The organism is Polaribacter sp. Asnod1-A03 (assembly GCF_045063585.1).
GTDB lineage: Bacteria > Bacteroidota > Bacteroidia > Flavobacteriales > Flavobacteriaceae > Polaribacter.
In genome coordinates this window covers 1,775,687-1,833,357 of sequence record NZ_JBEFOE010000009.1, presented here as the reverse complement: position 1 = coordinate 1,833,357, position 57,671 = coordinate 1,775,687, and the positions used below count along the sequence as shown (strand labels likewise).

The 57,671-nt window shown below is 28.9% G+C and carries 42 protein-coding genes and 1 other RNA gene (2 of these 43 running past the window's edge); 23 read left to right on the top strand and 20 right to left on the bottom strand.

The features are described from left to right. The 3 genes in view from fusA to rpsL are tightly spaced (at most 26 nt apart) and all read right to left on the bottom strand, a layout consistent with a single transcriptional unit that may run on beyond the window. A protein-coding gene (fusA, locus tag ACJJVY_RS08460; RefSeq protein WP_405606841.1) for an elongation factor G crosses the window boundary here: on the bottom strand, positions 1-1,796 show its 5' portion. It extends 322 nt beyond the left edge of the window; 1,796 of the gene's 2,118 nt are visible here — the first part of the coding sequence; its start codon is at positions 1,794-1,796; its stop codon lies beyond the left edge, outside the window. A 5-nt stretch (positions 1,797-1,801) separates the two neighbouring features. Continuing rightward, positions 1,802-2,281, bottom strand: coding sequence for a 30S ribosomal protein S7 (gene rpsG, locus ACJJVY_RS08455; RefSeq protein WP_405606839.1), 480 nt, complete (start codon positions 2,279-2,281; stop codon positions 1,802-1,804). 26 nt (positions 2,282-2,307) lie between these two features. Beyond that, positions 2,308-2,682, bottom strand: coding sequence for a 30S ribosomal protein S12 (gene rpsL / locus ACJJVY_RS08450; protein ID WP_018943587.1), 375 nt, complete (start codon positions 2,680-2,682; stop codon positions 2,308-2,310). A 176-nt stretch (positions 2,683-2,858) separates the two neighbouring features. On the opposite strand from rpsL, the gene ACJJVY_RS08445 reads away from it, so the two are divergent. From ACJJVY_RS08445 to ACJJVY_RS08405, 9 genes are all read left to right on the top strand, one after another. Continuing rightward, the gene (locus tag ACJJVY_RS08445) at positions 2,859-4,532 is read left to right on the top strand and encodes a hypothetical protein (protein WP_405606837.1); all 1,674 of its coding nucleotides are present in this window, start codon (positions 2,859-2,861) and stop codon (positions 4,530-4,532) included. A 127-nt stretch (positions 4,533-4,659) separates the two neighbouring features. Further along, positions 4,660-7,806: a SusC/RagA family TonB-linked outer membrane protein gene (locus ACJJVY_RS08440; protein WP_405606835.1), complete on the top strand. Its 3,147-nt coding sequence runs from the start codon at positions 4,660-4,662 to the stop codon at positions 7,804-7,806. 10 nt (positions 7,807-7,816) lie between these two features. Beyond that, positions 7,817-9,271, top strand: a complete 1,455-nt coding sequence (locus tag ACJJVY_RS08435) for a SusD/RagB family nutrient-binding outer membrane lipoprotein (protein ID WP_405606833.1) — start codon at positions 7,817-7,819, stop codon at positions 9,269-9,271. Between the two features lie 218 nt (positions 9,272-9,489). Next, entirely contained in the window at positions 9,490-10,245 is a 756-nt protein-coding gene (rlmB, locus tag ACJJVY_RS08430; RefSeq protein WP_405606831.1) for a 23S rRNA (guanosine(2251)-2'-O)-methyltransferase RlmB, read from the top strand. 387 nt (positions 10,246-10,632) lie between these two features. Beyond that, positions 10,633-13,689: a SusC/RagA family TonB-linked outer membrane protein gene (locus ACJJVY_RS08425; RefSeq protein WP_405606829.1), complete on the top strand. Its 3,057-nt coding sequence runs from the start codon at positions 10,633-10,635 to the stop codon at positions 13,687-13,689. Between the two features lie 12 nt (positions 13,690-13,701). Further along, the gene (locus ACJJVY_RS08420; RefSeq protein WP_405606827.1) at positions 13,702-15,111 is read left to right on the top strand and encodes a RagB/SusD family nutrient uptake outer membrane protein; all 1,410 of its coding nucleotides are present in this window, start codon (positions 13,702-13,704) and stop codon (positions 15,109-15,111) included. A 20-nt stretch (positions 15,112-15,131) separates the two neighbouring features. Then, on the top strand, positions 15,132-15,995 hold the full coding sequence (locus ACJJVY_RS08415; protein ID WP_405606825.1) for a hypothetical protein: 864 nt from the start codon (positions 15,132-15,134) through the stop codon (positions 15,993-15,995). Between the two features lie 5 nt (positions 15,996-16,000). Beyond that, entirely contained in the window at positions 16,001-17,374 is a 1,374-nt protein-coding gene (locus ACJJVY_RS08410; RefSeq protein WP_405606823.1) for a hypothetical protein, read from the top strand. 174 nt (positions 17,375-17,548) lie between these two features. Next, positions 17,549-18,187 (top strand): peroxiredoxin, encoded by a 639-nt coding sequence (locus ACJJVY_RS08405; RefSeq protein ID WP_405606821.1) that lies wholly within the window; start codon positions 17,549-17,551, stop codon positions 18,185-18,187. 54 nt (positions 18,188-18,241) lie between these two features. On the opposite strand, the gene ACJJVY_RS08400 is transcribed toward ACJJVY_RS08405, so the two are convergent. Beyond that, complete coding sequence (locus tag ACJJVY_RS08400; RefSeq protein ID WP_405606819.1) at positions 18,242-18,916, bottom strand: rhomboid family intramembrane serine protease; 675 nt, start codon at positions 18,914-18,916, stop codon at positions 18,242-18,244. A 76-nt stretch (positions 18,917-18,992) separates the two neighbouring features. Between ACJJVY_RS08400 and ACJJVY_RS08395 the strand changes: the two genes are divergently transcribed. Next, entirely contained in the window at positions 18,993-20,264 is a 1,272-nt protein-coding gene (locus ACJJVY_RS08395) for a replication-associated recombination protein A (RefSeq protein ID WP_405606817.1), read from the top strand. Here ACJJVY_RS08395 and ACJJVY_RS08390 read toward each other — a convergent pair. From ACJJVY_RS08390 to ACJJVY_RS08375, 4 genes are all read right to left on the bottom strand, one after another. Beyond that, entirely contained in the window at positions 20,261-21,016 is a 756-nt protein-coding gene (locus ACJJVY_RS08390; protein WP_405606815.1) for a hypothetical protein, read from the bottom strand. The genes ACJJVY_RS08395 and ACJJVY_RS08390 overlap by 4 nt on opposite strands. Before the next feature lies 1 nt (position 21,017). Continuing rightward, positions 21,018-22,385, bottom strand: coding sequence for a DUF5723 family protein (locus ACJJVY_RS08385; RefSeq protein ID WP_405606813.1), 1,368 nt, complete (start codon positions 22,383-22,385; stop codon positions 21,018-21,020). A gap of 1 nt (position 22,386) precedes the next feature. Then, the gene (locus tag ACJJVY_RS08380; RefSeq protein WP_405606811.1) at positions 22,387-22,932 is read right to left on the bottom strand and encodes a hypothetical protein; all 546 of its coding nucleotides are present in this window, start codon (positions 22,930-22,932) and stop codon (positions 22,387-22,389) included. A 64-nt stretch (positions 22,933-22,996) separates the two neighbouring features. Next, positions 22,997-23,683: a YjjG family noncanonical pyrimidine nucleotidase gene (locus tag ACJJVY_RS08375; protein WP_405606809.1), complete on the bottom strand. Its 687-nt coding sequence runs from the start codon at positions 23,681-23,683 to the stop codon at positions 22,997-22,999. A gap of 38 nt (positions 23,684-23,721) precedes the next feature. Between ACJJVY_RS08375 and ACJJVY_RS08370 the strand changes: the two genes are divergently transcribed. From ACJJVY_RS08370 to ACJJVY_RS08360, 3 genes are read left to right on the top strand one after another with little or no spacing between them, the layout of a single operon-like run. Beyond that, a complete protein-coding gene (locus ACJJVY_RS08370; RefSeq protein WP_405606807.1) occupies positions 23,722-24,999 on the top strand; it encodes a lipopolysaccharide biosynthesis protein in 1,278 nt (425 codons plus the stop codon). Continuing rightward, positions 25,000-26,592, top strand: a complete 1,593-nt coding sequence (locus tag ACJJVY_RS08365; protein WP_405606805.1) for an asparagine synthase-related protein — start codon at positions 25,000-25,002, stop codon at positions 26,590-26,592. Beyond that, a complete protein-coding gene (locus ACJJVY_RS08360; RefSeq protein ID WP_405606803.1) occupies positions 26,593-27,204 on the top strand; it encodes a hypothetical protein in 612 nt (203 codons plus the stop codon). Here the strand turns inward: ACJJVY_RS08360 and ACJJVY_RS08355 are convergent. The 4 genes from ACJJVY_RS08355 to ACJJVY_RS08340 form a co-directional block, all read right to left on the bottom strand. Beyond that, positions 27,194-28,102: a hypothetical protein gene (locus ACJJVY_RS08355; protein ID WP_405606801.1), complete on the bottom strand. Its 909-nt coding sequence runs from the start codon at positions 28,100-28,102 to the stop codon at positions 27,194-27,196. The two genes, ACJJVY_RS08360 and ACJJVY_RS08355, sit on opposite strands and share 11 nt — an antisense overlap. 2 nt (positions 28,103-28,104) lie before the next feature. After that, positions 28,105-29,409, bottom strand: a complete 1,305-nt coding sequence (locus tag ACJJVY_RS08350) for a polysaccharide deacetylase family protein (RefSeq protein WP_405606799.1) — start codon at positions 29,407-29,409, stop codon at positions 28,105-28,107. Between the two features lie 84 nt (positions 29,410-29,493). Continuing rightward, positions 29,494-30,180 carry a DNA repair protein RadC gene (gene radC, locus ACJJVY_RS08345; RefSeq protein ID WP_405606797.1) on the bottom strand — a complete coding sequence of 229 codons (687 nt, stop codon included), beginning with the start codon at positions 30,178-30,180 and terminating at the stop codon, positions 29,494-29,496. A 49-nt stretch (positions 30,181-30,229) separates the two neighbouring features. Continuing rightward, on the bottom strand, positions 30,230-32,440 hold the full coding sequence (locus ACJJVY_RS08340; RefSeq protein WP_405606795.1) for a tetratricopeptide repeat protein: 2,211 nt from the start codon (positions 32,438-32,440) through the stop codon (positions 30,230-30,232). Between the two features lie 249 nt (positions 32,441-32,689). Between ACJJVY_RS08340 and trkA the strand changes: the two genes are divergently transcribed. Together trkA and ACJJVY_RS08330 are read left to right on the top strand one after the other, a co-directional pair. Continuing rightward, a complete protein-coding gene (trkA, locus tag ACJJVY_RS08335) occupies positions 32,690-34,036 on the top strand; it encodes a Trk system potassium transporter TrkA (RefSeq protein WP_405606793.1) in 1,347 nt (448 codons plus the stop codon). 5 nt (positions 34,037-34,041) lie between these two features. Further along, positions 34,042-35,541 carry a TrkH family potassium uptake protein gene (locus tag ACJJVY_RS08330; protein ID WP_405606791.1) on the top strand — a complete coding sequence of 500 codons (1,500 nt, stop codon included), beginning with the start codon at positions 34,042-34,044 and terminating at the stop codon, positions 35,539-35,541. A gap of 66 nt (positions 35,542-35,607) precedes the next feature. Here the strand turns inward: ACJJVY_RS08330 and murC are convergent, their stop codons facing one another. Then, entirely contained in the window at positions 35,608-36,960 is a 1,353-nt protein-coding gene (gene murC, locus ACJJVY_RS08325) for a UDP-N-acetylmuramate--L-alanine ligase (RefSeq protein WP_405606789.1), read from the bottom strand. Between the two features lie 170 nt (positions 36,961-37,130). Here murC and ACJJVY_RS08320 point away from each other — a divergent pair, with 170 nt between their 5' ends. After that, complete coding sequence (locus ACJJVY_RS08320; RefSeq protein WP_405606787.1) at positions 37,131-43,538, top strand: carboxypeptidase-like regulatory domain-containing protein; 6,408 nt, start codon at positions 37,131-37,133, stop codon at positions 43,536-43,538. Between the two features lie 99 nt (positions 43,539-43,637). Beyond that, positions 43,638-44,084 carry a hypothetical protein gene (locus ACJJVY_RS08315; protein ID WP_405606785.1) on the top strand — a complete coding sequence of 149 codons (447 nt, stop codon included), beginning with the start codon at positions 43,638-43,640 and terminating at the stop codon, positions 44,082-44,084. A gap of 51 nt (positions 44,085-44,135) precedes the next feature. On the opposite strand, the gene ACJJVY_RS08310 is transcribed toward ACJJVY_RS08315, so the two are convergent. Continuing rightward, positions 44,136-44,651, bottom strand: coding sequence for a DUF4136 domain-containing protein (locus tag ACJJVY_RS08310; protein ID WP_405606783.1), 516 nt, complete (start codon positions 44,649-44,651; stop codon positions 44,136-44,138). Between the two features lie 5 nt (positions 44,652-44,656). Beyond that, positions 44,657-45,646: a M28 family peptidase gene (locus ACJJVY_RS08305; protein ID WP_405606781.1), complete on the bottom strand. Its 990-nt coding sequence runs from the start codon at positions 45,644-45,646 to the stop codon at positions 44,657-44,659. Between the two features lie 68 nt (positions 45,647-45,714). Here ACJJVY_RS08305 and kdsA point away from each other — a divergent pair, with 68 nt between their 5' ends. Then, positions 45,715-46,533, top strand: coding sequence for a 3-deoxy-8-phosphooctulonate synthase (kdsA, locus tag ACJJVY_RS08300; protein ID WP_405606779.1), 819 nt, complete (start codon positions 45,715-45,717; stop codon positions 46,531-46,533). A gap of 37 nt (positions 46,534-46,570) precedes the next feature. Here the strand turns inward: kdsA and ACJJVY_RS08295 are convergent, their stop codons facing one another. Next, a complete protein-coding gene (locus ACJJVY_RS08295; RefSeq protein WP_405606777.1) occupies positions 46,571-46,948 on the bottom strand; it encodes a DUF1801 domain-containing protein in 378 nt (125 codons plus the stop codon). A 341-nt stretch (positions 46,949-47,289) separates the two neighbouring features. After that, on the bottom strand, positions 47,290-47,511 hold the full coding sequence (locus ACJJVY_RS08290; protein WP_405606775.1) for a DUF3820 family protein: 222 nt from the start codon (positions 47,509-47,511) through the stop codon (positions 47,290-47,292). Between the two features lie 240 nt (positions 47,512-47,751). On the opposite strand from ACJJVY_RS08290, the gene ssrA reads away from it, so the two are divergent. Beyond that, positions 47,752-48,145: a transfer-messenger RNA gene (gene ssrA, locus ACJJVY_RS08285) on the top strand. Between the two features lie 258 nt (positions 48,146-48,403). Continuing rightward, a complete protein-coding gene (locus ACJJVY_RS08280; protein WP_405606773.1) occupies positions 48,404-49,552 on the top strand; it encodes a T9SS type A sorting domain-containing protein in 1,149 nt (382 codons plus the stop codon). Positions 49,553-49,868: 316 nt separating this feature from the next. Here ACJJVY_RS08280 and ACJJVY_RS08275 read toward each other — a convergent pair whose 3' ends face one another. The 3 genes from ACJJVY_RS08275 to ACJJVY_RS08265 are packed head-to-tail and all read right to left on the bottom strand — an operon-like array spanning position 49,869 to position 52,405. Continuing rightward, positions 49,869-50,591, bottom strand: coding sequence for a glycosyltransferase (locus ACJJVY_RS08275; RefSeq protein WP_405611623.1), 723 nt, complete (start codon positions 50,589-50,591; stop codon positions 49,869-49,871). Positions 50,592-50,622: 31 nt separating this feature from the next. After that, positions 50,623-51,720: a glycosyltransferase gene (locus ACJJVY_RS08270; RefSeq protein WP_405606771.1), complete on the bottom strand. Its 1,098-nt coding sequence runs from the start codon at positions 51,718-51,720 to the stop codon at positions 50,623-50,625. Between the two features lie 13 nt (positions 51,721-51,733). Beyond that, on the bottom strand, positions 51,734-52,405 hold the full coding sequence (locus ACJJVY_RS08265; protein ID WP_405606769.1) for a cell division ATP-binding protein FtsE: 672 nt from the start codon (positions 52,403-52,405) through the stop codon (positions 51,734-51,736). 164 nt (positions 52,406-52,569) lie between these two features. Between ACJJVY_RS08265 and ACJJVY_RS08260 the strand changes: the two genes are divergently transcribed. The 3 genes in view from ACJJVY_RS08260 to ACJJVY_RS08250 are tightly spaced (at most 40 nt apart) and all read left to right on the top strand, a layout consistent with a single transcriptional unit that may run on beyond the window. Then, positions 52,570-55,617 carry a tetratricopeptide repeat protein gene (locus ACJJVY_RS08260; protein WP_405606767.1) on the top strand — a complete coding sequence of 1,016 codons (3,048 nt, stop codon included), beginning with the start codon at positions 52,570-52,572 and terminating at the stop codon, positions 55,615-55,617. Between the two features lie 26 nt (positions 55,618-55,643). Then, on the top strand, positions 55,644-57,389 hold the full coding sequence (locus tag ACJJVY_RS08255; RefSeq protein ID WP_405606765.1) for a hypothetical protein: 1,746 nt from the start codon (positions 55,644-55,646) through the stop codon (positions 57,387-57,389). Positions 57,390-57,429: 40 nt separating this feature from the next. Continuing rightward, positions 57,430-57,671, top strand: the beginning of a protein-coding gene (locus ACJJVY_RS08250) for a tetratricopeptide repeat protein (protein WP_405606763.1). 478 nt of this gene lie beyond the right edge of the window; 242 of the gene's 720 nt are visible here — the first part of the coding sequence; it begins with the start codon at positions 57,430-57,432; its stop codon lies beyond the right edge, outside the window.

The following is a 57,671-nucleotide window of genomic DNA, read 5'->3' as shown; positions in this document are numbered from 1 at the left end:
TTAGCAGCTAACTCAAAAGATAATGCATCAGAATCCACAGGGTGGAAAGAACCATCTTTTAATGTAACTTTCATAGAATCCATTTCATAACCTGCTAAAGGACCGTTTCTCATTGCTTCTTTAAAACCTTTCTCTACAGATGGTACAAATTCTCTAGGAACGTTACCACCTTTAATAATAGATTCAAATTGTAATCCTTGAACACCCTCATCAGCTGGCTCTATAGTAAAAACTATATCAGCAAATTTACCACGTCCACCAGATTGCTTTTTATAAACTTCTCTGTGATCTGCTGTTGCTGTAATAGCTTCTTTATATTCTACTTGAGGCTGACCTTGATTAACTTCTACCTTAAACTCACGCTTTAAACGATCTACAATTACATCTAAGTGTAACTCACCCATTCCAGAAATAATAGTCTGTCCTGAAGCTTCGTCTGAACGCACTGTAAATGTTGGATCTTCTTCAGCTAATTTACCTAAACCAATACCTAATCTATCAACATCTGCTTTTGTTTTAGGCTCTACCGCGATACCAATTACTGGATCAGGAAAATCCATAGACTCTAAAACAATAGGGTGTTCTTGAGAAGAAAGTGTATCTCCTGTTTTAATAGATTTAAAACCTACAGCAGCACCAATATCACCAGCTTCTATATAATCAATTGCGTTTTGCTTGTTAGCGTGCATTTGATAGATACGTGAAATACGTTCTTTTTTACCTGAACGATTATTTAAAACATAAGAACCAGCATCTAAACGACCAGAATATGCTCTAAAGAAAGCTAAACGACCTACAAAAGGATCAGTAGCAATTTTAAATGCTAAAGCAGCAAAAGGTTCTTTTACATCTGGCTTACGTAATTCTTTCTCTTCTGTATCTGGGTTTATACCAACAATACCTTCCTTATCCATTGGAGAAGGTAAGTATCGACAAACAGCATCTAAAAGAAACTGAACACCTTTGTTTTTAAATGCAGAACCACAAATCATAGGAATGATAGCCATATCCATTACAGCAGCTCTCAATGCTTTATGCACCTCTTCTTCTGTAATTGAATCTTCATCTTCCATAAATTTCTCTAAAAGATTCTCATCATAGCTTGCTACCTCTTCAATTAAAAGCGCACGATATTTACGAGCTTCTTCTTTCATATCTTCAGGAATTTCGATTACATCGAAAGTTGCTCCCTGAGTTTCATCATGCCATATAATAGCACGATTCTTTACTAAATCGATAATACCTTTAAACTCATCTTCGTCACCAATGTTTAAAACAATTGGCACCGCGTTAGACTTTAACATATCTTTTACTTGCTGACAAACTGCTAAAAAATCAGACCCTTGACGATCCATTTTATTAACAAATCCAATACGAGGTACTTTATAATTATCTGCCAATCTCCAGTTAGTTTCAGATTGAGGCTCAACACCATCTACCGCACTAAATAAGAAAACTAAACCATCTAATACACGTAAAGATCTATTTACTTCAACAGTAAAATCTACGTGACCAGGGGTATCAATAATATTAAAGTGATATCCTTTTGTATCAGGAGTTGGTTGCGCATTTTCCAAAGGAAATTGCCACTCACAAGTTGTAGCTGCAGAAGTAATTGTAATACCCCTTTCTTGCTCTTGCTCCATCCAGTCCATTGTAGCTGCACCATCATGCACTTCTCCAATCTTATGAGAAACACCTGTATAATACAATACACGTTCTGTAGTTGTTGTTTTACCAGCATCAATATGCGCAGCAATACCAATATTTCTTGTAAATTTTAAATCTCTAGCCATTTCTATTAAAATCTAAAGTGTGAGAATGCTTTGTTTGCTTCTGCCATTTTATGAGTATCAACTCTTTTCTTAACTGCAGCACCTTCTTCTTTAGCAGCCGCTAAAATCTCAGCAGCTAAACGCTGTGCCATAGTTTTTTCATTTCTCTTACGAGTATATAAAATCATCCATTTAATTGCCATAGACACCTTACGGTCTGGTCTAATTTGCATTGGAATTTGGAATGTTGCACCACCTACTCTACGAGATCTTACTTCTACGTGAGGCATTACATTAGACAAACCTTCTTTCCAGATTTCTAAAGCCGACTTTTCTTCGTCTTCTCCTTTTCTTTCTTCTACGATATCTAACGCATCATAAAATACTTTAAACGCTACTGACTTCTTACCACTCCACATTAAATTATTAACGAAACGTGTTACTAACTGATCATTAAACTTTGGATCCGGTAATAAGACTCTTTTTTTTGCTGCTCTTTTTCTCATGTCTTTACATTAAAAAAGTTACTAAATTACTTTTTTGGGCGTTTTGCTCCATACTTAGATCTACGTTGAGTTCTTCCCTCAACACCTGCTGTATCTAAAGCTCCACGTACCACGTGATATTTAACACCTGGTAAATCTTTTACCCTTCCACCTCTAACTAATACTATCGAGTGCTCTTGTAAGTTATGTCCTTCACCTGGAATGTATGCGTTTATCTCATTACCATTTGTTAATCTAACTCTGGCAACTTTACGCATTGCAGAATTAGGTTTCTTTGGTGTTGTAGTATAAACACGAGTACAAACTCCACGTCTTTGAGGACAAGACGACAAAGCAGCCGATTTACTCTTCTTAGTTATTTTGGTTCTTCCTTTACGAACTAATTGTTGAATAGTTGGCATACTAAATTATTACTGTTTTTCGTTTATAATTAAACCTTATCTCTTTTTTAAGAGTGCGCAAATGTACGACTATTTTCTAATTATTCAAATATCAGTGAGTTATTTTTTGTCAAAGAGGATTTTTATATTGAATTTTAGCTTTTTCCATTACATTTGACATTAATATTTTATCAATTTTGAACAAAAAAGCAACTCATTATATATATATACTTTTTACACTATTTTCTTTTAATGGATTTTTTGCCCAAGACTACATTTTAAAAATTACTTCTAATAAGGATTTAGAAAAATCAATCTTAAAAGACATAAATTACACAACTAACCATAATGACACGACATCAGTAAATTTAGAAATTAAAAAAGTTTCTTATTTTTTAAAAAAAGAAGGCTATTTTACAAATCAAATTGACAGTATAAAAAAGGAAGACAAACAACACATAGTATATTTTTCCTTATCAAAAAAAACAGAAGAAGCAATTATTAGGGTAAAAAATGACTACATACCTTTATTCAAAGAGACAGGATATGAAATTTCAAAAAACAGGCTCATTATCTCTACAGACAAGATTGAAAACATTTTATCTAAACTAACTTCAATATTAGACAATCAAGGGCAATCTTTCTCTACAGTACAGCTAGAAAACATTTTCATAGAAGATAATAAACTATTTGCTGATTTAAACATTAAACAATCAACTAAAAGAACAATTCAAAAAGTTACCATAAAAGATTATGAAGATTTCCCTAAATCATATTTAAAAAATTATTTTAACATTAAAAACAACACTGTATTTAGTAAAAATAAAATTGAAGAAATCTCGGAACTATCAAAAAACTTAGAATTTGTGAGAGAAATTAAAAAGCCAGAAGCTCTATTCACTAAAGACTCTACCTCATTATATATCTATTTAAAAAAAAGGCAAAATAATAGTTTTGACGGAATCTTAAACTTTGCTTCACAAGAAGAAGGAGAGATTACTTTTAACGGAAATGCAAATTTAAAATTAGTTAACACCCTAAACAAAGGAGAAGAATTTAGTATTTTATGGAACAGCATAGAGAAGGAAAGACAAGAATTGCAGATAAACATTAAAACCCCATACATTTTTAACTCTAAAATTAGTCCAGAAATTTCCTTTAACATATACAAACAAGACTCTAGTTATATAAACTCTAGTTTTGAATCAAAACTAAAATACAATATTAACAACAACTTAAAACTAGGTTTCAGCTACATTTCGGAGTCTTCAGAAAACTTAACTTCAAAAAATTTAACAACAAACTACGAATCTTTTACCAGTAATTTTTTCGGATTGAATTTCTCATACACAAAACACAAAAATGACTTATTTTTTAATAAAAAATTTCATTTAACAATAAATCCTTTTTTAGGAAAAAGAACAACAAACAAAAACTCTTCTAACCAATTAAAAATAAAAACAATAAGCTCATATATTTTGGATATAAATAATAGAAGTAGTATTTACATAAAAAATGAAATTGGTTATCTTTTTTCCGAATCTTACCTAACAAATGAGCTTTTTAGAATTGGAGGAGCAAATTCTATTAGAGGCTACACAGAACAAAGCATCTTTACAAACAAGTTCTCATACATCAACCTAGAGTATAGATATTTAACATCTAAAAAATCTTACCTGTACTCAATTTCAGATATAGGACAAGCAAAAATCAATAATTCTAATCAATTTTTTTTAGGATTAGGCCTCGGATACCTATTCACAACTAACAATTCACAAATTAACCTTAGTATAATCACATCAAAAAACAATTCAGAAAGCGTTGACTTAAAAAACATTAAACTACTAATCAGATGGAAAAATTTCTTTTAAATTCAATTAAAAAAAACACAACGTTTTAACTCATATTAACTATCAATTAACTCTTTTTAACAATTTTCATTGCATATTCAATAATAAAAACAGATATTTGAACCAATTAATTCAAATTTACTAAATAATGAAAACAAAGTTTAAAGGAATTTTAACGCTGTTACTAGCGTTTGTTGTGCAAATTACATTTGCACAAGAAAAAACAGTTTCTGGAACTGTATCAGACTTATCAGGCTCTCTACCTGGAGTTAGTATACTTTTAAAAGGAACTACAACAGGTACAGAAACTGATTTCGACGGTAAGTATTCCATCAAAGCTAAACAAGGAGATGTATTAAGTTTTAGCTATGTTGGTTACAAGACAGTAGAAAAAACAGTTGGAATCTCTAACACAATTAACGTAACATTAGAAGAAGATGCTAGTGTTTTAGATGAAATTGTAATTACAGGACAAGGTATTAAAAGAGATAAAAAATCTTTAGGATACTCTCAACAATCTGTAAAAGGAGCTGAACTTCAAAAAGGAAAACAGACAGATATTAACAATGCATTAGCAGGTAAAGTTGCCGGAGTACAAATTGTTGGTAACTCTTCTACTACATTTGGAAACTCACAAATAAAATTAAGAGGTGAAACTGGTGCATTATATGTTGTTGATGGTATAATTGTGTACTCTATTAGTGACATTAACACAGATAATATTGAGGACATGTCTGTATTGAAAGGTGCATCTGCAACAGCAATATATGGACCTGATGGTAGAGATGGTGTTATCATTATTACTACTAAAAGTGCCAAATCAGGAGCAGCTACATTTACAGTAGACCAAGCAACAACAATCAATAGAGTTGCAGCATTACCTAGCTATCAAAATGAATATGGTGGTGGTTATAGCCAAACTTTCAACACATTTACTTACGACCCATCAGTAGACCCTGATTCTTGGGCTTCTTTTGATGGAGATCTTTATCCTGATTTTTGGGCTGATGAATCTTGGGGACCTAAATTAGACGGAACAATGGTTCGTCATTGGGACTCTTGGATTGAAGGAGGTGAAGATTTTGGAAAAACTAGAGCTTGGTCTCCAACAACTAGTGATGTAGAAGATTTTTATGAAACAGGTATTACAAGTAATACAAACCTTTCTTTTGCAAAAGGAGGAGATGATTACAAAATAAGATCTTCTATATCTTTAATTGACCAAGGAGGTATTGTACCAAACTCTAACCAAAAAACTATTAACTTTGCTATTAACGCTACTTACGATGTATCAGATAAATTTGCACTTACTGCAATTGTAAACTATCAAGACAGAAGTACTTTAAACAACCCTGATCAAGGTTACGGAAACATAGGTTCTAACATGAACCAATGGTGGCAAAGACAATTAGATTTAAATCGATTAGAAAATTACGAAGTTGGCGGACAATTGGTTTCTTGGAACATCAGAGGACCTAGAGATGCTAGACCTTTATATTGGGATATGCCATATTTTCACTCTTACGAAAATATAAAAAACGATTACAAAAACACTACTTATGGTAAAGTTAGCGGTACCTATAAATTTAGTGAAAAATTCAGCGTATTAGGAGAAATTAGATCTACATTTAACTCTTACAGCGGTAATGATAGAGCAACAACAAAAAGTTTATTAGACACTGCATGGTACTCAGAATACTACTATAAAAATACTAAAGAACATTACTTTGGTATGGCAACATATACTGACAAATTTGCAGATGGAGACATTGATTTAAACGTTAATTTTGGAGGAGAAATTGTAAACAACGATTATTCTGAGACAGAATCTACTACCAATGGAGATTTAGCCATCCCTAATTTTTACAACCTAGCAGGCTCAACTGATGCAGTAACTACAGCTACAGAAATTAAACAAAGTAAAACAAGAGGTGCATACATAAAAGCATCAGTTGGTTACAAAAACATGCTATACCTTGATGGAGCTTACAGATTAGATTGGTCTTCTACAGCAAAAGCCGATGACAATAGAGTTGAAACTTTTGGGGTATCATCAAGTTTATTAGTTCATAAATTATTTGACAAAAGCGAAGCTATTTCTTTTGCAAAAGTAAGAGCAGGTTATGCGAGTGCACCATATTTTCCAGATCCTTATCAAATTTCAAGCACATACGATGCAGGAGACCTATACCAAGGTAATGGTACATTATCAGTTCCTACAACTCAAAACAATCCTGATTTAATTGGAGGTACAAGAAAAGAATTTGAAATTGGTACAGAATTAAAATTCATTAACAACAGAATAGGTTTAGATATTACTTATTTTGACAGGGTAGATGAAGACTTACCAACTGCTGTTTCTTTAGATGGGTCTACGGGTTACAATGATATTACCTTAAACTCAGGTAAAACAACATCAAAAGGTATTGAACTAGGTTTAAACGGTACTATTATAAAATCTGATGATTTTTCATGGGATTTAGCAGTTAATTTTGCTACTCTAGAAAAAAAGGTTGTAGAAATTTACCCAGGAATTGATGCATATAACATAAGTACTTATGGAACTGTAAGTTTACAAGCACGTGTTGGTGAAGAGTACGGGTTGTTCTACTCAACTGGTTTTGCAGAACATACAGACGGAAGTACTATTTTTACTAGTAGCGACAACTTTGCTATTCAATCAAATAAAAACCTTGGAAGTTTATTACCAGATTTTACAGGAGGTTTAAGTACTACATTCTCTTACAAAAACCTTGATTTATTTTTAGGTTTTGATGGACAAAAAGGAGGATTATATTACTCTAGAACAGAAAGATATATGGACCACTCTGGTTTAGCTGATTATACAGCAGGATTAAATGACAAAGGAAACCCTTTAAGAGACCCTGTTGCTAATGGTGGTGGTATTCATATTACTGGTGTATTGCAGACAGGAACAGATTCAGACGGAGTTCCAATTTCTGACGGGACTATAGTTGACAAATATGTAGACCCTCAAGCATATTATAATTTAGGTAACTTAGGTAATATATATGAAAACAACATACATGATGCAAGTTATGTTAAATTAAGAACCGTAAAAATGACTTACAACTTTAATACTGATGTTGTTGAAAAAATCGGCTTAACAAATGCTCAAATAAGTTTATTAGCAAATAATGTTTGGTTAATTTATTCTGACTTACCTTGGGTAGACCCATCTGAACTAGAAAAAAGAAATGAAGAAAATTGGGCTGAAGCAGGAACATTACCAATGACATCATCTTACGGTATTAATTTAAAATTAACATTCTAAAAAAAATAACATGAATAATATATTAAAAAAGACAATATTATTGTTGTGTGTTTCATTAATCTATAGCTCTTGTGACACTGTTGATTTTGGAAACGTAAATGACAATCCTAACGGCCCCACTGCCGCAGTAACATCGCAGTTATTAACTGAAGCTCAAAAAACAGTTTCCGACATAGGTACTGACATAACAGGTGTTTTATTTACTCAACAGCTAACAGAAGGACAATACCCTGGACAATCTAGATATGCAACTCTAACTTATAATTATAACGGCTACTATACAGGAGCAATCCAAAATTTAAATGAAATAATCAAAATTAATACTGACCCTGAAACAGCAGGAGAAGCTGAAGCTTTTGGAAATACTGATAACCAAATAGCAACAGCTAAAATATTAAGAGCATTTATACTTCAATTTATGACTGATAGCTGGGGAGCATTACCTTGGACAGAAGCTTTCCAAGGAATCGATTTTGCTCAACCAAAATTTGAAACACAAGAAGAATTGTATACAATAATGTTTACGGAAATAGAAGAAGCTATAAGTTTAATTAGTACTACTTCTACAGGACCAGTTGGCGATATTATTTTTGAAGGTGACATGAGTAGATGGTTAGTTTTTGCTAATTCTTTAAAAATGACAATGGCTCTTAGAATTTCTGATGTAAATCCTACTTTAGCTCAAACTAAATTTGAAGAAGTAATTGCATCTGGTAATTATATCTCTTCTAATGATGAAAATATAGAATACAATTATACATCTGATGATGCTGGTGATAGCCCATGGCACGATAGATTTAAAACAAGAGAAGATTATATTATGTCTGAAGCAATGGTTGGATTCTTAAGAGACAACCTAGACCCTAGATTATTTAAATATGGAGAACCTGCTAGAGACTCTATCTTCCCTAACCCAGTTTTCCCTGACGATGCTGATGCTGGTTATGTAGGAGCACCAGACGGAAATGTAAACGGTAATGTACCATCATACTCTTTTCCACCTTCTATAATAATTTATGATGATAATACATTCCCTACACCTATTTACACCTCTGCTCAAATGAAATTATCTATGGCAGAAGCAGCTTTAAAAGGTTGGAATGTTGGTGGAGATACTGCTGAGACTTTATTTAGTGAAGGTATTACAGATTCTATGACTTATTGGGGTGTAGATGAAGCTGATATTACTTCATACTTAAACGCACATACTTCTGTTACAATATTGGACATCGCTTATGAAAAGTACATTGCTTTATACCTAAACGGTCAAGAAGGTTGGTCTGAATGGAGAAGATTAGATGCACCAGCACTAACTCCTTCTGAATACGCAGGGGATCCTAGAATTCCGGTTAGACTTGCTTACGACTCTTCCGTACAAGATAATAACGCAGAAAACTATAGCGCCATAATAGCTATCCAAGGTACAGATGATTTGCACACCAAATTATGGTGGGATGTAAATTAATCTAACAACCACATTTAATTAATAATAAAAACCAGAACATTTATTTGTTCTGGTTTTTTATTGCTAAAAATTGAATACAAAATAAAAAAGACAGTTCTATTTTGAATAACTTTAAAATAATCACAAGAGTATTAAAAAGCACTATATTAAAAAAAACAAACAACCCCTCTACATTTTTTTTTATTTAATAATATTAATTTTTAACATACATTTGCAAAATGGAGAATAAAACAGAAACAACAAACATCTTTGGAATAAGAGCTATAATTGAAGCGATCGAAAGTGGATCAACAATCAATAAAATTTATTTACAAAAAGGCTTAAGAGGTAATTTGTTTTTTGAACTTGATAAATTAATCAAGACAAATAAACTTACCACAAGCATGGTTCCTGTCGAAAAACTAGATAGATTATCTAAAAACAACAACCACCAAGGTGCTGTAGCACAAATTTCTCCTGTTGAATTCTTTGACCTAGAAGAACTAATTGAAAAAACGGTTAAAGAAAACAAAGTTCCTTTATTTTTACTATTAGATCAATTATCAGATGTTCGTAATTTTGGAGCAATTATTAGAACAGCAGAATGCACAGGTGTAAACGGTATTATTATTCAAAAAAATGGTAGCGCTCCTGTAAACGCAGAAACAATAAAAACTTCTGCCGGAGCAGCTTTTAAAATGCCAATTTGTAGAGTTGATCACATTAAAGATGCATTATTCTTATTACAAGCATCAGATATTAAAACAGTAGCTGCTACAGAAAAAACAGAAGATTCTGTTTATAGCATTAACTTTAACCAACCAATAGCTATTATAATGGGATCTGAACATCGAGGTGTTAATCCATCTATTTTAAAAATGGTAGACCATAAAGCTAAACTACCTTTATTAGGAGAAATAGCCTCATTAAACGTATCAGTTGCATGCGGAGCTTTCTTATATGAAACTGTAAGACAAAGATCTTTACAGCATTAGAAATCAACTACAAAAAACAACTAATATTTTTAATAAAAAGAGTTAAATAGCGATATTTAGCTCTTTTTTTTGTACATCAAATTCATAAAAACAAAAATTAAGTTGATAATTTTAACAACAAAATCAATCCCCCTTAATACTTTACATTTATTCTAAAAACTTTACAGCCTAATAAAAAAATTTAACGACTTTAAAGAAATTCAAATAATAATAATAATAATAATAAAACAAAGAAAAAAGAATAACATTCCTAAAAACTGATTTATACTTCAAAAAAAAGAGAATATCAGAATTCGGTTTCTTTCAACAAGATATTTAATGTTAAATAATTGTTTTATTAAGATAATTTTAAGATTTTTGACCTTAATTAATTCAAATAATTATAAAATGAAGACAAAGTTTAATGGATTTCTAACGCTACTATTAGCGTTAGTCGTGCAAATTTCATTTGCGCAAGAAAAGACTATTTCCGGTACGGTTTCTGACGAATCAGGGGTTTTACCAGGTGTTAGTATTTTGGTTAAAGGTACTGACAAAGGTACAGAAACAGATTTTGATGGTAAATTTAGTATCAAAGCTAAATCTGGAGATGTATTAATTTTCAGATACCTTGGCTATAAAACTAGCGAAAAAACAGTCGGATCAAATAGTACTCTTAATGTAACTTTAATTGAAGGTGGAGAACAACTTGAAGAAGTTGTGGTTTTTGGTTATACGAATAAAAAAAGAGGAGAATTATCATCCGCAGTATCTTCTGTAACTTCTGCTCAATTAGAAAAACAAACGAATAGTGTAAGTATTGACAATGCTTTACAAGGTGTCGCTACAGGTGTACAGGTAACAGCGCAAAATGGTAAACCAGGTAATGCAGCTTTTGTAAGAATTAGAGGTATTGGGTCTATTAATGCTGGTAGTGAGCCATTATACCTTTTAGATGGTATTCAAGTAGATGAAGATGATATTATTGGTATAAACCCTTCAGACATTGCAAGAATGGATGTTCTTAAAGATGCTGCAAGTACAGCTATATACGGAGCAAGAGGTTCTAATGGTGTAGTTGTAATTACTACTAAGAAAGGTAAATCTGGTAAAGCACAAATCAGATTACAGACAAGGTTAGGTATGGCTACGGAAGCGAAAAGAAATTTCGAAATGATGAATGCTAAACAAAAACTTGATTATGAAAGAGCTATTGGTGTAGGAACAGGTGCTGGTGTTCTTTTGCAAAGTGAATGGGACCAATTAATATCTCAAGATCATGATTGGTCTGATGATTTATTAAAAGATGCAGAAATAACTTCTTTAAACTTATCTGTAACTGGTGGAGATGAAAAATTAACTTACTTTATGTCAATTGCAAATGACACAAATACAGGTATTATTGAAGGAATAGAAAGTGCTTTTAAAAGAACTTCTGCTAGATTAAACGTTGGTTATAAAGCTGCTGATTGGTTAAATTTAAGTACAAATGTATCTTTTTCTACTTCTAATGATCAAGACCCTAGAGATAGAAATAACGTTCAAAACCCTGTAAACGGACGTTTTACTGCAAACCCATATGAACCTGTTTATTTAACAGATGAAAATGGAAATCGTATTGCTGATTTAAGAGGTCAAGATACATACAACCCAACACACAGCGGGTTAAACTCTTTAGAACAAATTAGAGCTAATCAAGACGATGATACTGATAATAGATTTTTTGGAACTTTTAAAGCAGACATAAAATTCAATGATAATTTCTCTTACCAATTTGGTAGTAACGTTAGTTATTTTAACACTATTAATAGAGGTATTTTACATGCTGGTTCTGCTTTAGATTTAATTTTCTACGGTACACCTACAGGTACTTCAGATGTTTTTAATTCAAGTACTTTTCAATACTCACTTTTAAACAAATTAAATTTTAATAAAACATTTAATGAAAAACATTCTGTAAATGCTACTGTTTTTATGGAATATTTAGATTGGTATAATGAAAACTCTTATGCAAGATCTTCTGGTTTTGTAATTAATGGACCTACTACCATTGATGCAGGTTCTACACCTAATACAACTTCAGGATCTAATAGTGCTAGAACATTATATTCTATTGCTGGTAGTGTAGACTACATATTTGATGATAAATATATAGTAAATGCAACAGTAAGAAGAGATGGTTCTTCTAGGTTTGGAGCTAATACAAAATACGGAACATTTTGGGGAGCAAGTGCAGCTTGGAATATAAGTAAAGAAGATTTCTTTTCTGATTTATCAAACACTGTTAGTAACCTTAAATTAAGGCTTAACGCAGGTACTTCTGGTAATGACCAGATAGGTACTAACCCATCTATCACTACCTATGGTTTTAGTGCATATGACGGAAGTACAGCTACTAGACCATCTAACTTTGGAGACCCAAACTTAGGATGGGAAGAAAGTTTTACTTATGGAGCTGGTATAGAGTTTGGTTTATTTAACAATAGAATTACAGGTGTTGTAGATTACTATAAAAAGAATACAACCAATTTATTATTAGACGTACCTGTTAGTACAATACAAGGTGGTGGATCTATATTTAAAAACATCGGAGAAATAGAAAACTCTGGATGGGAATTTGAATTAAGAGGAGATATCATTAGAAAAGGGGATTTTAAATGGAATGCCGGTGTAACTTTTAGTACATATGACTCTAAAGTTCTAAAATTAGCAACAGAAGATGATTTAACTGTAGATTATGCTAACTATACTACTTTAAGAGTTGGAGAAGAAGTTCACTCTTTTTTCTTATCTAGATATGTTGGTGTAAACCCTGCAAACGGACAAGCTCTTTTCTTAGATGAAAATGATAATGTTACTACGAGTAATACAGGTAATGTTTTATTAAGTGGTAAAACACCATTTGCTCAGTTTGACGGTGGTTTCAATACAAGTATCTCTTATAAAGGAATTGATGTTACTGCAGACTTTTACTTTAAAGGAGGTAATTATATTATGAATGTTGTAGAGGCACAACACTTATCTGATGGTACATCTTTAGACAATCAAAGAGTTGATGCATTCAATTACTGGAAAAACCCAGGAGATACAAATGTACTACCAAACCCTGTTGCAAACGGTTATTTAGGGAGTACTAATGCAAATATTGGTTCAGTATCAAGTAGCACAAATAGTACAAGATATTTACAAAGAGGAGATTATTTAAGATTAAGAAACTTACAAGTTGGTTATTCTTTACCTTCTGAGTATTTAGAAAAAGTACCTTTCTCTCAAATAAGATTCTATGCATCTGGTACAAATTTATGGACATATATTCCTTACTACAAAGGAGACCCAGAAGTAGGTATTGGTTCTGCTGAATCTAACCCTGGTAGTTCTACAAGAACTCAAATACCTGGTGAGTATAGTTTAAATAGTTACCCAACATTAAGAACTATTTCTATTGGTTTAGATCTTAAATTTTAAAAAATAAAAAAAATGAAAAAATATATAATATTATTGCTTTTAGTTGTCACAGCTATTTCTTGTGATGATAGGCTTGATACCTTCCCTACCTCTACAGTAGCAACTGAAGAAGCATTTAGAAACGAAGGTGACTTTACAAACGCCATGAACGGTGCATATTTAGCAATGTTAACAGGTACTTATTACGATGGTAGTATGCAATTAAGAGACATTCTTACAGATAATTTAATTATAAGTAGAGAAGGTAGATTATCTTTTAAACAAGCTCACGATTGGTTATACGATGAAAATTATAGTACATTTCATTCTACTTCTGCGTACGCAGCAATTAGAAATGTAAACACATTAATTGCAAATCTAGATATAATTGATGATGGTGATTTTAAAGATAATATTTTAGGGGAAGCACTAGCTGTAAGAGCATTAGCTCATTTTGATATCATTAAGTATTACGGAGAAATCCCTACTCAATCATCTAGTTCAAATAGTTCATTGGCTATGCCATATATAACAATTGCTGATATTAATGATTTACCAAGTAGAGACTTGACAATTGCTGAATATTATCAAAAAATTGTAGACGATTTAACAGCTGCAGCTGACTTAATCAATACTTCTAACGGAGTACATCAAATGGGAGCAGATGCTGTATACGGAATCTTAGCGAACGTATATTTACACATGGGAGAAATGTCTTCTGCAGTAGATGCTGCTAATAAAGTAAGTACAACTGTTGCTAGCCGTGATAGTTTTACAGGAGTTTGGGATGATACTGACCAATCTGGTGTAATTTTTTCTTTAGCTAATGATGATGTTTCTGATGTTGGTATCGGTGTATATTATAACCAAACTACAGGTGGTATAAAAGATGAATATGTGCCTTCTTATGATTTTTATCAATTATTTCAAGATACAGACATTAGAAAAAGTGCTTATATTTTAACAGGTGATTTTGAAGGTAACACATTTAATCATGTTATTAAATGGTACTCAAGCCCTTCAACTACAAGTTTAGGTGTAGTTGATGCTAAAGTTTTAAGAGCTGCAGAAGTTATGTTAATCAAAGCAGAAGCTTTAGCTGAGTTAGGAAATGATGCAGAAGCTCTTGTAGCTTTAGATGAAGTTAGATCTAACAGATATAGTAATTTTGTATCTGGAGGAGAAATAGGTGATGGTCTTAAAGCTGCTATACAATTAGAAAGAAGATTAGAATTAGCTTTTGAAGGGTCTAGATTTACAGACTTAAAAAGAAAAGGTTTGCCTGTGGTAAGATCTTCTTTTGGTCAATATGCTGATGGAACAGGTACTGCTACAGATTTCTTAACACTTCCTGCAGGAGATTACCGTTTCAATTTCCCAATTCATACAAATGAATTAAATCTTAATCCTAACATGGTACAAACCACTGGTTACGAAAATTAATAATTTTAAATTATAAAGAAATGAAAAAAATATTAACAATAATTGCTATTGTTGCCTTATTTATATCGTGCGATGAAAGCAAGGAAACGATAGATACATTATCATTCCCTACAGACTCTTTTGTATCTTTTTCTGATACATCAATATCAGTATTAGAATCTAATACAGAAATTATAGATGTCGTTTTAAATTTATCTACATCAAAAGATGCAGCGACATCACCAACGACCGTTAGTTATACAATAACTTCTGAAAACGCTATAGAAGGTGTACATTACAATATTCTAGATGGAAAAACTAGTTTTGATTTACCTGCTGGTATTTTTTCTGATTCATTACAAATTCAACCAATTGATAACTCTGATGAAGATGGTGATAAAGTAATTACAATTACTTTAACTGACGCTCCTGTAGGACTAGGCTTTCCTGGACCTGACGGAATAGGTCAAACAATTAATTTAACCTTACAAGATGATGATTGTGCATTTAGCTTAGAAAGTTTAGGTGCAGCTGCTTGGTCAGGTGCAGATAATGCTACAGGCAGCGAAGGGCCAAATGCATCTCTCATACAAACATCTTTTGATGGTACTGACTTATTAATTGAAGGTTTAAGTTATGGTTGGTTAACTAATACAGGGTATTGGGACGAAGTAGTTGTAGTAAGTAATAAAGTAATAGTAGAGTTAGACCTAATTACAGGTGCTATCAATATTCCTTTACAAGAACTTTGTGAAACTACTTGGGTTGGAGATGCACAACCCCCTTATAGCATAGAAGCAACAGGAATCTACACTTCTTGTTCAGAAACTATGGTATTAAACTATAATTTATATCAAAATGGGGCAATATTAAGATCATATACAGAAACCATAACTAAAAACTAAAAAAAATGAAAATAAATATAAAAAATATTATAGGATCATTTATGTTGGCTACTATGCTGTATTCTTGTGATACAACTGAAGATTCTGTTTACGAACCTGTAACATACGTATCTCCTTCCACATTTACAATAGTAGAAGAAGCGTCATTAGCAACAGACAATAGTTTTGTTGTAACATATTCTCCTACAGCTGTAGGTAAAGGTTATTATGCTGTTGTACCTACAGGTACAGCTGCACCTACTTCTACTGAAGTTCATTCTGGAAGTGGTTTTCAACAAGCAGGAAGTTTTGATGTAGATGGTTCTACTCCTATTGATATTAATATTGATAGTGATATTTTTGGAGATTATACATATGATGTATACGCCATTCATAAAAGTGAAGATAACTTTATTTCGGAAACAGTTACAAAATTATCTGTAACAACACCAGATACAGCAAACCCAAGCTTCTTAAGAGATTCTTCTTCTCCGGCATTTGCTTCTGGAGATATTAGCCCTTTTACACCGTTAACATTACAATTTGATGAACCTGTTTTTTACCAAGGTGGTAACTTAACATTTTCTGCTTATGATAACGGGTCTGGTCTTGGAAGAACAGTTGTTGTAAACGCTGGTACTTCTACTATTTCTACTAGTGGAACAACAATTACTATAGATACTCATGGAACTTTTCAGCAATCAGACTTTATAATTGTAACATGGGATGAAGGAACTTTTACAGATAAATCTGGTAAAAGTGTAGCTGCTTTAACAGGATTTGATTATTACTTTTCTACAAGAGCATTTTCTTTAGCAGAAACTGCTTATTTAATGCAAGGTACTTGGGATTATAGCACTGTATTCTATGGTGGTTTATCTGGTTATTATACTACTAATGCTGCTTATTTCTTACCTGATGTAGGTCAAATTGATTTAACCCTTGACCCTAGTGATCCTGAAGGTTTAACCTTATTAGGTATTAATATTTTTGCTCCTTTAGCTGATTATGGATACCCTAGAGCTCCAGAGTATTTAAAAATTAAAATTGGAGAAGCTGGAGAGTTACAGGTATTAGATGAAAACCAAACCTCTGGATTACCTTTTGTTGATGGAGATAACAATCTGATAGATGTTGAATGGGCTGCTTGGTCTTTCTTTGGGTCTTATTATCCAGGTTTCTACGACTTTGAAGCTGGTACAATTAACCACTGGTTACAAGTAGTTTCTGCCGATGATGGAACAGCTCAAGATGACTTAGACTATAATTATTCTAGAGTTGGTACTTTTGCTAAGAGTAATTCTAAAACTTATAAATCTTTAGAAAAGAAAAATAAATTATTAGAAGAAAAGAAAAATCAAAGCAACTCTAATCATTTAGATTTAAAGATTAAATTTTAATCTTTATTAAGATTTTTGCATAAAAAAACCACCTTTTAAAAGGTGGTTTTTTTATGCAAAAATATTTTTAGACAAATAAATATAATTTTTTAACATCAATTTGACTATTAAGATTCATTATTCAGTTTATAAAATTGTAATTTTAACCTAATTATTAATTTAAAAACATAAAAAATGAGCGTTATTAGATTAGGTGATATAGCACCAAACTTTACAGCACAGTCATCGAAAGGAGAAATTAATTTTCATGAATGGTTAGGAGATAGTTGGGGGATCTTATTTTCGCATCCTGCAGATTATACTCCGGTTTGTACAACCGAATTAGGTACCGTTGCTAAATATAAATCAGAATTTGATAAAAGAAATGTTAAAACTATTGCATTAAGTGTAGATGGACTTTCTTCTCATAAAGGTTGGATTAAAGATATTAACGAAACTCAGAATACTGAAGTTGATTTTCCTATAATTGCAGATGAAGATAAAAACGTATCAACTTTATATGATATGATTCATCCAAATGCAGATAATAATTTAACGGTTAGATCTGTGTTTATTATCGATCCAGACAAAAAAGTAAAATTAATTATTGTGTATCCTGCTTCTACAGGTAGAAATTTTGATGAATTGTTAAGAGTAATAGATTCTTTACAATTAACAGCTTATCATAAAGTTGCAACACCAGCAAATTGGAAAAGTGGAGATGATTGTGTAATTTCCCCAGCAGTAACAAATGAACAAATACCAGATATGTTTCCTAAAGGACATAAAGAAGTTAAACCTTACCTTAGGTTAACTCCACAACCAAATTTATAATCAATAAATAAAGGACACTTTTTAAAGTGTCCTTTATTTATATAAGCCTCTACACTACTCTTCTAAATTTTCTGACTCTTCTTCTAAAACAGGAGGATTAAAATTACCATGTTCATCAAAAAGTAAATCGAATTCTGTTTCTTTAAATTGATGCTCTTTTTTAATAATTCCTTTTTTTCTATATATAAAAGCAAAGAGTAAACCTGATAATAAACCTGATAAATGTCCTTCCCAAGACATTCCTTCTTTAATTGGTAATACATACCAAATCATACTTCCGTATAAAAATATTATGATTAAAGACAATGCAACTAATCTGTAATGCTTTTTTATAATTCCACTAAATAAAATAAAACTAAAAAGTAAATATACAATTCCGCTTGCTCCTATATGATAAGAGTCTCTTGCAATGCACCAGGTTAAAAAACCTGTAAGAAATCCGCCATAAAATAAAACTTTGTAAGCAACATTTTTATAAAAATAAAAAAGAGACAATAATAGCACAAATAAAGGAACTGAATTATTAAAGAGGTGACTTGTGTTACTATGTATAAAATGAGTTAAGAAAACACCTCTAAAACCCTCCAAAGTTCTTGGGTAAACTCCTAACTTGTTAAAATTAAAATCAAACTGAATTTCTAACCAATAAACAAACCAAATTGTAACAATATATACAACTGGTATTGTAAAAATTGATTTTGATATTTTTAGTTGATTATCATCGTTCATCAAATTAAAAATAACAAAAATAGAACCAAATACTATTTTTACAATTTCTGTCAGAAATCTTTATTATTTTTACTGAATGAATGAACCTTTGGCAGAAAGAATTAGACCTAAAACACTCGATGATTATATTAGTCAACAACATTTAGTTGGTAAAAATGGTGTTTTAACAAATTTGATAAAGCAAGGAATTATTCCTTCATTAATTTTATGGGGACCTCCAGGAATTGGTAAAACTACACTTGCCAATATTATTGCTACAGAATCTAACAGACCTTTTTATACTTTAAGCGCAATAAGTTCTGGAGTAAAAGATGTTAGAGAAGTTATAGAAAAAGCAAAAAAAAGTGGCGGTTTATTTACTACAAAAAACCCTATTTTATTTATAGACGAAATTCATCGATTTAGTAAATCTCAACAAGATTCTTTATTAGGCGCAGTAGAAAAAGGTTGGGTTACTTTAATTGGTGCTACAACAGAAAACCCAAGTTTTGAGGTAATACCTGCCTTACTTTCTAGATGTCAAGTATATATTTTAAATTCTTTTGATAAAAATGATTTAATTGCTCTTTTACATAGAGCTATTGAAAAAGATACTCTTTTATCAACAAAAAAAATACATTTAAAAGAAACCGATGCTTTATTACAAGTTTCTGGTGGTGATGCGAGAAAACTTTTAAATATTTTTGAATTATTAGTTTCTGCTGATGATGAAATAGAAATTACGAATGCATTAGTTTTAGAAAAGATTCAAAAAAACACCGTTAGGTATGACAAAACAGGAGAGCAACATTATGATATTATTTCTGCCTTTATAAAATCTATACGTGGTAGCGACCCTAATGGTGCTGTTTATTGGTTAGCAAGAATGATTGAAGGTGGTGAAGATGTAAAGTTTATTGCAAGAAGGTTGCTAATTTCTGCTTCTGAAGATATTGGTAACGCCAACCCAACTGCTTTAATATTAGCTACCAATACTTTTCAGGCAGTATCTGTAATTGGTAATCCTGAATCTAGAATTATATTGAGTCAATGTGCTGTTTATTTGGCAAATTCACCTAAAAGTAATGCCTCTTATTTAGCAATAGACAATGCTTTAAATTTGGTTAGAAATACTGGAGATTTATCTATTCCGTTGCATTTAAGAAATGCACCAACTAAATTAATGAAAGATTTAGAATATGGTAAAGATTACAAATATTCGCACGATTATCCTAATAATTTTGTAGAACAAGAATTTTTACCTGATGAAATTTCTGGAACAAAAATTTACGAACCAGGTAATAATTCTCGAGAAAATAATTTTAGAGAAACTCTAAGAAATAGATGGAAAACAAAGTATAAATATTAAAACTTAACTTGGTATTCTTTTTTTACTAATTTGTCGTTTTCATAAAATTCTGCATACCATTTATCTTCATTTTTATAAAGTGTTCCGTCTTTACCTTTTATAATAAAAACATTTTCTTTTCTTGTTTTTAATATCTCAAAGACAACTTCTGGTTTGCTATTTACTAATTGAAATCCGTTTCCTTTTGCTTGTGCATATAAAACCTCAATAGGTTTTTTAACAATTTTCTCTACCGTAACTTCTTTTTTAACTTTAGGAGCATTTACTTTATCAACCACCACATTGTCTTTTTTCTCCATCAAAATTGGCTCTGTAGAATTATAACTATAATTAAACCCTTCCATACTATCAAATGCTCTTCTAATAGCTTGATGATATCCTTTCTTAAAATCTTTTAATTTACTTTTACCTACTTCAGATTTGTATAAAACACTACCAAAGCAATTACTTATAACAATTACAGTCTTAACCGTAAACATATTAGATTCATCTTCTACAGAAGCTTCTAAAGCAGAACACTTTCCGCCTAATTTTAGCTCATTTGGTAATTCTTCATTACTTAAAAAAACATCAAACCCTTTTTTATTTAACAAAAACTTAGTTAATGAACTTGTTTGATATTGATCTGATTCTTTTAAAAAATCAAATTTATCTTTAACAATTATATACTTATAGTTACTAATATTTTCATCTTGACCATAAACGGTTATAGCTGCAAAGATTAACAAGCTAAATATTATCTTTTTTATCATTTTAATTAAATATTAAATTAAATCCTAACTGTAACGAAATATTATTTGAAGATGCAATATCGTTAAAATTTGCAATATTATCTACCATTCCATAAAAATTAACTTTTCCTATTTGTGCAGAAATCCCCGCTCCTATATTGTAAAAAGAGTACTCATCTATGGTATAAGTAAACTTTGTATGCAATTTATTTGAAAAAGATTTTTCATAAAAACCTGTTAAGGCAAGCTGGGGTCTTAAAGGTCTAAAAACTGCATTTAATTGAACACCTATAGCGTTAGAATAAAAATCTTTAAAAGTATAATCATAACAATACTTACTTCTTCTTTTACCAAAACTATATTTTAAAGACCCATTTAACTTGGTTGGCCTCCAAGATATGTAAGAATTTTGATCTTCATCATTAGGTACTTTTTCTTCAAAATCTTCTTCTAAATTATGCCAATAATCTATTGTTTGATTTGGATATAGAAACTCAATTCCCTCTAAAGTATAGTTACCATAAGCATAATAATTATTTATATTACTTCTATGTTTTATAAAACCTAAATCTACAATACTTCCTGTAAATTCTAATTGTTCTGATTGATGATATGTAAAACCAAAATCAAAACCAACACCTAGATTACTACCTGTAAGTGTGTTTTTTAAGTATGTAACAGGATCGTTTATAGTGTCATCATTTTCCTTTAAACCCGAAGATTTTATATTTACATTTAAATTACTTAAATAATGTGTATAAATATTATTTGTACCGTTTACTGTAGTAAGAGTTCCTGTATTATTAGATGATTCTGAATTAATAGTAGAAGAATAAATTTTAAACCTACCTCCTATTGTTAATTGTTTGTCTATTTTTTTTGTAACTCCAAAATGTAAAACACTTAAAACATCTGCTTTAAACATTAAATCATTGATTGAAAACTGACGATCTAAATACGCAGAATTACCTTCTGTAAGAAATATTGATGCATCTTTTGGAAAATAAGAAATCATATCTATTTCTTCGTAAATACCAAAACTAAAATAATACCTATCATTGTATCTATAACCACCACTAAACAGCTCTAATTGCATGTTAAATTTAAGGTGATCTTTACTATCTAACTTATCTAAAACGCTTTCTACTTTATCATTAAAATTTACACCATCATTAAGAAACAAATCTGATATAGAAAAACCAGAAGAACCAAACTCTGAAGAAAAACCAGATAATAGAGGAATTCCTACATGAAACCTATAGTTAGTTTCTGCACCTGGATTTAAAAGTAAAGTTTGTGGTAATTCTGCAAAACCATACAATATTTGTTTGTTTTGTGAATGTGAAATTGTTACAAATAAAATAAAAATTAAGGGGAAAATTCTTCTCATTTTAATCACCAGTTTCTACATAAATTTTTGATGCTGATTTAAACTCTAGCTCATCAGTATCATTAGAATTTAATAAAGCAGTAGGGCTATTCATCCTTATAGTAGTTCTTATCTGAGTTGTGTTTTTAATATTTGGTTGATTATTTATGATAATGTTTTCTTCATATTTATAATCTAGTTGATTACTAACTATCTCAAACTTATTTAAACTATAAGTAATATTATTTGATTCATCTAAAAAATCAAATTGAATTGAGAAATCTGTGTCAAATTCATTTTTAATTTCTACATAAAAAGTAGCTTCTATAATATTATCTTTAATATAATCATCCTGAAAACCTTCAAAGTCTGTTACATCTACTTTAACATGTTGTAAAACACCTGACTCATCAAAAAATTGATCTGATGAAAGCGTAAAGTAAATTAATGAATTGGTAATTTCTTGACTTGCTGTATAGTCTTCTATCTGTGTAAAATCTAAATCACCTACACAAGAAGTTATAGAAAACCAACAAAATAACAGGGGAATTATTTTTTTGATATACATTTTTTTTTATTAAAGAACTTTTTATTTTTTATGGTAATTGCATAAAAAATTGAGATTAGAAAACTCAAATATAGTGTTTTATTTCTAATAATGATGTTACAGAAACAAAGTCATTACTATCTATAGAGTTATTATCGAAACTAAAATGTATTGCATTCATACCAATATTTAAAGCTCCGTTTATATCTGCTTCTAAATTATCACCTATCATAATTGAGTTATTACTCTTTGCATTTGCAACTTCTAAAGCGTGTGTAAATACTTTTGGATTCGGTTTTTTAACACCTACAGATTCCGATGTAATAATTTTATCAAAATAATGATGAATATTAGAATTAATCATTTTTTTATTCTGTACTTCTTCAAAACCATTTGTAATAATATGTAATTTATATTTACCTTTTAAGTACTCTAGAAGTTCTATTGCTCCATCAAAAAGATAGTTAAAATCTGCCAAATGATCTATATATTGATCTGCAATTAAATCAATCATTTCATCAGAAATAATAAAATTAATTGCATCGAATGTATTCTTTAATCTACCATATCTTAATTCACTTTTTGTTACTTTATCTTTACTGTAAAGTTTCCAAAACTCAACATTTATAGGTTTATAAACATCTAAAAAAGAAGCCATATCTATATTTAAGTTATTAACCTCGAAAACTTTTTGAAAAGTTAAGTCAGAATTTTTTTCAAAATCCCACAAAGTATGGTCTAAATCAAAAAACACGTGTACTATCTGTTTCATTTCCTTTATATTTGAATACTTTATTTTAAGTAAGTAATATGCAACTATTTTCTTTTCTAAAAAAAGAGTTTGTTAAAAATGTTTTAACATTAATAACAGGTTCTGCCATAAGTCAAGTAATAGTTTATGCCTCTATTTTAATACTTACAAGGTTATTTTCTACAGAAGTTTTTGGCATTTACATGTTATTTACTTCAGCTACATTAATCTTAAAACCATTAGCTACTTTACAATATGAATTTGCTATTGTTTTACCAAAAAGAAATAAAGATGCAATTAATTTACTAGCTTTTTCAATTATTATTCTCTGTTTATTCTCTCTTTTATTATCGATTATAATTTATTTTTTTAAAGAAAATATTGCGTTTTTTTTTAATATTACAACACTAACAAATTTTATTTATTTACTACCAATTAGTGTTTTTTTATTTGGCAGCGTTACCATTTTTGATTTTTGGAACAACAGAAATAATTTATTTAAAAATATTTCTAAAGGTTTATTTATAAAATCTTGTGTAATGAGTTCTACACAAATTACCACTGGTTTTAGTTCATTACACTTAATAGGGTTAATACCAGGCATGCTTTTAGGTTATTTTTTTCAATTACTTTTTTTAATTATAATCTCTTTAAAATCATTACAACATATAACTAAACAAATCTCTTTTAAAAGGATGTTTTTTTTAGCTAAGAAATACAAAGACATTCCTATTTTTAACACCCTTATCAACTTAACAAACAACCTTTCTAATGAGTTGCCTGTTTTGTTAATTGCAAAATATTTTGGGTTAGGCCACTCTGGTATTTATGGTCTTGCATTAAAATTTACTAGAGCTCCTGTTAGTATTTTTCAAAACTCAATAAATCAAGTCTTTTTTAACAAAGCTACAAAAACGTATAATCTAGAAGGTAATTTACATTTGTTAGTATTAAAAACAGCTAAACATTTATTATTAATTAGTGTATTTATATTTATTCCGTTATTAGTAATATCTTTTTACTTAGATCTACTCTTCGGTCAAAATTGGAAAGATGTTGGTTTTTACTCTCGAATTTTACTTCCGTGGATATTTTGTGGTTTTTTAAGCAATCCTATAAGTTCATTAATTATTATACTAAACAAACAAAAGACCATGGTAATTTATGATACTTTATTATTAATATTTAGGTTTCTTGCCTTGTTTTTAGGATACTATTTTTATAAAAACATCGTTATTTCTTTAGCGTTCTTTTCTGTAATAGGAATGATTTTTAATATCTTAATGTTTAGCTACCTTTTAAAAATATCTAAGAAAAAGAAAATTGCATACACATAAATGAAAATTACATTAAATCATTCTAAAGGCTTTAAATGGCATACTAATAATACACTTTATTTTAAAGGATATTTTTATGTTGATGCAGTTTTTTTCGAGGAAGAAGATGCTTTTAATTATCTCTTAAAAATTAAGCATTCTAAAGAATTTAAAACAATTTTAAATTCTTTAGATGGTGTTTTTACTTTTATCATTATCATAGAAGAATCTTATTATATTGTTTCTGATCTTACTCGGTCTTTCCCTATTTTTTATACGTTTCAAAATAACGAACTTTTTATAAGTGATGATATTTATTATTTAAAAAACACCTTTAAAATTAATAATTTTGATCCCTTGTCAGAAATAGAGTTTATAACCTCTAATCATACACATGGAAAAAAAACATTATTAAAAAATGTATATCAAGTACAAGCAAGTGAATATTTAATTGTTAAAAAAGAGATTATAATTCATCGTAATTTTTTCTATTCCTATGCTATTAAAAAAGAAAAACCTGGTAGTTATTCCGTTTTAAAAAGCAAGGCTATTATTGCTTTCGAAAATTCTTTTAACCGGTTTATAAACTCTCTAAACAACAAAACGGCAGTTGTACCTTTAAGTGGTGGTTTTGATTCTAGATTAATTGCTGTAATGCTAAAAAAGCACCACTACAAAGATGTGATTTGTTATACATATGGTAGAAAAGATAGTTTTGAAATTGAGAACTCAAAAAAAACAGCAGAAACTTTAGGTTTTAAATGGTTTTTTATTGAATATAAACCACAATTAATTGAGGGGTTTTTAGAAACAAATGAGTTTAAAAAATACGTCCATTTTTCTGGAAAACTCTCATCTATGCCTAATTTACAAGAGTATTTTGCCATAAAATTTTTAAGTGAAAACCAATTAATCCCAAAAGATTCAATACTTATCCCAGGTTATGCTGGTGATATTTTAGGAGGAAGTGAATTTGCAAACAAAATTCCTGTAAATTTAGAAAGCAAACAAATTGCTTCTCTTATTTTAAATAAAAAACTAACAAATAAAGTACATTCTAAAAAAAACAAAAAGACTTTGAAAAAAGAAATTGAAAAAAACTTACTTTTTTTTGATTCAAATTTTAGTAAAAAAATACCCGAAACTGTTTATGAAGATTACAATATAAAAGAACGAATTGCTAAATATATTTTTAATTCTGCTAATTTTTATACTTTTTTTAATTATGAATTTAGGTTCCCTTTTTGGGACCAACAATTATTAGACTTCTTTAAAACAACACCAATCAAATACAAAAAAACAAAAATGCTTTTTGACGATGTTTTAATCCATGAATATTTTAAACCTTATCAAGTTTATTTTGAAACAGAATTACAACCATCAAAAAAAACTATTTATACTCAAAAAATAAAAAATAAGATAAAACCCTTTTTACCTACTTTTATAAAACAAAAAATATTACAAAAAAATGATTGGAACAACTACAAACCATTAATAGATGAAATAACAAAAAAACTAAATACCAAAGGATTAAAAATATCAAAATCATCAAAAGATTATAACGAAATAATTACGCAATGGTATATTTATTACTCTAAAAACATGACACCTTAAATGTTTAAAAAATTAGATTTTTTCTTTTTCGGATGGATTATAAACTTTTTCTATTCAGAATATTACAGGCCAAAATATAACTACCAACGTTATTATATTTTATTTTTTCATTACTTAATTCCTCAAAAATTATTTAGACTAAATCCTAAAGTAAAATGGCCTGTTCATTTTACATCTAAAGTACATGCACCAGAAAAAATTAAAAAAGGGATTTTATGCGATCCTGGTGATAATATTAACAATTATATACAAGCTAATAACGGTATTGTTTTTGGGAATAATATAGAATTAGCACCCGGAGTTTCTATTATTTCTTCTAATCATAATACTGATAATTTAACCAAACACATTAACGCAAACCCTATAACTATTGGTAATAATGTTTGGATTGGCGCTAATACAACAATTCTACCAGAAGTAAACATTGGTAATAATGTAATTATTGGTGCAAATTCTGTAGTTGTAAAAGACATACCTTCTAATTCTGTTGCAGTTGGCAATCCTTGTAAAGTAATTAAACAAAAAGAAAAATATAAAGAGAATTTTAATAAGATTATTTTTAATAAAAAACCTCCAAAAAAATATGACTCTTTTATTAATACTACTTCTTAAACAACCTCAACAAAAAAGGTAATTTATTGTATTTTATTTGATGATAATTAAGCGTGTTAGCACCAAAACTTAAAAAGTACTTTGCAATAGATTCCATAGAAGATCCACCGAAATTAAAAACAGAAAAATTCTTTTCGTACTTATAAATTGCTCTATCAATTAAAAATGTATTTGCACCATTTTTTCTGTCTTTAAAATCTGTTGATGACACTAAAATAGTAACTATTTTTTTATGTTTTAAAAAGAATCCAGAAGCTACAATTTTGCCTTCTTTATTATAAATAGACATTATCTCTCCTACTCTTTTATCAATACAAGTTTCAATTAACTTTAATAAAACATCGTAATCTTTATCAATAATATATGGAGTTCTTTTACCTACATTATTTTTAAATAGTGTAATTAAAGTTGATGGTTTATCATTCCACCTTTCTACTAAATCTAACTTTTTTGCTTTTGTTAAGTCTTTTCTTCTATCTTTTCTGTAATTTTTAAACACAGAGTTATAATCTTCAGTTAAAGGTAAAACTTGCATTTTTTTAGACAAAGAATATTTTTCAAGGTTTTCAACTTTTATATCAGTATTTAAAGGTGTTTCTATAAATCGAAAATTGTCTTTTAAATAGTAAAAAAATGGTTGAATATCAGTTTTTTCTTCTACTGAAAAAACACCTAATTCTAATAACCAAAAAGGAGGATAAATATATTTAATTCCAAACTTTTTACGCCATATAATTGGCATTACAGCTGCATAATCATTTAACACTAAAACATCCCAATTATCTGCAACAATATCTAAATACCAAGAAAAAGCATAAACTCTAGATTCTAAGGAATTCTGAATACAGTTGTCATATTTAAAAAGATCTAAATTTTTTCTTTTTTTATATTGAATCATACTTATGATGTTGCTATTTTAATCATAGATTCGTATAATCTTTTCCAACCTTTCCATCGAGAATAATCACTTAAACTTTCGTTATGAAATAAGGTGATAAACATTCCGTTTACAGCTTTTACCTCATTTTTAAGGTCTCTAATTCTACCCAAAGATTGTTTGGCTGTTAGCTTCATATAATCGTTTAATGTAGTATCCATTAGAGCGAAAGGAAAAACTTTAAGCGGGGTTTGAATTTCGAAATCTAAATCATAAAAATAAAAAGGTGTACATGTGCTTGCTCTAAAACCAACGTTACTTGCATACCCCATAGAATAATCTTCTTCTATTTCTAAATCAATTAGATTTTGATATGTTTCTGGTAAATTAAACCTTAAATAATGTTGTCTAGATCTTTGTATTGGTGTGTTGATAATTTCTTCTAATCGAGCTTTTTCTTTCTTTAAAAGTAAGACATTATTCATTGTAAAATAAGATGGATGCAAACCTACTTTTGCATAATCTACCATTTCTTTAATCAACAATTTGTACTTTCTTTTAGATGCTGATACATTTGTATCAAAAGTGGTGTAGTTTCCTACTAAAAAGAAGAAAATTGTTTTGATATCATATTCTTTTTTAGCTTCTAAAATTCGATAATAAGTATCAAAAGGATCTCTTCTAATATTAAATGTTACAGCAAATCGAGTCCAAACATTATATAATCTTAAATTAAAAAAATCTGTAAAAAAACCACCTAAACTTCTTATTACACCTTTATATTTATAAATAAATGCATTATCTATATCTACTGTAGAAATAAACTGATAATTACGCTCTTTATAATCGTAATCAGGAAATTTTTCTTTTAAAGCCTCTAAAAATTTATAAGCCCAAATATCTATAACTGGTTTCTCTAAAAATTGATGTTTGTAAGCCAAACTTTGTTCTGCTGTATAACGACCATGAGTGTCTTTTACATGTGGTAAATATTCTTCGTATCTAGAAATTAAATAGAAACTTGCTGCAAAAATATCATACGGAATTGTTGATTTTGGTCCTGCTTTAAAAAAACACGGAATATCATCCCATTTTTGGACAATAATTTCCATATCATTTACACCTTGTTCAAATAACAAATCGTTACTTTTTAAGAAAAACTCGTTTCCTAAAGGATTTTTTGTATATGTTAATTTCGGTCCATTATGTGCTACAAACTCTTCTACTTTAGAAGTAAAGTTTACTGGAATTAATAAAGTTCTGGTAAGTATATGTTTAAAAATATAACGAACTCTAGGTGTAATTTTATGTGTGTAAACTAATATCATTTTTTCAGTTTTCAGTCTCAGTTTGCTGGCCTATAATTCAATAACAATTTTAAATAACCTTTTACTGATTACTGTAAATAAATCCTAAAGCAATCCTTCATCTGCAAAGCTAAAATACGCTTTTTCAGTAATAATTAAATGGTCTAATAACTTTATGTCTAAAGTGTTTCCGGCTTCTTTTATTTTCTGAGTTATTTGTTTATCAGCATTACTAGGTTGTAGTTTTCCTGATGGATGATTATGACAAACAATTAATGCTACCGAAGACAGCTCGAAAGCTCTTTTAAAAAGGATTCTAACATCTACAATCGTTGCAGTTAACCCTCCTTTACTTATTTGGCTTTTAGCTAAAACTTTATTAGAATTATTTAAGAATAAAACCCAAAACTCCTCATGTTCTAAATCTCCAATAATAGGTTGCATCACGTTAAAAACAGCTTTACTACTTGTAATTTTTGGTTTCTCTAAAGCGGTTTCTAATTGACGCCTTTTTCCTATTTCCAATGCAGTAATAATTGCAATTGCCTTTGCCTCTCCTATTCCTTTAAAAGTTGTTAGTTTTTCTACAGATAATTTAGCAAGTTCATTAATATTACCACCAACAGATTGTAGAATTCTTTTAGATAAAGCTACTGCACTTTCTTGTCTATTACCAGAACCTATTAAGATTGCTATTAATTCTGCATCCGAAAGAGAAGTTCTTCCTTTTGCTAACAATTTTTCTCTTGGTCTATCATCTAAAGCCCAAGACTTAATAGTTAACTTTTCCATTTTCTTTTTTTATAAAAATACAAAATAGAAAATTAACAACTTTTAAAGCTTAAACTCTACGCTCTAATTGATTTAAAAAACTTTTATATTCTTGATTATTTGGGTATAATTCTATCAATCTATACACAATATTTTTAGCTTTTTCTGTTTGATTAGATTTAGAATACAAATAAGCTAAAGCATACAGTAAACTTTCGTTTGTGGCATCTACTTTTAAACCTGCAATAAATGTTTTTTCGCTATTTTTATAATCTTGTTGTTTATCATACAACAAACCTAAATTATAATAAACACGTATATTTTCTGGCATTTTTTTAACTGCTTTTTCTAACTGAACAATCGCTTCATCAACTCTATTTAACTCTGCATACATTAAAGCTAAAGAATAATAAACAGGTCCATATTCTGGTTCTTGTTCTATTACTATCTTAAAAGCTTCTTCTGCTTTTTCATATTGTTGTGTATTGTAATATAAAGTAGCTAAGTTTATTCTAATCTGATTATTAATATTATCAATTGCTAATGCACTTTCAAAAGAAATTATAGCTTTAGCTACATCTCCTTGTTTTAAGTAATAATCTCCTTTTTTCATTCTTGTTCCAACAAAATCTGAGTTTGTTTTTAAATGTAAAAAGAATTCTTGTTTAACTTTACCGTAACTCTCTTTATAAACCTCTGGTATTTCTGCTTCCGTTACTCCACCTAATCCATAAAATGCTTTTATTCTAACAGTTCTTTTAGTATCTTCTAATAATGGTAAAAAATAAGAAGTATAATCTGTAGTGTTTATACTGCTTAAAGCATCTACTGTTGCCCCTCTTACCAAAGCAGATTCATCATTTAATAATGTTATGTATTCTTCTACAAAATTCTGTGCGTTGTAATTTGATAAAACTTTAGAAGCAGAAGCTCTAATAATATCTGGTTGCTGCTTATCATGCATCAACTCAATTAGACCAACATGTCCATCTGGTTGCATAGTAATACCTGGCGCTAATTTTTCTGAAAAGTGAATTGAATCTACTTCTCCGAATAGTTTTTTAAAATTTTCTGCAGCCCAAGCGTTGTCTTTATCTTCATGACAACCAGTACAAGCATTCGGGTTTCCGTATTTTACACTTAAATCTGGTCTTGGCACTCTAAAACTATGGTCTCTTCTAAAATCATTACCCATATAAAACTTACCCGTCATGTGGCAATTAATACATTTTGATGATTCTGTGTTTGGTTGATGAAAGTGATGCTCTGTAGTGTCATATTTTTCTGGCACATGGCATTGAGCACACAATTTATTTCCATCATACTTTAGCTTTAATGTATGCGCATCATGGCAATTGGTACAAGTAACTCCATTTTGATACATTTTACTTTGTAAAAAAGACCCATAAACATAATCTTCATCTAAAATTTGACCATCTGCTTCATACAACCCTCCTTCTATTAATTGAGGAAAATAATGATCTAACATAGTTCCTTCAAAATTAAAAGCTTCAGAAAACTGTTCTCTTCTCATATGACAACGCGCACATTGATCTACCAGTTCTTGTGGAGACGTATCTGTGGTCATTTGGAAACTTCCACTTGCAACATAATCTTTACCAAGTTCATTTACATTAGTTACATGTTCTTGTCCTGGTCCGTGGCAAGCTTCACAATTCACATCAATAATTGCAAATTTTGTATCATAACTATGCGTTGCTTCATCATAATTTTTTCTAACGTTTGTAGAATGGCAATCGGCACACATATTATTCCAATTTAAACCACCTCTAGACCAATGCAACCATTCTGAATGTACAACTTTAAAATCTGGATATAAATCGAACCATTTATTTTTAACAGAATCCCAAGCTGTTCTTAAACATTGATAATGGCCATCAGGAAACTGAACTATATATTGTTGTAAAGGAGTTACACCAAAAGTATAAACAATTTTATAATCGTGATTTTCACCATCTGGTCCTTCTGTATTTACATAAAAATCTTTTCCTTTTTTGTAAAAGTGAGAAGTTACACCTTGACTTGTGTATTTTTGATTATTAAAATCTCCTAAGATAGAAATGCTATCGGCAATTTCCATTGCTTTATCATGATCAGAACCTTCCCAACTTTTAAATTGATCTTGATGACATTCTTTACATTTTTGATCTCCTAAAAAATGACTATCCGGAATTATTTTTCCCGAAAGAAAAACACCTTCACTCTTTTCTACATCTTTATAATTTTCTTTTTTATCACATGAAAAAATAAAACTAATCATAATTAAAATAAAAAAATAAGATCTTATTTTAAAAAAAAACGGAGGATTATTAGGTTTTATTTTCATCAAGAAAAGAGGTTTTGTATATTGTAGAGGTAAATTTAGAACTTCTTTCTGCTCTAAAAAAGGATATTTATCCTTTTTTTAGAATAAAATTTGATTCAATTGAAAAAATTGAAAATAAACATTTTTTTGTATTAAGATAGAAACTCTTTATATCTTTGGCAATTAATATATTTATAAAAAACTATGAAAATTATCATAGCAGGAGCGGGAGACGTAGGTTTTCACTTAGCTAAACTTCTTTCTTACGAATCTCAAGATACTTACATTATAGATTTTGATGGAGTAAAATTAGAATATCTTAACAATCATTTAGATGTTATAACTAAAAAAGGAGACGCTACTTCTATTAAATTATTAAAGGAAATAGGCATTGAATCCGCAGATTTATTAATTGCTGTTACAGATAGCCAAAATACTAATTTCACCATTTCTGTTATCGGTAAATCTTTAGGTGCCAAAAAAACAATTGCAAGAATAGACAATCCAGAATTTTTAGATAATTGCGAAGTTGATTTCAAAAAATTTGGATTAGATTTTATGATTTCTCCACAAGAATTAGCCGCTAATGAAATTAAAATGCTGCTAAACCAATCTTCTTTTAATGACACCGTTGCTTTTGAAAGTGGTCTTTTTAATGTAATGGGAACACCTTTAACTTATAAATCTCAAATTATAGATTTAACAGTTAAGGAGGCAAAAGAAAAATATTCTAACATAGATTATGTTACCATTGCTATTAAAAGACAAGGCATCTCTCAAACAATTATACCAAGAGGAGATACAACTTATCAAATAGGCGATCAAGTTTATTTTTGTGTACCAAATTATAGTTTAAAAGATCTTTACCCTATTATTGGTAAGCCAAGAATAAATATTAAAAATGTAATGATTCTTGGAGGAAGTAGTATTGGTGAAAAAACTGCGCGTAACCTTTGTAGAAGCAATTTTAAAGTAAAGTTAATTGAAAAAAACAAAGAAAAAGCAGAAGTTTTAGCAGAAGAATTAAACAATACACTAGTTATTAACGGTGATGGTAGAGATTTAGAACTACTAGAAGAAGAAAACATAAGGGAAATGGATGCTTTTATTGCTGTTACCGGAAATTCTGAAACGAATATTATGTCTTGTTTAGTTGCAAAATCTAAAGGTGTAAAAAAGACAATTGCATTGGTAGAAAATATGGATTATATTGATATTTCTCAAACAATCGGAATTCAATCTCTAATCAATAAAAAATTGATTGCGGCAAGTAATATTTTTAAACATATTAGAGAAGGAGAAATTATCGCTTTAGCTAATTTACACAATATTGATGCAGAAGTTTTTGAATTTGAAGTACAAGAAGGAGCTAAAGTAACAAAACATCCTATTAAAGAATTAAAATTTCCAAGAGAAGCAATTTTTGGAGGTATTATTAGAGATGAAAAAGCAATTATGGCATCTGGTAACTTACAAATTAAAATAGGAGATAAAGTTATTGTGTTCTGTTTACCAGAAGCTATAAAATCTCTAGAAAAATTATTTAATTAGAATAAATGGGAGCTTTAAACACCAAAATAATTTTCCGTTTTTTAGGAGTTACTGCTATGTTAAATGGTTTTTTTATGTTGCTTTCATTCCCTTTTAGCGTTTATCATGATGAAAGTGCCAAATGGGGAATTTTAAATGCAGGTATTGTAACCGGAATTATAGGAATGCTCCTTTTCTTTTTAAATAAACCAAAAAGTAAAATCATTCAGAAAAAAGAGGGGTATTTAATTGTAACCTTAGGTTGGTTAATTCTTACTTGTACAGGTATGTTACCTTATTTATTTTCTGAATCGATACCCAATATAACAGATGCTTTTTTCGAAACAATTTCTGGATATTCTACCACAGGATCTTCTATTTTAAATGATATAGAAGCAATGCCTAAAGGAATTTTATTCTGGCGAAGCGCAACCCATTGGATTGGTGGAATGGGAATTATTGTACTTACAATTGCCATTTTACCTTTATTAGGTATTGGCGGAATGCAACTTTTTATGGCAGAAGCTCCAGGACCATCTGCTGATAAATTACATCCAAGAATAACTGATACTGCAAAGCGTTTGTATTTTATTTATGTGATACTAACAATCGTTCAATTTTTATTGTTAAAAGTTGCAGGTATGACTTGGTTTGATGCTATAAACCATGCAATGGCAACAATGAGTACTGGTGGTTTTTCTACAAAAAATAGTAGTGTTGCATTCTATAACAATATGCCTTTTGTACAATACATTATCATCTTTTTTATGCTAGTTGCAGGTACTAATTTTGTATTGACTTACTTTGCTTTAAAAGGAAAAGTTAGACGAGTTTTTGAAAGTGAAGAGTTTAGATATTACTTTTTTGGAACATTAATTTTTTCTGCTATAATTGCTTCTATAATTATATTCTATCAAGACCCTAATTTAAAAACCACAATAGATCATCCAATGGTTTATGGAAAAGTAGAAAGCGCTATTAGACATTCTTTATTTATGGTACTTTCTGTAGTTACTACAACGGGTTTTGTAAGTGCAGATTTTACAATGTGGCATTTCTTTATAACTGGTATTTTCTTTGCGTTATTTTTTACTGGTGGATCCGCGGGTTCTACAAGTGGTGGCATAAAAATAGTTAGACATGTAATAATGTTAAAAAACAGTTTTTTAGAGTTTAAAAAAGCATTGCATCCTAATGCAATTATACCTGTAAGACTCGATGGTAAAGCAGTAAATCATACCATTGTTTTTAACATACTTTCTTTCTTTATTATTTACATGCTAATCTTTATTGTCTCTTCTGTTGTACTTACTTTATTTGGTTTAGATTTTATGTCTGCTTTAGGTGCCGCTGCATCTTCTTTAGGTAATATTGGTCCTGCAATTGGTTCTGTAAGTCCTGTTGATAGTTATGCACATCTATCTGATGCTGCAAAATGGTTTTGCTCTTTTTTAATGCTGATTGGTCGTTTAGAGTTATTTACAGTTCTTATTTTATTTACCCCTTTCTTCTGGAGAAAAAACTAATTGAGCACAAAAAAAGCTCTAAAATTAAATTTAAGAGCTTTTATATTTATAATTGAAAATTTAAGACTAAACCAAACTTTTAACTTCATCAAAATCCAATCCTCCATAATTACCAGAACTCATTAATAAAACTGCAGAATTCTCTAATTCTTGACTAAATAAAAACGCTTTAAATTCTTGAGGATTGGTATAAATAATTAAATCATCTCTTTCAAAAGCATTTGCTATTTGTTCTGCAGTAACTTCTTCTAATTGTTTAATTTTTACAGCATCTGGCGAGTAAAAAACCACCGCTTTGTCCGCTGCATCTAAAGCTCCTTTGTATTCTGCTAAAAATTCTGCATTTAAACTAGAATATGTGTGCAACTCTAAACAAGCCAATATAGTTCTACTTGTATATTGCTCTTTTACAGCGTTTGTGGTAGCCTCTACTTTACTTGGCGAATGCGCAAAATCTTTAAAAATAACAGTAGAATTACTTTCTGCTATTTTTTCTAAACGTTTGCTTGCTCCATTAAAACTAGCAATAGCTTCGTAAAAATAATCTTCATCAACCCCCATGTGTTGACAAATCCATTTTGCACCTGCTAAATTTTGTAAATTATGTTTGCCAAAAATTTCTAAAGGCAAATCACCTTCTTCTGTTTCTATAAAAGTAGTTCCGTTTTCTATAAAGTATTCTGGCGTTTTATACGGATATTTTTTTATCTGATTTTCTGATGATTCTACCACCTCTTTTACAATTGTGTCTTCTTCGTTATACACCATACTACCTCCCTTTATCATAGAGTCTGTAAAGATTTTAAACTGCTCTACATAATTATCAAAAGTCGGAAAAACATTAATATGATCCCAAGCAATACCACTTAACAAAGCAATATTTGGTTTGTATAAATGGAATTTTGGTCTTCTATCAATTGGAGAACTCAAATATTCATCTCCTTCTAAAATAATAAAATCGTTTTCTTCGGTTAAATGCACCATCGTTTCAAAACCATCTAATTGAGCACCAACCATATAATCTACTTCTTTTTCGTGATAATTTAACACATGTAAAATCATAGAAGTTATGGTTGTTTTACCATGAGATCCACCAATAACTACACGTGTTTTATGTTTAGATTGCTCATATAAAAACTCTGGATAAGAATATATTTTTAAGCCTAATTCTTGTGCTTTTAATAATTCTAGATTATCCTTTTTTGCATGCATCCCTAAAATTATCACATCTAATTCTGATGAAATTTTTTCTGGAAACCACCCAAACTCTTCTGGTAATAAACCGTATTTTTCTAATCGAGATTTAGATGGATTATGAATTATATCATCAGAACCAGAAATTTGGTATCCTTTTTGGTATAAAGCAATTGCTAAGTTGTGCATTGCGCTTCCGCCAATTGCTATAAAATGAATTTTCATTGAACAAAATTTAAAAAAGTAAAAATACAAAAGCTTAGTACAATATTAATTATATTTAGAACTAAACTCTTTTAAAATTAGTGTTATCAACTTAATAAGTTGACATTATTTGGTTTAAATTTTACATAAAATAATTTGTACTTGTTTTGATTGCATTAAAACTATTGACTATGAAAAAAATTACACCTTTATTAATTGTTTTATTATTCTCTACCATTTCTAACGCTCAAGATTCTTACAAAGATCTTTGGATACAAGTAGAAAGTTTAGAAATAGAAAACTTACCAAAATCGGCATTAGAAATTGTAGATAAAATTTATACGAAAGCTAATAAGGAAGCTAATTCTCCTCAGGTTATAAAATCACTTTTTTATCAAAGTAAATTTTCTTTAACCTTAGAAGAAGATGCACAATTAAAAATCATTCATAGTTTTAAGAAACACATTTCTACGAGTGAATTTCCAACAAGAAATATATTAGAAAACATTTTAGGAAATTTATATTGGCAATTTTACACCCAAAATAGATATAAGTTTTACAACAGAACACAAACTGTAAACAAAGTAAATGTAGAAGATTTTAGAACTTGGGATTTAAAAACGCTCTTTAAGGAAATTCACTGTCATTTTGAAGCTTCTTTAGAAAACCAAAAAGCATTACAAAAAACCGATATTTACGACTTTGCTCCTATTTTACAAATTGAAAAAGATTCTAAAACTTACAGGCCAACTTTATACGATTTTTTAGCAAACAATGCGTTAGATTTTTACAATTCTTCTGAAACTTCTATTACAAATCCTATTGACAAATTCGAAATTGACAACTCAAATTTATTAAAGGGTTGTAAAACGTTTACAAAACTAGTATTAACTACAAAAGATACTTTATCACTACAATTTAATGCAATAAAAATCTATCAGCAATTAATTGATTTTCATGCAAAGGAAAACAATTTAAACGCTTTAGCTGTTATTGATATTCAACGTTTAAAATTCATTAAACAACATGCAATTTTCATTGATAAAGAAACTACTTTTTTATCAACATTAAAAACTACAAAAGAACTTTTTTCTAATAACCAAATGAGTGCTTTGTATGCTTTTGAAATTGCTAAAATCCATCAAGATAAATTAGAAAACAAACTTGCAATAACTATTTGTAATGACGTTATAAATCAGTTTCCTAAAAGCTTAGGAGCAAAAAAATGTACTGTTCTTAAAAAACAAATTTTAGATAAATCTCTTGCTTTAAAAGCAGAAAAATTTGTCCCAATTAATACGGCGTCTAGAGCTTTAATTACTTACAAAAACATCGATAAACTTTATTTTACAGCTTACAAAGCTACTGTAGATCAATTAAATAAGTTTAATGAAATTTACAATTTAGAAGAAACTGTAAAGTTTATCAATTCTTTAGAAGAAAGTACAAATTGGAGTGCAAATCTTAGAAATGAAAACGATTATTTACAACATACAACAGAAGTTATTATTCCTAAATTAAACAACGGTAATTATCTAATTGTTTCATCAGAAGACAAAAACATCAACAAAGAATCTACTTTTGGTACAGCAAATGTACAAGCAACAAATTTAGCTTTAATTGAAAATAATTTTAACAACAAACACAATTATCAAATTGTAGATAGAAGTACAGGTGAACCCATTGAAAATGCAAGAATTAATATCACAAATCCAAATAGAAGAAACAGTAGCTTTATTAATAAAACATTAACAACAGATGAAAATGGTTTTGCTTCTTTAAAAGCTAAATACACGTACACAGATTGTGAAATTTATGTAAAAACAAAAAATGACACAGCTTATTTTGGAAGTCATTATTTATATAAAGATAATAACGTCACAAAAGAAAAAATTAATCACACATTAAATTCTTATATTTTTACAGACAGAAGTATTTATAGACCAGGACAAACTGTTTATTTTAAAATAATTATTATTAAAAAATCTGGAGACAATTCTTCTATTTATACTGATGATTTTATAGAAGTAAATCTAAAAGATGTCAATAATCAAACAGTAAATACCTTAAATTTAAAACTAAACGAATTTGGTTCTATTGCAGGCGAATTTATCTTGCCAAACAATGGTTTAACAGGGCAATATTTTATTGAAGTAAATCTGAACTCTAAAAACAAATATTCGTTCTTTGGTAATCGTTCTTACTTTTCTGTAGAAGAATATAAAAGACCAAAATTTGAAACGGAATTTAAACCAATTACTAAAAGTTATAAAATAAACGATTCTGTAACCATTAATGGTTTTGCCAACTCTTTTTCTGGTGCAAATATTACCGAAGCAAAAGTAGTTTATCGTGTACACAGAAAAGTACAATATCCTATTTGGTATTCTTGGAGAAGGCCAAACGTAAATACTAGTTCGCAAGAAATTACTCACGGAGAAACTATTACAAATAAAAAAGGTGAATTTAAAATTGACTTTAAAGCTTTAGCTGATAAAAGTGTTGCTAAAGAAAGTTTACCAATATTTAATTACGAAATAACAGCAGATGTTACCGATATTAACGGAGAAACCAGAAGTGCAACAACTACTGTAAAAGTGGGTTATCATGCTTTAATTGCAACAATTTCTTTGGATAATCAAATTGACAAAAACACCAAAGAAACGATTATAAATATTGATACAAAAAATTTAAATAACGAGTTTATACCAGCAAAAGGAACAGTAAAAATCTACAAATTACAAGCACCAAAAAACGTATTAAGAAAAAGACCTTGGGCTTTACCAGATTATCAAGATATTTCTGAAAATACATTTAAAACTTTATTTCCTCATGATGCATATTCAGAAAATGAAATAAATGAAAATAATTGGAAAAAAGACGAACTTGTTTTTAGTAAAAATTTTGACACAGAATCGTCAAAAAAAATCACTTTAAAAAGCACTAAAAATTGGCTTTCTGGTAAATATATGGTTGTTTTAGAAAGCAAAGATAAATTCGGTCAAAAAGTAAAAGACGAAAAAATAATTTCTCTTTTTTCTACAAAAGATAAAAAAGTAGCAGACAATAATTTGTTTACAATCAATACAAACAAGAATTCTTATCTTATTGATGATGTTGTAGAGTTAAACATTGGTTCTGCTGCTAAAAACAGTACAATAACTGTACAAGTAGAAAAGAATCATAAAATTATAGCAACTCATTTGGTGAATTTAAATGATGAAATAAAAACAATAAAAATCCCGATTAATAAAGAAGATCTTAGTGGTTTTGCTATTAAATATCACTTTGTAAATTACAATTCTTTTAAAAGCGGAAGTTTATTAATCAACGTTACAGAACCTCAAGAAAAAATAGAAATTGAAACCAATATTTTTAGAGACAAACTAAATCCTGGCGCAAAAGAAACTTGGAGTTTTACCATTAAAAATGATAAAAACGATGCCAAAGCGGCAGAAGTTTTAGCTTCTATGTACGATGCTTCTTTAGATGCTTTTAGAAGTCATAATTGGTCTAATCAACCAAAACCTAATAGTTATAAAACTAAGTACTATTCTTACCAACACAGTAGTGCAAATAATAGTTTTAAAAATACTTATTTCAATATTAAAAATCAACTAAGATATCGCGCTAATTATCCTAGTATTTCTTATGATACTTATAATTGGTTTGGATTTAGCTTAAACAATAACAGATGGAAAAATCAAGATTATTTAAGAGGTTTAAAAAGAAAGATTAATAACAATAGAACTCTTTTTGATGGGATAATAACTGGTTTTATTAGTGATGAAGAAAATGCACCATTACCTGGTGTTTCTATAAGAATTAAAGGCACAACTTATGGTACAGAAACCGATTTTGATGGTTATTATACGTTAAAAATTAAAAAAGGTGATGTTTTAATTTTTAGTTATTTAGGTTATAAAACACATGAAATTACAATTAAAAAGCAAACAAATGTTGATGTAAGTTTAAAAGAAGATTCTGCAACATTAGATGAAGTTGTGGTGGTTGGATATGGAACTCAAAAAAGAAAAAAATCAAAAAATGCATTAACTGCTTTACAAGGTAGAGTTGCAGGTGTACAAATAGTTGAAGCAGATAAAGAAGTTGAAGAAACCATTATAGAATCTACCGAAACAGATGAAACTGAAATAATTACTGAAGATGTTTCTTTTATGAAAATTGACAAAGAAGAACTTGCATTAATTAAAGCACGTACTAATTTTAATGAAACTGCCTTTTTTTATCCGCAATTAAGAACAGATAAAGACGGGCAAGTTAGTTTTTCTTTTACAATGCCAGAAGCCTTAACGCAATGGAAATTACAATTATTAGCACATACTAAAAATGTAAAATCTACAACCAAAACCTTAGAAACTGTTACACAGAAAGAATTAATGATTGTACCAAATGTACCTAGATTTTTACGTGAAGGCGATAAAATTACACTAAGTGCAAAAATCACCAATTTAACAAACAACTCACTAAATGGTTTGGCTCAATTAATTTTAACGGATGCAATTACCGGAAAAGAAATAAATTTAGAATTAGAAAACACCAATGCCTACAAAGATTTTTCTGTAGATAAAAACGGAAATACCAATGTTTCTTGGCAACTTTCTATTCCAGAAACTGTACAAGCTGTACAATATAAAATTGTAGCTAAAGCGGGTGATTTTTCTGATGGAGAACAAAACGTTTTACCCGTTTTATCTAACAGAATGTTAGTTACAGAAACATTACCAATGTGGGTTCGTTCTAATCAAACTAAAACTTTTACGTTAGATAAATTAGCAAATAATTCTTCAACAACTTTAAAACATCATCAATTAACATTAGAAATGACATCAAATCCGGTTTGGTACGCAATACAAGCTTTACCGTATTTAATGGAATATCCATATGAATGTGCAGAACAAACTTTTTCTAGATATTACGCTAATACAATTGCTAGTTTTGTTGCAAATTCTAACCCAAGAATTCAAGAAGTTTTTAATGCTTGGAAATCATCTTCGGACGCTTTATTATCTAATTTAGAAAAAAATCAAGAATTAAAATCGTTGATCATTCAAGAAACTCCTTGGTTAAGAGATGCGCAATCAGAAACGGAACAGAAAAAAAGAATTGCTTTATTGTTCGACTTAAATAAAATGAGAAATGAGCAAGAAAAAGCCATCAATAAACTAAAAGATATTCAGATGAATTCTGGTGGTTTTCCTTGGTTTAAAGGAAGTCGTTACGAGAGTAGATTTATCACGCAACATATTGCAACTGGTTTTGGTCATTTACAGAAATTAGGAATTTCTAATTTTGATAATGCTACTAAAAATATGATTGAAAAGTCAGTGAAATATCTAGATGAACAAGTGATAAATGACTACAATGAATTATTAAAAGAAGCTGATAAAAGAAAACAACTAGCAAAAACAAAGAAGGAAGGAGAAGAAGCATACACAAAGCACTTAATAAAGAATAACTTGAGCTACTTTACCATTCAGTATTTATACATGCGTAGTTTTTATAGCAATATTTCTTTGAGTAAAAAAAGGCAAGAAGCAGTTGATTATTATCAAAATCAAACTGTAAAATATTGGAATGATTATAATTTATATGCAAAAGGACAAATTGCATTATCACTTTTTAGAAATGATAAAAAACTAGTTGCAAACAAAGTTTTAAACTCTTTAAAAGAAAATGCAATTATTTCTGATGAGTTAGGTATGTATTGGAAAAGCAACAAACCAGGTTACTATTATTATCAATCTCCAATTGAGACTCAGGCTTTATTAATCGAAACTTTTTCTGAAATTGAAAATGATGAAAAAACGATTGATAATCTAAAAATTTGGTTACTAAAAAACAAACAAACCAACAGATGGAAAACAACAAAAGCAACTACAGAAGCAATTTATGCTTTATTGTTAAATGGTAGCGATTGGGTTTCTGTTACAGAAATGGTTGATATTAAAATTGGTAATAAAGAAATTAATCCAACAGAGTTGGAAAATGTAAAAATTGAAGCCGGAACTGGTTATTTTAAAACTTCTTGGAATGGAAGTGATATTAAAAAAGAAATGGCAGAAGTTACCATCAATAAAAAAGGAAACGGCATTGCTTGGGGTGGTTTGTATTGGCAGTATTTTGAAGATTTAGACAAAATTACTTCCGCAGAAACTCCGTTAAAAATCAACAAAAAATTATTCTTAAAAGTAAATACAAATTCTGGTAAAGAACTGCAAGAAATCACAGAGAATACATCTTTAAAAATTGGTGATTTAATTACGGTAAGAATAGAACTCCGTTCTGATAGAAACATGGAATTCATCCATATGAAAGACATGAGAGCTTCTGGTTTAGAGCCAATAAACGTACTTTCTAAATATAAATGGCAAGATAATTTAGGTTATTATGAAAGCACAAAAGATGCTGCAACTAATTTCTTTTTTGATCGTTTACCAAAAGGAGTTTATGTTTTTGAATATGACGTTCGTGTAAATAATACTGGTAATTTTAGCAACGGAATTACAACTATACAAAGTATGTATGCACCAGAATTTAGCAGTCATTCTAAAGGAATTCGTTTAACAATAGATTAACACATAATTACTGAAATGAATTAATCTTTAACTTGATTGAGTACATTAAAACTGATAAATAAATCTAATTTTGTTCTCGAATCAAATAAACATATCATTATGAAAAAAACATTTTTAACCTTAAGTCTTTTAATGGCAACCATATTTACTATAAACGCACAAGATATTGCAGATAATGCCATTGGTTTACGTTTTAGTGGAGGTACTGGAGCTGGTGCAGAATTTTCTTACCAAAGAGATTTAGGTTTTAATAATAGATTAGAAGTAGATTTAGGTCTTTCTCATGGTCTTTCTGATTTTAAAGCCGCTGGTTTATACGAATGGGTTTGGGATTTAGAACAAAATTTTAACTGGTATGCAGGTGCAGGTGGTGGAATTGTATCTAACGACGGTACAGGAGTTTTTGCTGCTGGTATTATTGGTATAGAATATGATTTTGATATTCCTTTATTACTTTCTTTAGATTATAGACCAGAACTTGGACTTGGTGGTAGTGTAAACGGATTAGGTAGTAATCTTGCTTTGGCTGTTAAATATCAATTTTAAATAGAAAAAAGTTTATAAAAAAATCCTCTAAATTAAGTTTTAGAGGGTTTTCTATTTAGGCGGATAATTATTAAGCATCTTTTTAATTACTTCTTTAAAGTAAAGTACTCTTTCATCTGGTGTTTTTTTCTCTTTTATGGTTGATATCAATCTTGCTTCCCAAAACAACTCGTTAGTTTTAGCATCAACAAATTCTATAATTAGTTCTTCATCTAATTTTTTACCTCCAATTGGTATTCCCCCAGAAACACCAAAGCTACCATTTATACCTCCGCTTCCTAAACCAATTGCAATGGTATTTGTAACTTTAGGTTCCGATACTTTTGATATTATATTTATGTAAAAATCGGCATTTTCACCTTCTTTAAAACCTAACTCACTTAGGTTTTTAAAAATTGCATCTAAACTTCTTTTTATATCAAACTCATTTAGACCTTCTCCTGCATCAGTAAAAAAAGCAAATGTCTTATATTGATTAAAATTAGTCTTACTGTCAAAATCTGTAACTACTTTAGAAGACGAACAACCTATTAATAAAAAGAGAAAAAGAAATTTAAAAAACTTCATTTCTATTATTTTTTTGTTTCCTCTAGAACTACTCTTGTAGGCGTGTCTTTACCGTTAATAATACTTTGTGTTCCTTTTGCAACAGCTTGTATTGTTTGTGTAATTACTGTCATATTTAATGTTTCTGCTTCATCAGAAACTTGATGATAGTCTTTATCTACATCAATAGGTGTTGTAGAAAATGTATGAGATGGCACACCTAAACGTGCTAAAGAAGCATTGTCTGATCTAAAAAATAAATTAAATTTATCATAAGGGTCTGCAAATAATTGATAACCTGTGCCTACTAAATTTTTCTGAATAATTTTACCAAAATCAGAACGCTCAAAACCTGTTAACCAAGCTGTATTTGGGCCAAAACTTGGTGTTTTACCAATCATTTCTAAATTAATTCCGGCAACAAATTTTTCTGCATTAATTCCTTTACCAAAATGAGTAGAACCAATTAAACCCATTTCTTCTCCCGTAAAAGCTGCAAAAACAATAGTTCTTTCGTTACCTATTTTCTTAAAATATGTTGCCAAGGCTAAAAGCCCTGTAACACCAGATGCATCATCATTTGCTCCATTATAAATTTTATCTTCTCCTTTACCTTGGTTTCCTAAATGATCGTAATGAGCAGAAATAATTACATATTCGTCTTTTTTACTTTTCCCTTCTAAAACACCAATTACATTGAAAGCTGTTATTTCATCTTTACTTCTTCTAGGCGTAAAATTAAAAGTTTGTCTATAGGTTTCTAATCCTTCAAAAGTTGATAAACCAATTTTTTGATATTCATTTTCTATATAAACCGCTGCTTTTTCAATTCCAGGGGTTCCTGTTTTTCTTCCTTCCATCTCATCAGAAGCAAGTGTATATAAATGTTTTTTTACAACTAAAGAATCTATAAAAAAAGCGTTTTCTGTTTCTGTAGAAAGTTTATTTATATTCTTTGTACTATCACAAGAAATTATAAAGGCTGATGCTGCTAAAGTGATTAATATTTTTTTCATTATTATCGATTTTTAAAAGCATAAATATAACTAATTTAATTCCGTATTTTTGTGCAAAATTTTTACAAATGATTTTATCTGAAATTCCGAATATAAAACATACAAACTCCAACAACTTTTTTCTTTTAGCAGGACCTTGCGCTATTGAAGGAGAAGAAATGGCGTTAAGAATTGCCGAAAAAGTAATTACAATTACTAATAAGTTAGAGGTTCCTTATATTTTTAAAGGAAGTTTTAAAAAAGCAAACAGAAGTAGAATTGATAGTTTTACCGGAATTGGAGATGAAAAAGCATTAAAAATTTTACGTAAAGTTTCTGAAACTTTTAACGTGCCAACAGTTACCGATATTCATGAAATTTCTGATGCTGTAAAAGCGGCAGAATATGTAGATGTTTTACAAATTCCTGCTTTTTTAGTACGTCAAACAGATTTAGTTGTTGCTGCTGCAAAAACAGGTAAGGTTGTCAACTTAAAAAAAGGACAATTTATGAGTCCTTCTGCTATGAAACATGCTGTACAAAAAGTAAAAGATGCAGGTTCTAACAAAGCTTGGATAACCGATAGAGGAACCATGTTTGGTTACCAAGATATGATTGTTGATTTTAGAGGAATCCCAGAAATGCGCGAATTTGCACCAACTGTTTTAGATGTTACACATTCTTTGCAACAACCAAATCAAACAGCAGGTGTTACAGGCGGAAGACCAGAAATGATTGAAACTATTGCCAGAGCTGGAGTTGTAAATAATGTTGATGGTTTGTTTATAGAAACACATTTTGATCCTGCTAATGCAAAATCTGACGGCGCAAACATGTTGCATTTAGACAATTTAGAAGCTTTGTTAACCAATTTAGTTGCCATCAGAAAAACCATAAATAATTTATAATTTTTTTTAAAATGTTTATTTCACAAAAAGCCTTCATTTATTGAAGGCTTTTTTTATAAAACCCTTTGTCTTTTAATTGATGTGCTTCTTCTAAAACAGACAATAAAATTGTTTCATTTATGTCTTCTAACTCATAGTATCTTAAAGATTTTACTACTTTTCTGTTTTCTGAAATTAAATGCTCGTTGTATTTAGTTAAATGAGCAGAAACCCAAAATACCACATCTACATATCCTTTCTTTTTAGACGGATTTAAGTAACAGAAAGGTTTACCTTCTAAATAATAAAAAGGGAGTTTCCATTTAAATTGTAAATCTACTTCTGGAAAAGTACTTTCTATTAAAATTTGCAAATGCATCAAAATAGATTTAAACGATTCTGGCTGATTTAAGATATATTCTTCTGCAGGTTTCATTTTTGTATTTTAGCCCAAGTTATAAAAGAATAAACAAATATGATAAAATTCAATTTAAAATATTTTATTGCTTTTTTTTTATTGTTAGTTATTGAAATAATTATAGAACGTTATGCAACCGGTTTTATAAGACATACATTGGGTGATTATCTTGTTGTAATTTTATTGTATTGCTTAATTAAGGGGTTTTTAAAAATTTCTAATCTTCAGAATATTTTTCCCAAAAATTACTCTAGAACAGTTCAAATAATCTTAGGCACTTCTTTTAGTTTTTTAGATTTAGTTGCGTACTCTCTTGGAGTTTTAACGGTTTATTTGATTGATAAATTTTTTAAGAAACACTAAAAATCTCTTCTAATTTTTCTTATAACATCTTCTAAACCATTTAATTTTAACTCATAAACTAACTCCATTTGTTTCCCTAATTTCCCATTAGGGAAACCTTTATTTTTATACCAAACAATATAATGTTCTGGTAAATCAATTAAAAACCTGCCTTTATATTTACCAAAAGGCATTTTCATTTTAGCTAAATCGATAAGAAACTCCCTGTCTTGTAACATTTTATGTTTTAAAGAAAATACAGAAACTCATTCTGTAAAATTGGTATAATATTTGCCCGAATATATTAGAAATTATGATGTTAAGCAATTCTATTTTTTATATTTTTGCAAACTGCGTTAAGGATTGAACGGTTTGTTTGAGTTCTTTTGTGAAATGCAATGGAACAAAAAACGAGTAGTGAAAGCCTGACTTTAGCTTTAAATGCTTTTAAAGCAAAGAAACGCCCAAATTGTTATAACGGGGACGACTGGTTTTGACAGCGAGGACAGTGAATTTGTAAGCATACCGAGTTATGAAATTACACTCGTTAAACCTAATTTCAACTTTTTAAACGGCGAAGATAACTACGCTTTAGCTGCTTAATCCGAATCATAGTAGGATTGGCCTAGGCACACAAGGTGTGCAAGCTTTATGTCCACGAAAAGCCTTGGTTTATGGCGTTTCATTTTTGGGCATCGTAAAAATAAACATAGAAAGCCTAAAACTTTGGTAGGTTTTTGAAAATAAAGAAGTTAAGCTAAAAGCAGATTGTTCTTAATCAGCTTTTAGTCGAAAATTAAGAAAGAACTAAGTATGTAGAAAGCTTTTTGGCTGCTTGTTTGGACCCGAGTTCGATTCTCGGCGTCTCCACAATTAAAAACCTCAATAAACTGAAATTAGTTTATTGAGGTTTTTTTATTAAAAATGAATATTTTAGATCTATAAAATATTCATTTTATAATTTATATATACTTTAAAGCCTTTAAACGTAACAGTCTCAAAAAGAGATATAAAATGTATTTTTTTTTATAAAATAAATAATATTAAACTTATATTTATAACATAAATATTTGGGTACGCTATGCCTAACTATTTTTTGATGAAGATTAAGTATTATTAATAAAAAAAATTGTGAAAAAGAAACTAACCTTTATTTGTTTATTATTGATGAACTCAATAATAAGCTCTCAAACTGCTACACAGATAGTAAACCTTCAAACACCTGATTTAGATGAAACCTCTGGTCTTTTATTCTATGATGGTAAAATTATTACTCATAATGACAGTGGTAATGCTAATTTATATGAAGTAGATTCTGAGACCGGTTTTATAACAAGAACTGTTGAAATCTTAAATACTACAATTTATGATTTGGAAGATATTACACAAGATAATAACTATATCTATATTGGTGATATTGGCAACAATTACGGTAACAGGACTAATTTAAAAGTTTATAAAATTTCTAAAGCAGATTATAACGATAGTGATAATAAAGTTACACCAGAAGTTATTTATTTTTCTTATGAAGATCAAGTTAACTTTACCGCTAGCCTTAATAATAATAATTGGGATGCTGAAGCTCTTATCTCTTATGGTGAAAATCTACTTATATTTACTAAAAACTGGGTAGATAAAAAAACTAATGTTTATTCTATACCTAAAAATGCTGGGATATACAGTGCTAATTTAGAAAGCAGTTATAATACAAACGGACTTGTAACAGGTGCTGATACTTCTTCTGATGATGATATAATATACCTTTCTGGTTATAGTTCATCAGAAGCTCCATTTATGTTTACTATACACAATATACCCAATAATAGTTTAAATATATTTTCTGGTTCTGTTTCAGAGAAAATAACAAATATTGCTCCTTTGGGTAATCAAATTGAAGCAATTACTCTTTTTGAAATTACACCTACAAAACATCGTTTATACATTTCTAATGAAAAGTTTACAACCTTTTTGGGATCCATACCAATAGTTTTTCCTGCAAAATTATGGATTATTGAAGTTGATGTTGAAACATTTACTTTAGGGTATCTTGACAATATTAGTCAAAATGAAAAAATTAAAGTTTCTCCAAACCCCTTTTATAATACATTAAATTTAAGTAAAAAAGTTGATGAAGCGATTGTTTATGATTTATCAGGAAAAGTTATAACAAAACAGATTCTTACTAAAAAACTTTCTTTACAAAATCTAAATAAAGGTATCTATATTTTAAAAACTAAAACTGGTAATTCTGTAATCATAGAAAAAATATTTAAACTTTAATTTAAAATCAATCTTAGTTTTACTATCCTAATTCTTTTATCTACTTAATTCTTTAAAGTTAAAAATATTCGAATTAATTCCCTCTATTCATCTGGATTTGTTTCCACTAACTTTTGTAATTAATATACTTGCCCCCTTCTTATACTCAGTTTTTTTATAAGCTTACCAATCTTCTAATCTACCTCTAAAACAATATCAAATCTTTATTTCAAATTTACCTACAAATCTATAGAAGGTAAGTTCCTAGCTTTTTCTTAAAAATAGTAGTAAAATAAATCTCAATATCAAATTGATGCAATTGTTTAAATCATATTAATCAGTCATTTGCTATTTTCCTTGACAAATACTTCAATAAAACCATTCCATAAAAAAAAGGTTTAAGCATAGAGGAACTCAAGTCTACCTTTAAGCTAACTTCTTCCTTGTATAAAGTCCAATTCCCTTTTTTAGAAATTCCATTCGCTGTACAACTGGCAATAGTTTTATCTATTAAAATACATTTTTCTTTTCTTTTAAAGAGATAAATATTAAACCAATAATCTGCCAAAACTTTATACTTTAAACAATAATTTATATCAAAAAAAAGTTCTCTTTTATAAAAAGTTGATTGATGATGCAAACCATTTCTAAACCATATAAAATAAGACCAAAAAGCTTTTTTAATCAATTTATTTTTAGCTTTAACAAGCGGGTTTAAAACTCCTTTGTAAATAACATTACCTGATATTAAATTTGACTTTTGTAAGTTAGAATTCACAAAAACATCTTGCAAAACACGTTTATTATAAAAAACATCTTCTACACCTAGAAAGTATAACCATTCTCCCTTAGATAAAGAAACACCCTTATTCATGGCATCATAAATACCTTTATCTTTTCCTGATTGATAAAAAAAAGGCGATTCTAATTGATTGAGAAACCCTAAGGTCTTTTTACAGCTCCCTCCATTTATAACCCAAACTTCATAATTTTTAAAAGTTTGATTTTTTATACTAGATATAGTATCTACCAAACCTGTAAAATTATTAAAAACCGGAATAATTATGGATATTTTAGGATTGATAGTTAACTTATTTAAAATAATAATCTAATTTTTCTCGTTCAATTTCCCAACACAAAACATCTTTTGCTTTTTGCTGGTTTTCTTTGATTTCTGACAATAACACTTTATTATTTAAAAGGTTACTTATGGCATTTGCAATTGTTTTAGGGTTGTAATCATTTACTAAAACACCAACTTTATAATTTTTTACAATTCTTGTTATCTCAGGTAAATTACCTGCAATTATGGGGATTTCCGCATGAATATAATCAAATAATTTATTGGGTAGAGAATATCTAAAACTTAACCCTAATGGTTCTTCCAAAACCATCCCTAAGGTTGCTTTTTGAGTATAATTAAATAATTTATCCCTAGCAATTCTTCCTATAAAATGTACCCTTTCTACCATATCCTCTTTAACCACAAATTCTCTTAACTCATTTTCTACTTTACCATAACCAATAATTATTAAATCTAAATTATCAATTAATTTTAATGCTTTTATCATTGGTTTTATTCCTCTTCCTGGATTTAAAACTCCTTGATACAAAATAGTTCTATTAGTTGTCGGAAAAGAAACTTCTTCAATATTTAAAACATCTTTTTTTAAAGGTACATTTCTAATCAGACCCATTTTATTCTGATATTTTTTATCATAAAATTCTACAATCGATTGACTAACCGTATAAGAGTTTTTAATTTTAGGCAAGAAAAAATCCTCTAATTTTCGCCAAAAACTCTGTACAAATTTTCTTCCTTGTAATTCTGGACCTTCAGAAAAAAGCTCGTGACTATCATAAACTAAATTTGTACTTTTAATTTTGCTTGCAAAAAAACAGCTAGGTAAAGTATCTAAATCATTAGAAAGAATATAATTGTATCTTCTAACAATTAAATATAAAAATAACCTAATATTAAACTCCGCGTAAAACAAGAAATTATTATTAAAAAAGTGTTTTTTTCTAACAATCTTGTATGGTCTTTCTACAGAAATAGTATTCGATAAAACCCTACCATAAACAACAACATCAAAATTTTTACTGATTAAATAAGTACAAATTTTATGAACCCGATAATCTGTAGAAACATCATTAGTTACAGCTACAAATATTTTTTTCTTACTCATGACTCATAAAAAACTATAAAATTTCAAACAACTCTCCACCTTCACATTTTATCGTTTTATGCTTATATTTTACAATCAACTGATAATCGTGAGTTGCCATTAAAATAGTTTTACCACTTTTATGGATATTATTTAAAAGTTCCATTACTTCTATAGAGGTTCTTGGGTCTAAATTACCCGTAGGTTCATCTGCTAAAATTAATTCCGGATCATTTAATAAGGCTCTTGCAATCGCAATTCTTTGTTGTTCTCCACCAGAAAGTTCAAAAGTATTTTTGTAGGCTTTAGACTTCATTCCAACTTTATCTAAAACTTCTTCAATTTTTGCAGTTATCTTCACTTTATCTTTCCAACCAGTTGCTTTTAAAACAAATTCTAAATTTGCAAAAACATTTCTGTCACTCAATAATTTAAAATCCTGAAAAACAATTCCAATTTTTCTTCTTAAAAAGGGGATGTCGTTTTCTTTTAGCTTTTTTAAATCGAAATCAACAATAGAGCCAACACCTTTTTGTAATTTTAAATCTCCATAAAGTGTTTTCATCAAACTACTCTTACCACTACCTGTTTTACCAATTAAATAACAAAAATCTCCTTTATTAATCGTTAAATTAACATTAGACAATACTAAATTATCTCTTTGATAAATATCTGCTTTTTCTAAATGCAACACAGCTTTTTCCATATATCAACTACTTTCTACAAACTTAAAAGTTTCTAACGATTTTATACCATGAATTGCAAACTATTCTTATTTTTGATTATAAAATTTTTATACATTTTTTTCTTTTTACATCAAACAAAATTAAAATTTGTGCGTTATTAATCTTGAGTATCAAAATATATTGTATGAGATTTGTTTTTACTAGAAAACGTTTTACTACTTTCTTTATTTTATTAATAGGTTTTGTTGGTTTTGGTCAACAATCTATAATAAATACAAATGCCGTTTTAAAAGATTTTAATGACGGCTTAGAGTTATATAATAATAAAGCATATGCTGCTGCACAAAAGGTATTTGTTAATATTAATAATACATCTACTTACCAAAACTCTAACTTAAAGTCTGATGCGGCTTATTATGATGCTTTATGTGCCATAAAATTAAAGCAGCCACAAGCAGAAAAAAAAGTACTTTCTTTTATTGCAGAAAACCCAAATAGTACTAAAAAAAATACAGCTTCTTTTACTGTTGCCAATTATTACTTTGCTAATAAAAGAGCTGCTTATTCTTTAAAATGGTACAAAAAAGTAGACCCTAATGTTCTTTCTAAAGAAGACAAAAAAGAACTTAATTTTAAAATGGGTTACGCTTATATAGCAACCAAAAATTATGCTTTAGCACAAGAAAAATTTCTTCCGCTAATTAATGATGCTAAATACGGAAATGATTCTAGGTATTATTATGGTTTTGTTGCCTACAAATTAGAAGATTTTGGAATTGCAGAATCTACACTAAAAGAAATTGCTGATGACGCTGCGTATAGTGCAGAAATCTCTTATTACTTGTTAGATATTAGTTTTCAAGCAGGTAGATTTGAACATTGTGTAAAAGTTGGTACAGAACTTTTAAAAACCGCTAAAAGAAATGAAATCTCAGAAATTTCTAAAATTGTTGGAGAAAGTTATTTTAACTTAGAAAAATACAGCGAATCCATACCTTATTTAAAAGCATATACTGGTAAAAAAGGTAAATGGAATAATACAGATTATTATCAATTAGGTTTTGCTTATTACAAACAAAACGATTTTGAAAATGCGATTAATAATTTTAATAAAATTATTGATGAAAAAAACTTTGTATCTCAAAATGCATATTATCATTTAGGAGAATGTTACCTAAATTTAAATAAAAAAACAGAAGCTTTAAATGCTTTTAAAACAGCTTCTGAAATGGATTTTAATAAAGACATCAAGCAAGATGCGGCTTTAAATTATGCCAAATTAAGCTACGAAGCTGGTAACCCATTCAAAAGTGTTGCAGAAGTTTTACAAGACTATTTAAGAGCATATCCTAAATCTAAAGAGTATGAAGAAATTAATAACTTAGTTATTTCTTCTTTTTTACATCAACAAAATTACGAAGGAGCATTACAATATTTAAAGAAAGAAAAATCTACAAATAATGCTGCTTTTGTATCAGAAGTATCTTTGTATCGAGGAATTCAATTATTTAACGATTCTAAATTAGAAGAAGCCATTCCTTTCCTTATTGAAGGTAAGAAATCTAATGATTCTAAAATTAAAAACAGTGCTAAATATTGGCAAGCAGAAGCATTATTTAGATTAGAAAAATACAACGAAGCATTAAACTTATTTACATCTTTAAAAACAGAAGTAAGTACACAAAATAAAGAGTTTTCTTTATTAGATTATAATATTGGATACAGCTATTTTAAATTAAAAGAATATAGTAGTTCTATTGGATATTTTAAAAACTTCTTAAATAATAATTCTATAGAATCAGAAATTAAAGATGATGCATATACTCGTTTAGGTGATGGTTATTACGCTGTTAGAGATTACAAAAGAGCTATCAACTCTTACTATAAAGTTGTACAAAATGCTGGTTCTGGTTCTGATTATGCTCAATATCAAATAGGAATGAGTTCTGGTTTTACAGAAGATAATCAAGCTAAAATTATAGCACTTAAAAAAGTAATTAATGAATATCAAATATCTTCATTAAAAGATGATGCTCTTTATCAATTAGCAAATACTTACACATTAATAAAAGATAACCAACAAGCACATTTAGCTTATAATCGTTTAATAGAAAAACATCCAAATAGTGTTTTTATCCCAAGAGCTTTAGTAAGACAAGGGTTGTTGTATTATAATGACAATCAAAATGAAAAAGCTTTACAACGTTTTAAACTAACTGCAAGTAAATTTCCAAACTCTACAGATGCATTAGAAGCAGTTACAAATGCTAAAAATATTTATATAGATAATGATAATTTAGATGCTTATGTTAGTTGGATTAACACTTTAAGCTTTGTGAATGTTACTGATGCAGAATTAGATAATTCGGCTTTTACAATTGCTGAAAAGAAATATTTTGAAAACAAAAACAGCAACGACATTATAAAAAGTCTAACTAAATATAATACAGATTTCCCTAATGGAATTCATAAATTAAAGGCCAATTATTATCTAGCAAGCACATTATTTAAAGCAAAGGAATTTGACAAAGCCATTGCATATTACAATGTGGTTGTAGAAAAACAAAATGATTATAGCGAAGATGCTCTAAGCAAGTTATCTTTAATTTATCTTGAAAAGAATGAATATAAAAATGCAATTCCGTTATTGGTTCGATTAGAACAAGAAGCATATTCTACAGAAAATATTTTATTTGCGCAAAGTAACTTAATGAAAAGTTATTACGAAACAACTAGTTATAATTTGGCTATAGAATATGCCTATAAAATACTTAAAAAAGACAGATTAGAAAGTAATATTAAATACGATGCACAAATTTTAATTGCCCGTTCTTCTTATAAAAATAACGATTTTGCAACCGCAGAAGAGTATTATACAAAAATAGAAGAAAGTGCAACGGGTCAATTAAAAGCAGAAGCACTATATTATAATGCTTTCTTTAAAAATGAACTAAAAAGCTACGAAGAATCTAACAAAGTTATTCAAGATTTAATTGCTAATTATTCTTCTTACAAATACTGGGCAGTAAAAAGTTACGTGGTAATGGGTAAAAATTATTATGGCTTAAATGATGTTTATCAAGCAACTTTTGTTTTAGAAAACATCATTAAAAACTTCGGTCAGTTTACAGATATTGTTGCAGATGCTAAACAAGAATTAATGTTAATTAAACAAAACGAAGCAAAGACTAATAATTCTGTTACTCCTATTAAGGCAGATAATCAAAACTAAAAAAACTCTAAAAAAGACAATAATTGATGAAAAAGAGTTTCGCAATATTCTTAATATTTTTTACTTTTTTGAGTTTAAAAGCTCAACAAAAGGAACAGGAAAAAGACACTGTAAAAACAGAGGTTGTAAATATTGTTACCAAATACAATCCTAAAATTGCTGATGCAAAAAAAATAAAAAAGAACCCTACAATTTCTCTTTTAGAAAAAAATGAAAAGAAGAAATTAAAATACACCATACAATCTGCACCCGTTGCCTCTACTTTTATACCTAAGAGTGGAGTTGTAAAAGGAATGAATATTGGTAGTAAAGAATTTATTTATGATAATTATGTAGCTACTGGATACGGTAATTACGGAACACCTTATTTTGAAGCTTATTTAGGCCATAGTGATCGTTTTAATAATGAATTTCAACTAAGCACAAAGTATTTATCTTCTACAAACAATCTTAAAGACATTGTTTTAAACAGCAATTATTCTAACTTAAACATCAACGCTTCTTACAAGAAAATTGATCATTATTTTGATTGGAAAGCTACTTTAAACTCTGAAAGAAATACCTACAATTGGTACGGATTACCAGATATTACTTTTTCAGACACTGCCATTAATAATATAGACGAAGAGCAAATTTACAATTACTTTAATGCGATTGGAGAGTTTACTTTTCATGATTCTTATATCGATTATATAAACCTAAATACGTCTTATTATACCGATACTTATAAAAGTAGCGAAATTCATATTAAACTAGATTCTAAATTAGATTTTCCTTTATATATTTTTAATCGAGATTTTAATGACCTTGCTTTATATTCTTCTTTAGAGTTTTTAAACGGAAAATTTGAAAACAGTTATGATGTTTCTGATGAGTTAAAATACTCCATTTTTACCATCAACTTAAATCCTAAATACAATATGGAATATTTAGGAATTACTTTTAATGCAGGCATAAACGTTGCAGCATCTTTTGATTCAGAGAACAGTTCTAATAATTTTTATGTACTACCACAGTTGATTATTCAATCACCAATTATAGAAGAATACTTAAATGTTTACGGTGGTTTTACTAGTGATTTACACACAAATACTTATAAACAGTTCACTGAAGAAAACCCTTATATTTCTCCAACTCAAACTATAACTCAAACATTAGAATCTTCTAATTTATTTATAGGATTTAACGGAAAAATTAATAAAGACATTAATTTTAATGTTAAATTAAGTTCTAAAAAAGAGGAAGACAAACCTTTATTCTTAAGAAATTATTCAAAATACAATGGAGCCAACAGTGAAGTTTTAGAAGGCTATGAATACGGAAACTCTTTTGGCATCTATTATGATGATGTAGAAACAACATCTGTCTTTACAGAAATTGAATATGAATATTCTAAAAATTTAACTTTTGGATTGCAAGGAATTTACAATAATTACAAACTAGAAAATACTTTAGAAGAGTGGAATTTACCAACTATGGAAGCTTCTTTCTCTGCAAAATATAAAGAAGACAAATGGTTTGCTTCTTCTAATATTTTTTATGTTAGTGAGAGAAAAGATGCTCTTTATAATAGTTTATCAGAAATTGATGATATACAAACTGTTGATGCTTTTGTAGATCTAAATCTAAATGGAGGATATCATTTTAACGATCAATTTTCTGCTTTCTTAAAATTAAACAATGTTTTAAATACAGATTATCAACGTTTTGCTAATTTCGATACGCAAGGTTTTCAGGTTTTAGGTGGAGTAACTTATAAATTTGACTTCTAAATTCTTTTTATCAAACTTGTTTTTTTAATACCTTTATAGTATGATAATTTATTACCTAACAATTGCTTTACAAGTGTTTTGCATTTACCATGCATACAAAAACGGCAGTAACTATTATTGGTATTTTATCATCTTTTTTATTCCTGTTTTGGGTTCTATCATATACTTAATTACAAATGTAATTAACAAAAAAGATGTAACTAATATTACCGAGGAAATTACTACTATTATAAACCCTACTAAAAAAATTAAAGATTTAGAAAAGGAGTTAGAGTTCTCTAA

Coding starts and splice junctions, on each gene's coding strand:
- murC (WP_405606789.1), bottom strand. CDS start 36,960: ATGAAAATTCATTTTATAGCAATTGGCGGAAGCGCAATGCACAACTTA.
- ACJJVY_RS08415 (WP_405606825.1), top strand. CDS start 15,132: ATGAAAAAAATATTAACAATAATTGCTATTGTTGCCTTATTTATATCG.
- ACJJVY_RS08365 (WP_405606805.1), top strand. CDS start 25,000: ATGAAAATTACATTAAATCATTCTAAAGGCTTTAAATGGCATACTAAT.
- ACJJVY_RS08385 (WP_405606813.1), bottom strand. CDS start 22,385: ATGAGAAGAATTTTCCCCTTAATTTTTATTTTATTTGTAACAATTTCA.
- ACJJVY_RS08340 (WP_405606795.1), bottom strand. CDS start 32,440: ATGATTAGTTTTATTTTTTCATGTGATAAAAAAGAAAATTATAAAGAT.
- ACJJVY_RS08370 (WP_405606807.1), top strand. CDS start 23,722: ATGCAACTATTTTCTTTTCTAAAAAAAGAGTTTGTTAAAAATGTTTTA.
- rpsG (WP_405606839.1), bottom strand. CDS start 2,281: ATGAGAAAAAGAGCAGCAAAAAAAAGAGTCTTATTACCGGATCCAAAG.
- ACJJVY_RS08390 (WP_405606815.1), bottom strand. CDS start 21,016: ATGATAAAAAAGATAATATTTAGCTTGTTAATCTTTGCAGCTATAACC.
- ACJJVY_RS08355 (WP_405606801.1), bottom strand. CDS start 28,102: ATGATTCAATATAAAAAAAGAAAAAATTTAGATCTTTTTAAATATGAC.
- ACJJVY_RS08310 (WP_405606783.1), bottom strand. CDS start 44,651: ATGAAGTTTTTTAAATTTCTTTTTCTCTTTTTATTAATAGGTTGTTCG.
- ACJJVY_RS08330 (WP_405606791.1), top strand. CDS start 34,042: ATGGGAGCTTTAAACACCAAAATAATTTTCCGTTTTTTAGGAGTTACT.
- ACJJVY_RS08255 (WP_405606765.1), top strand. CDS start 55,644: ATGAAAAAGAGTTTCGCAATATTCTTAATATTTTTTACTTTTTTGAGT.
- ACJJVY_RS08265 (WP_405606769.1), bottom strand. CDS start 52,405: ATGGAAAAAGCTGTGTTGCATTTAGAAAAAGCAGATATTTATCAAAGA.
- ACJJVY_RS08350 (WP_405606799.1), bottom strand. CDS start 29,409: ATGATATTAGTTTACACACATAAAATTACACCTAGAGTTCGTTATATT.
- trkA (WP_405606793.1), top strand. CDS start 32,690: ATGAAAATTATCATAGCAGGAGCGGGAGACGTAGGTTTTCACTTAGCT.
- ACJJVY_RS08295 (WP_405606777.1), bottom strand. CDS start 46,948: ATGAAACCTGCAGAAGAATATATCTTAAATCAGCCAGAATCGTTTAAA.
- ACJJVY_RS08440 (WP_405606835.1), top strand. CDS start 4,660: ATGAAAACAAAGTTTAAAGGAATTTTAACGCTGTTACTAGCGTTTGTT.
- ACJJVY_RS08405 (WP_405606821.1), top strand. CDS start 17,549: ATGAGCGTTATTAGATTAGGTGATATAGCACCAAACTTTACAGCACAG.
- ACJJVY_RS08425 (WP_405606829.1), top strand. CDS start 10,633: ATGAAGACAAAGTTTAATGGATTTCTAACGCTACTATTAGCGTTAGTC.
- ACJJVY_RS08375 (WP_405606809.1), bottom strand. CDS start 23,683: ATGAAACAGATAGTACACGTGTTTTTTGATTTAGACCATACTTTGTGG.
- kdsA (WP_405606779.1), top strand. CDS start 45,715: ATGATTTTATCTGAAATTCCGAATATAAAACATACAAACTCCAACAAC.
- ACJJVY_RS08260 (WP_405606767.1), top strand. CDS start 52,570: ATGAGATTTGTTTTTACTAGAAAACGTTTTACTACTTTCTTTATTTTA.
- ACJJVY_RS08380 (WP_405606811.1), bottom strand. CDS start 22,932: ATGTATATCAAAAAAATAATTCCCCTGTTATTTTGTTGGTTTTCTATA.
- ACJJVY_RS08400 (WP_405606819.1), bottom strand. CDS start 18,916: ATGAACGATGATAATCAACTAAAAATATCAAAATCAATTTTTACAATA.
- ACJJVY_RS08270 (WP_405606771.1), bottom strand. CDS start 51,720: ATGAGTAAGAAAAAAATATTTGTAGCTGTAACTAATGATGTTTCTACA.
- rpsL (WP_018943587.1), bottom strand. CDS start 2,682: ATGCCAACTATTCAACAATTAGTTCGTAAAGGAAGAACCAAAATAACT.
- rlmB (WP_405606831.1), top strand. CDS start 9,490: ATGGAGAATAAAACAGAAACAACAAACATCTTTGGAATAAGAGCTATA.
- ACJJVY_RS08305 (WP_405606781.1), bottom strand. CDS start 45,646: ATGAAAAAAATATTAATCACTTTAGCAGCATCAGCCTTTATAATTTCT.
- ACJJVY_RS08290 (WP_405606775.1), bottom strand. CDS start 47,511: ATGTTACAAGACAGGGAGTTTCTTATCGATTTAGCTAAAATGAAAATG.
- ACJJVY_RS08315 (WP_405606785.1), top strand. CDS start 43,638: ATGAAAAAAACATTTTTAACCTTAAGTCTTTTAATGGCAACCATATTT.
- ACJJVY_RS08395 (WP_405606817.1), top strand. CDS start 18,993: ATGAATGAACCTTTGGCAGAAAGAATTAGACCTAAAACACTCGATGAT.
- ACJJVY_RS08420 (WP_405606827.1), top strand. CDS start 13,702: ATGAAAAAATATATAATATTATTGCTTTTAGTTGTCACAGCTATTTCT.
- radC (WP_405606797.1), bottom strand. CDS start 30,180: ATGGAAAAGTTAACTATTAAGTCTTGGGCTTTAGATGATAGACCAAGA.
- ACJJVY_RS08360 (WP_405606803.1), top strand. CDS start 26,593: ATGTTTAAAAAATTAGATTTTTTCTTTTTCGGATGGATTATAAACTTT.
- ACJJVY_RS08435 (WP_405606833.1), top strand. CDS start 7,817: ATGAATAATATATTAAAAAAGACAATATTATTGTTGTGTGTTTCATTA.
- ACJJVY_RS08320 (WP_405606787.1), top strand. CDS start 37,131: ATGAAAAAAATTACACCTTTATTAATTGTTTTATTATTCTCTACCATT.
- ACJJVY_RS08410 (WP_405606823.1), top strand. CDS start 16,001: ATGAAAATAAATATAAAAAATATTATAGGATCATTTATGTTGGCTACT.